This is a genomic window from Pseudoalteromonas luteoviolacea CPMOR-1 (assembly GCF_001625685.1).
In the GTDB taxonomy this organism is placed as follows: Bacteria; Pseudomonadota; Gammaproteobacteria; order Enterobacterales; family Alteromonadaceae; genus Pseudoalteromonas; species Pseudoalteromonas luteoviolacea_K.
On sequence record NZ_AUYC01000035.1, the window covers coordinates 115,344 to 173,014 of the forward strand.

A 57,671-nucleotide genomic window follows, 5' to 3' on the forward strand; every position below is an offset into this window, starting at 1 on the left:
TCAAGAGCATTTTTTAGAATTTGTCCTCTTTGTTTTATAAAATTCTCATATTGATTTTTAAGTGTTTGGTTTGAACTGTGTTTATTCAGAAATAATGCAATTGTCCCAACTCTGCCTATAAAGTGAGTTACTCTCAGGTTATTGAATTGGTTTGATTTAGCGTACCATTTTTCCCATATATGTTGTTCCGCAAAAGATTGAAGATTGGTAGCCCTGTCATGCAAGTTGGCAAGGTTCGGGTCATCTAAAATGATAGCGGCTGTGCGAGCCACTCCAGAGCCTGCTCGCCACTCGTAGTGGTCATGATCATACATCTTGCCGTCGTATTCATACAGAGGAGTACTAAACCAATCGAGATAGCCATCGCCATTATGGTCTTGACCAGTACTTTTGTATTTTTCACTTAATTGCAAAGCCAATTCGACTAGTGTTTTATCGCCAGAAGCGAGGTAAAGGTCTAGTAAACCGTCAATACCTAGCCAAGCGTTATACATAAGTTTGACGTCACATACTTTTTGCTTTCTACCATCAATAATGACTTCAGTATCACAATGTATATTATCGAGCCAACGTGTCGGCTTCCTGGCCATAAAGGCCTCTTTTAAGTTGGACACTGTTGGATGTTCTTTGACTCTATAGTGAGTTAACTCTTGTGTTACACCGCCTCTGCCTTGGCAAAAAACTTCTAGCTCACCATTATTTATCAAACTAGAGCGAGGAGGCGATGTCCATTGGTAGGACCCGTTTCTTTGTTCACCTTGGTAATAAATAACTTCATTACCAGCGTGGTTGTAGGCATAGCATTTACTGGCATTGTTATAATTAAAGCTCAATGTTTGTCGCTGGCCGATATAAGCTGTTTGTGGTGAATAGTGTAGATTGGTGATAGTGGGCTTTGCTGCGGGTGTTAAAGTGTATGATGCGGATGTTGTTGTGCTGCCACCTTGCCCAGAACATTTAAAGTTATAACTAACAGTACCTGATTTATTACTGGTAAATGTGTAGCTTCCTGATGTGCCAATTTCTGTCCCCCAAGGGTTTTTGCATGATGTTGCATGCTGTGTTGTCCACCTTAAAGTGATCGGCGTTCCAACTTCTGCTGAGCGAGGGCTGTATGCAAAGTATGCTGTTGGTAGTGGGTGAGGTTTAACAGTACGAACTGCCTTAAATATTGTGCTTCCGCCGGAGCCTGAGCAGGTAAATTTATACTCAGTTACCCCAACTGGTGGGGTGGTTGTATATGAACCATTGGTACCTATCTCAGTTCCCCATTGATTTTTACAGCTTGTTGCATTGCGTATATACCACCTTAAGGTACTGTTTTGTCCTACTGTGATAGTACTTGGTTGAAAATAGAATGACCCCGTTGGTTTTGGCAATGCGTATGCATTATGCATAGCTATCAGTGCCAACGCAGAGATACCATATAAATATTTCATGCTCAATTTTCCTTAATTGTGTATGTATTGAAGACGAAATTATACACAAAATTGAGGTCGTTAACTTTTACTGTTCAAGGTGCAGAAACAGTCCCTCAATATCAGTCATTTACATACAGTGTTAAAAATCATATTAACTACTCTGGTTATTGCCCCGCTAAAAGAATAGACATTTCGATGTCATGTAAGGGTTTGTAATACTTAAAAATCGCATTCTAATTTAGAGTAAAAAACTAAAAAAGGAGTGCTTAATGAATACAAACACATCATATGACCTTATTGTTATAGGTGGCGGCCCCATCGGCCTATCTGCTGCTTATCATGGTGCTAAACAAGGTCTGAAGACACTAGTCATTGAAAAGTTCAGCTATTTTAATAATCTGGGAAGTTCAGCTGGATATTCAAGACAATTCCGTTTGCAATATGAGCAAGAGTATATGTCTGAACTCTGCTTGTCATCGCAGCCGTTTTGGCGTGATTTGCAACGATTCTCCAGTTTACCTTTGGTGGGAGATCAAGGAAGCTTGTGGTTTGGTCAGAATATCTCAGGCACGCAAGAGGGGGGAATTGATCAAGCCAAAGACACTATGAATACGCTGGGTATTCCATATGAACCTTTGGTAGATGCGAAAGCTATTGAGCAAAAGGCCAGTTTTGCCAATTTACCTTCCAAATATTATGGCTTTTTTCAAAAAGATGGCGGAACCATTAATGTTAAAGAAACTGAGCAGGTGCTATACAACGCGGCACTCGCAACAGGACATGTCACATTTAAGGAGTGGGAGAGTGTTGTTAACATCGATAGTAGTGAAGAAAATTGCTTAAAAGTCATCACTCAACGCAGTGGCCAAGGCCCTGAAACTTCAAGTTACTATCAATGTGCAAAGCTTGCTATTACCACTGGGGCGTATGTAAATGATACGGTCAGGTCTTTAGGGTTATCAGTTCCGATTTTAATTTGGCAAATGGCCTCTGCTTATTATAAAAAAATAGATGAGCATGCTCATTTTCCTTCTTGGTTTGCGTTTCAATCAAAACCAAAAGATGATCCAGAGCAAGAAGAGAGCGCAACCAATTCTCTCCTTTATGGTTTCCCTGAGCTAGATTGGGCAAATCCAGGATATGTGAGAGTCGCAACTGATTTTCCTGACTACAAAATCATTTACGATCCGAGTGAACGCCAACTGGCTCCTTCAGAAAAGTCACTGGATATCGCATCATCTTGGGTAAAGCAGTTTATGCCAGGTCTTGATCCAACACCTATGCACACTTCGACATGTTTAATTGCGCTTTGTAATTCCCCTAATCTTGAAGCGCAACCGGAGTTTTTCTTAGATTACTTACCCAAAGAGCTGCCAAACTCAAAGAATATTGTGACATATACAGCGGGTTGGGCAGGTAAGTTCATTCCGATCATGGGAGACATGATCATTAAAATGCTGCAAGACCCTGCGCTTGAACAGTTTACCTATGTTGAGGACGAGCGCATTTACACTATACCCCGTAGTCATTTTGCAATTGACTGGCAACCAGTTGGCGATTTAACCCCAGTAAAAAAGGAATCAAAATAATGAAAAAATACACAATTTTTGGTGGTGGACCATCAGGCTTATATACAGCTTGGCGTTTATTAGACAGCGGCAAGGTAGTAAAAGGTGATCAGCTAGAAATAATTGAATGGGGCGATTACGATTATGGACAAAATGGAGAAGGTACCCGTTTGCCAGCCGGTCGTATTTGTACATATCACTATCAAAATGACAGCAGGCAGTCTTATATAGAAGTAGGCGGGATGCGTTTTATAGAGTGGGATGATGAAAATAAACAAGGGCATCAGCTTGTTACTACAACGATTCATAAATTGGGTTTAGACTGTCATAAAGCGCCTTTCAACACGACAGAAGATCCGTTGTTATTTGTGCGTGGGCAACACCTGTATCAAAGTGAAATAAGTGTTTCAAAAAGGGCTCCCTACGATACCAACACATACGTTGACATATCAAAAACTGAGAGTGTACCTGCAAATGCAGCACCTGCAGATGATTTAATTGGCAATATATCAAATTCGATTGTAACTAAAAAAGCCAGAAACAGAGTACAGCAGTGTGAGTTTTACGCATCGGGAAAGTTACCTGATGGGTTTGAATCATACGTGTATAAGCCGGGTGATTTGGCAAGTAATATTGGTTACTGGAATATTTTGTACGACCAGGCGTATAACGAAGGGTATCAATATGCGGCCGATGCCAATGGCTACAGCTCAAATGTGATTAATTGGAATGCAGCAGATGCGGCTGTTTATAATGGGGAGTTTGCACCAGGTGGTAAATTTCAAACCTTGAAAACAGGGATGTCCTCGCTGTTTGTAAGTCTATACAAAACGTGCAGCTCACTTGCTAAAAACAGTGATGTTGATTTCAAAATCACTAAATCAACTCGATTACATTCGATTTGGAACAAGTCTGGTAAAACACAGTTTTATATTGCTACAGGATGCAAACCAGATGTGCCTGCCGGTGATGTAAAAGAAACTGATTATGCCTTTTTGGCAATGCCGCCTCATGCAATTAAAGCGGTTGCTGCTGCTACTCGGTATTTACCAGATGAAGATGATCGAGTGAACTTTTTAAACCAAGCCAAGGTTGCGAATTACTTAGAGTCTGTCATTGAGCAACCTTCCTTTAAGGCTGCGATGTTTTTTGATACGCCGTGGTGGGAAAACAGTGCATTGCCATTTAAGCCTAAAATTGACACGCAAACTCAAACATATGGGCCGACAATCACGGATTTGCCGATAAGACAGGTGTATTATTTTGGCAATAACGCGGTTGATGAGAATGCGAAGCCTGTATATGGTATTTTGGCATCCTATGACGACATGCGGTTCACTAATTTCTGGCGGGAGTTAGAATGGTCAATTGATGAACTGCATACAGTCGCCCCAAGCACCGATACTCAGCCACTCATCGGCGCTAAAACAGCGACGAATGTCATGCAAAAAATGCTTAGGCTACAATTGGCTAGATTGCACTATGGAAACCAACATATTGATCCAGAAGTGATCCCTAAACCATTAGAAACTACTTTTATGGACTGGGGACATAATCCATTTGGCGCTGGTTACCACGCGTGGGCATCTCATTACAATATTTGCAATGTCATGCAAGATATACGTACACCGGAAGTGCTGGCAGGTATGGATAAATCGCCCAATGTGTTTATCATAGGTTCTGCGTTTTCAAATGACCAAGCATGGATTGAAGGTGCTTTTTGTACCGCGGAGTCAGTGCTGGTGGACTACTTACAGATTAAAACAATAGCAACAGACTCACAGGATTACCCATTAATTTGTGGTACTTGCGATATAAGGAGATAGTTGGAAGCGCATAAAGATAACATTTGCTAAAGGATAAAATATGCGGGAAGTTAGATTGTGGTTAGTGGCCCTTATCTGTTTTACGTTGTCTGCGTGCCAGTGGGCCAAAATTGCCCACCATGATCCACAAGTCGAATTACTCTTGGTTCAGGCTAAAGTAAAAATTGAAATGCATTGGCAGAGGATGTTATTAGCAGAGAAGCAATCGCGCGACTTTATTAACTATAAACAAAATTACCATGACATTGAGATTGATATTCAAGTTTTAAAAGCACTTAACGAACATAGGGTTTATAATTCTGAGTCTGTTATTCAAAGCGAACATTTACTTGAATTGTGGCGACAAGATATATCAGTCCATCAGCAACAAAACACAATGAGTGACTTTGTAATAAAACGCCGAGTTAAACAATATAATCGAGTATTAACAGCAATGCTGGTTGCTGAAAATGTGAAACCAGAATAAAAGGGGGGTAAATATGAATGTAGATCAACTTTTAAAGGACACCGGCGATTTTCTGTGTAGTGAATTTTCAACTCATGCCATAGGTGTTGCCGAAGGTATTCATGAAGCACTAACTGCGAGTAAAGAGTCCATTTCTGAGTTAGTTATTGCGAGAACTAATGGAGTGATATCGGAGGATGACTTTGCCTATGAGCTTCAAAGAGAAGCAAAGGTGTTTGAGGCGGAGCTATTGACTTTACAAGTGATAGCAAAGGCAACGGTTGTTAAGATGTGTGACGCAGCAATTCGCTTTATTTTGAAATCCGTGAATCCAATCTCTTAATTTAAGAATCTCACAAACTATCCTGGTGTTATTCAACTGTGATTACACCAGGTTTTATATTTTTCAATGCACACTTGTTCAAACAATTCGTACCAAATTCGCCATTATCGCATTTTTTAATTTCATCACTTTGAGAGCCAAAATTTTTTAATCTGTGATTGGCTTTTAATTACAGCTTTAGAAGTGAAATTCGATTTTCATTATATTACACCTAATTACACTTATTTGATATTAATGGATATTTCAATTAATTTGAAATATTGCTGAGGTTAAGTGTGTGGCGCTAAGAGTTCATGATATTTCGTAATTTTATGGCCTCATTTAGATCAAGCTGTTTTATCAATATTCCTAAAAAAGTGGTTAGTTAGAAGATGAATTTAAAAAGAATCTTTGTTTATTGGTCCGAGCCATATGCAATTAAATACTGTTTAAAAGAAAACGTTTATAATTTATGTAAAGACACACCGAAAGAAATATCTGAATCTTTTGGTGTGTATCAGATATATGGGGATCATCCAATTTATGGTCTCAATGTATTACTATATATTGGCATGACACAGTTATCTAGTAAGCGTAACTTTGAGAAAAGAATTCAGGAACACCTAGATGGTAGATTTTGGCAGCATCATGGATTGTCTGTGCGTTTTGGTGAGATTTATCATAAACAAGACCTTTTGTTAAAGACATACAACAAATTAAAGATGTTGAGTCACTCTTAATTGCCTCAAATATGCCTGCATTGAATCGACACAATATAGACAAAGCATCAGACAGTTGTGCAAACTTGCTCGTCAGGAACGATGGGTTTAGAGGCTCTATTGTGCCTGAATGTTCAGGTGAGTTTTGGTGTTGAATCTGAACAATGAATTAGTTGAACGCCTGACTAATCGATATTCAAATGAGGGTTAAGGATATGTGCTTGCTTAAGGCTGAGAAGGTGTAATGAATAGCGCATTCAGATAAACAAGTCTCTTGCGTGTAATCAAAGAGTAAAAACTAGTTTTTTGGTATGGATTAATGTTGCTTAAAGGTAATTGTCGTGGTTTATTTGTTTAACGCTTTTGCGTTTTTAAGCTATCTTTAAATCGAAGCTGACGACAATCTCCGTTTTGTTGTGTGATGACTATTTAGAGAGTCAAAAAGCAATCAGTCAGTTACCGTTAGCAAATCAATGTAGTCCATACCGCTAGTTTGGTGCTAGCACGTTTTTTAGCATAACAAGTAGAGAGTGAATATGAGCACAAATAATGTCAGTATCGTCAACTTAATTTTTGCAATTTTTCTTCCTCCTATTGGTGCGTTTTTACAGGTGGGCTTTAGTCTGCACTTTTTTATCAATATTGTGTTGACTCTACTGGGCGGATTACCGGGTATGATCCATGCAATTTGGTTAGTGGTGACCAATAAAACAGGCGACTAACTTATAGCGTGCACAAGAGCTAATCTATAACTTGGTTAGCTCTGTGGCTGAGCCTTTGTGCAAGCTTTGGTTTGTTGATGGTCATGCGTAACTATGTAACAGGTGTACTCCAAACATTGACTGATACGAGCTCACCTTGGCGGTAAGTCTGATTAATGAGCCTGCCAGCAAAATGGAACCCAGCTTGGTGTAGTATTTTGTTTTTATCATAATTGTCAGATGAACACTGCGTCTGTATTAGTGAGACCCCCAATGCTGTCAAATGTGATTTGGTGTGTGTTATCAGATCACGTTTTACATCCAGAGTGTCGAGATGATCGGCGATGACTATGTTCGAAATAGTTGCCACCGCCGACTGAGATGAATAAGTGACTCTAACGTAGGCGACAATATTATTTAGAAATTCAAATACGAGATAATCATTACCTTGTTGCATATCATCGATGATAGCACGTTCGCTTTGGTTAAATGTTGTGTAATGACAAGCCTTGCTAAATTGTAGTTTGGCGATATCTATTGCATCGCTTTGTTGTGCTTGACGGACCATAGATAAGCCAGAAGGTATGATATCGTTTTCATTTGATGCAGAAGTAATGACGTCTAGTACAGAGTCATGCTCAGTTTTACCAATTTCCTTTGCTCTCGTATTGTCAAAATATTTTGCAATGTATAAAGCGCTGCGAGAATTACAGTAATAAGGGATAGAAGCTTCTACCTGATAATCTTTTTTTATAAACAGATCGAGTTGAGACTCGTGGATCATATAACTAATTTTAGTATTACATACTTTATGCGTTTCTTGTTCAATTGACTCGATCGTGTTCTCTTTTAACCTGGAGTGGGTCAAATTTGCAGACGTTAATCTGTTTGCAGTACTAAATTCCAGGGTGTTATCTACACTCATTTGATTTTTCTCACTTGCTTTAAATTTTTGCTTTAAGCTTTATTGTTAGAGTTCTAATCTTTTTGAGGGTTTCATCATGGCATGTTTGAGAGTTAATTTCAATTTTAACCAAAATTTAGGCGTGATTTCATAGGGTTTTATCTAAAACCTAAAGATTATTAATTTGAGTTCTAATAAAATTAATAGGTAAGTAAACAAAAATGTGCATCATTAAATAAATATAATTTTTTTAAAGTATGCTGTTTGATAAGTAAAATCTATCAAAATGATAACCATTAGTTTCGCAAATAAGGGAAAAGCATCAACGAGTCTTTGATAAGATCTGCCTTACTACTTTTTGCCAAATACATAGCAAAAATCTCTCTGGTATAAATTGGAGCTTTTTCGACTAAAAACAGTTTTTTCTTGCGGATCAAGTCAAAGCACATTTGCCTCGGAAGATACGCTGTGCCGCCAGCTTCTGTAATAAAGTTTAAAGCAATTCTAGGTTGACTCATGGTATGTTTAATCGTTGTAGAGTCAAAAAAGTCACGAATGAATTGGCTGTTCACCGCTTCACCATAATCAACCTGTATTATGCTTTCAATTTGGTCTAACTCTAAATCTTGATAGGTTGATACTAATTGCAACGGCACTGTACTTACTTTTTCGGTGACGATCTCTTCGATATAAGGTGGCTCGAATATGAAAGCAATATCTATTAACCTTGCAAGCAGCTGCTTTCTTAATTCTAAAGGCGAATAGTTTTGAATATGAAGCTGGACATCATCTAAGTTTCTATCAATTTTTTGCAGCCAATCTTGTAAAACAATGTCCCAAATGGACATCATTGATCCGACAAACAACTGGCTTACATTGCCTTCACTGACGCCAACGTCTTGCTTTAGCTTTTGCCACATAATCATCATTTCATTGGCGTGTTTCACAAGTCTATGTCCTTCAGGTGTAAGTTTAAGGCGTTTTTGACTTCTATCGAACAGTAATACCCCCAGCTCTTGTTCGAGTAATTTTATTCGGCTGCTAATGGCTGCTTGCGTTATGTAAAGGTTTTCAGCTGAAGCCCTAAAATGCAGAGTTTGGCTGACTTCTAAAAAAGTGGTAAGGAGCTCAATTTTCATTCATAAGTCTCGAAAAGAGTCAAAACGCTAGCTTAGTTTAATAAAAATAATTTATCAAACTGTGAATTTTATTTCGTTTTTCTTTTCAGTAAAGCTGGCTTACATTTGCGTCATCAAACACACAGACACAGTGAAATTATAAAAAATGAAAATCGCAATTTTATCTCGAAGTGAAAACCTATATTCAACTCGCCGTTTAAAAGAGGCGTGTATAGAAAGGGGCCATGAAGTAGATGTAATAGACACCCTGCATTGCTATATGGATATCACAAGCAGTAGGCCTGCGGTGCGTTACCATGGTGAGGAGTTGCCTAAGTACGATGCAATTGTGCCACGCATTGGTGCATCGATTACTTACTACGGGACGGCCGTTGCAAGACAGTTTGAAATGATGGGGACATTTAATGTCAACGAGTCTGTCGCAATTAGTCGTTCTAGAGATAAATTACGTTCTTTGCAGCTTTTATCTCGTAAAGGCATTGGGCTACCTAGGACGGGTTTTGCTAGCAAGCCCGATAACATCAAAGACTTGATTAAGAATGTTGGTGGCGCACCGCTTGTTATTAAGCTACTTGAGGGAACTCAGGGAATAGGGGTTGTGTTGGCTGATACGGCAAAAGCGGCTGAAAGTATTATTGAGGCTTTCATGGGACTTAAAGCAAACATACTTGTTCAAGAGTTTGTCAAAGAAGCTGGTGGAGCAGATATCAGGTGCTTAGTGATCGGCGGCCGTGTTGTAGCTGCAATGAAGCGCCAAGGTGCAGAAGGGGAGTTTCGTTCAAATTTGCATCGGGGCGGTACAGCTGAAATTGTTAAGCTTACTAAAGAAGAGCGAGAAACTGCTGTGAATGCAGCAAAAGTGATGGGGCTAAATTTTTGCGGTGTAGATTTATTACGTTCTAACAATGGGCCTATGGTCATGGAAGTGAATTCATCTCCTGGCTTAGAAGGTATTGAAAGCGCAACGGGGCTAGATGTTGCTGGTAAGTTGGTTGAGTTCATCGAGAAAAATGCAAAGCCAAATTCAACGCGCACCCGTGGTAAAGGTTAATCAAACAGGACTGTAAGCGTATGTCAGTAATAACCATTGGTGGTAAAGACATCTTGTTGGGTCAAACGTGTCAGGTTGATATACCCGTTGCGAAACTCTACACAGATGCTGATGTTCATTTACCTGTGCACATTGTTAGAGCCAAAAAAACGGGACCGACAGTGTTTGTCAGTGCAGCAGTACATGGTGATGAGTTGAATGGCGTTGAGATCATCCGACGATTACTTACTCTAAAAAACTTCAAAATAACAAAAGGGACGTTAATAGCGGTACCAATTGTGAATGTATATGGGGTGGTAAATCAGTCAAGATATATGCCTGACAGGAGAGATCTCAATCGTAGCTTTCCTGGTTCCGATAAAGGTTCATTGGCGGCAAGGCTCGCTAATACGCTATTAAAAGAAGTCGTGGCGCATTGTGACTACGGGATTGATTTGCATACAGGGGCGATCCATAGATCAAACCTGCCGCAAATACGGGCCAATTTAGCGGATGAGGTCACGCTTGAGTTGGCAAAGTCGTTTGGTGCTCCAGTGGTGCTAAATTCGGAAATTTTGGAAGGGTCGCTTCGTGAAGCTGCCGCAATATGTGATACCAGAGTGCTCGTTTATGAAGCTGGTGAAGCGTTGCGGTTTGATGAGCTCTCTATACGCATGGGTATAAAGGGTATTGTGAATATGTTGCGCTACTTGAAAATGATGCCTTCGAGGGGAGCAAGAGCCAAGAAAACGACGAGCTTTATTGCTGATAACAGTAGTTGGATTAGAGCCAGTGCCAGTGGGATTGTGGCCAATTATTTCAACCTTGGCGATCAGGTAAAAATGGGCGATGTCCTAGCCGATATTGGCAATCATTATGGTAAGACTTTAGGGCAAGTCATCGCATTGAAAGATGGCGTGATCATTGGAAAACAAAATATTCCATTAGTACAAGAAGGTGAAGCGATGTTTCATATTGCGTTTTTTTCAGGGCCTAGTCAGCAGGTATCGAAAAAGATTGAACATGTTGAGCAAGAGTTAGTTGTCAATACAGAATCAAGTGAGCAGTTATTATGAAAGATAAAATGATTATTGGGCATATTGAGGCGATTAACTTACCAGAATTTGGTATTTCATCTTTGCCCGTAAGAGTAGATACTGGCGCGCAAACCTCATCACTGCATGTTGATAATATCAAGCAAGTGTCAGTAAAAGGCAAGCCAGGGGTTGAGTTTGATATTCATCCAGAGATTCACAATGTAGATAAAGTGATCCGATGCAGTGCGCCGCTTCATGATGTTAGAAAGGTAAAGTCATCGAATGGCATGAGTGAGCAGCGCTATGTGATCAAGACACGTGCCCAGCTGGGGGATTTTGAATGGGATGTAGAAGTAACGTTGACCAATAGGGCCGATATGACATATCTGATGTTGTTAGGTCGCCAAGCGTTAAGCGGTTTATTTTTTGTTGATGTCTCACAAACATTTGTTATGTCTAGCGAGGTGTAATTATGAAAAGTGACAAAATTGAAACATTTGCAAAAGCGTCTCTAGGCACTGAGGGTGATGAACTAGGCCCTGTTGAAAAAAGTGTTGTCGACAGTATTTCTTCACAAGAAGTGATTGTCGCGAATATCAATGAGAGCTTTCATGATGAACTGACATTTGGTCAACGCATGGCTGATAAAGTGGCTGAATTTGGCGGTTCTTGGCGTTTTATCATTATATTTGTGTCGATTATGGTATTTTGGGTGGTGCTAAATACGGTGTGGTTGGCACAGGAAGACGCATTTGACCCATATCCTTTTATTTTGCTGAATCTCGTGTTATCGACACTTGCAGCCATTCAGGCACCGATCATTATGATGTCGCAAAATAGGCAAACATCAAAAGATAGACTGGCGTTTAGCAAAAGTTATGAAGTTAACTTAAAGTCAGAGCTTGAGATCATGCGGCTTAACCAAAAAGTAGATGAAATACATAAATTACTGATAAAAGAGAGTAAAAAATGACAGACATCGCTATCCTTGATACAGCAATACTTTGGGGGCAACAACAAAGTGTCCCCATATTTTGGTCAGCCATTGTCGTATTGTGCTATATAGTTCTGACGAGACAGTTGTTTCCAAAAATTGATAAAAGCGTTGATGAAGGTGGATTCAAAAACGACGCTCTGAAAAAAGCCTATTTAACCGTTCGATTTTTAAGTGGCATTGTGGTCGCTGCGGTGTTGCTGGTGGTTTGGGGGGTAGACATCAGCGGTATGATGTTGGTTTCTACCTCAATTTTAACTGTGACAGGTGTCGCGTTATTCGCTAATTGGTCTGTACTTAGCAATATCACGGCATATTTTGTATTGTTATTTCACAGTGCATATAGACGTGGCAACTTTATACGAGTGATTGACGGTGATAATTACATCGAGGGCTATATTGCAGACATTGGCGTTTTTAATACTCAGTTTATCACTGAAGATAGAGAAGTTGTGATTTACCCTAATAACTTATTGTTGGGGCGGCCAACGCAAATAAATCCAAGAACGCGTGTTGCTGGTATGGGCAAGATAGCTCAGGTTTATGAAAAAAAGAGTAGTGACAGCAAAGAAAAGGAAAGCACTTAAAATAAAAATGCTGCCCCGAAGGACAGCATTTTGGGTCTCTATAAAAGAAAGGAACTGGTTAGAAGTAAGCTCTGATACCAAGCTTAACATTGCGCCCAGGCAGAGGCGCTTGATCCTTGATGAATGAGCTATGCACGAAGCCTAGCTCGTCTGTCAAGTTTTCTAGGTTAAGGTAACCAACCATGTCGATACCTTTAACAGCAAAGTCGTAGCTCATGCTAGCATCTACAAGTGTGTAACCTTTCGTTTCAGTCTCGTATGATGTGATTTTGTCTTGTTCTAGATAACGAGTAATTGTCATATCCGCTGAGAATGGACCTTTCTCATAGCCGTAGCTTACACCTAGTTTATTGCTAGGAATGCGTGGAAGGTTTTGACCATTATCTAGCTTAGCACGTAAGTGATCACCGAATACTTTCACACGATTAAAATCATTGATCTGATAGTGAACATCAAACTCTAAACCGTATAGCTTAGCGTCTTGGCTAACAAACTGGTATACATCGCGTGCACCTTCATGCTCGTGATCAGCAACTTCTAAACCATGCTCAGAGGTAAAGAAGTAATTTGTTTTTTCCTGATAGTAGAAATCAGCAATGTCATTGTAGAAGAAGTTCACTGTATAGCCGAAGTCACCGATAAAGCGACGGAAGCTAACATCTAAATTCGTTGCAGTTTCTTTCTCAATATCGGTTGGCTCAAAATGAATTTCAGTGCCTTCGATATGGTAACCAAGACCTAACTCATAAGTGCTTGTTGCGATATGCAAGCCGTTAGATAACAGCTCTGCAGTTAGCGGTGCACGTTCCGAACGCGATAGGCTAACAGCGACGTTATGGCCTGGTGCATAAGTATAAACTCCACCAACCGATGCACTCACATTGGTCATATCAAGCGTGTAGTCAGTAATTTGAGTGGTTTTTACTAAAGCTTCTTCGTGGTCATGATCATGATCGTGTTCTTCGTGATCATGCTCATCGTGGTCTTCTTCATGCCCAATATGAGTTCCAGTGATGCGGCTAGATAGCTCGTAATTTTCAACTCGTGCGCCTAACTCTAACGTAAAGTCGCCAAACTCACGCTCTTCTAATACATAGAAAGCATGTGTGGTGGTGTTAGTTGCTGGGGTAAATGCTTCTGCGCCTTGTGCTTCATAATCGCTGTCAGAGTAGTGGTAGCCAAAAATACCGTGCCATTCACCGATACGGTGTTCAAAGTTTGTTCTTAGCTCAGTAGTTTCGTTTTTGAATACTGTGCCAACCATACCAGCTTCGATTTCTGCGTGCTCATAGTCTGTGTAACCAGCACGAACCTGGATAGACTCTAACCAGTTGTTGTGCAACGAGTAGTTAAACAATGCCTGCCAGCGGTCTTGCTTTACGCGTGCAAATACGTTGTGGTTTTCTTCTTCATGATCGTGTGCATCTTCGTCACCATGATCGTCGTGATCATGCTCATCATGGTCGTGCTCGTCGTGACCGTGTTCATCATGTTCATCGTGGTCGTGCCCGTGATCATGGTCATGTCCGTGGTCATGGCTGTGTGCAGGGATACCATAATCAGTCTCGATGCTACCGTACGAGAAGCCTACTGTCATATGGTCTGTGACATAGCTTGTGCCAATGTTAAATACTTCAGAGTCGATGAACGTATTATCTACTTTTTCTGCGTACTCAGCTGCGTGCTCCTCACCTTCGTGCTCGTCATGGCCATGTTCTTCATGGTCATGATCATGCTCGTCTTCGTGGTGTTCATCATGATCACCAGGTAACTTAAAGCTAGGAGTTTCATAGTCACCGCCTTTGCGCTTAACGCCATCAAAGTGGAAGTTGAAACCGTTATGGCCGGCTTCAAATAGTGCAGCAACTGTATTGGTATTTGAATTTGTATCATGGCTGTAATCAACAGCACCTTGAGGCGCTTCCACAATATCTGTTGGAATACGATTATCAACAACGTTTACAACACCGCCAATTGCACCAGAACCGTAAAGTAGAGTAGCTGGACCACGAAGTACTTCAATTTGTTCAGCGCTTAATGCGTCGTTGGTGTTTGCATGGTCAGGGCCGATGCGAGATGCGTCACTGCTGTCCAAGCCATTTTGTGTGATTTTAACACGAGGACCATCTAGGCCACGGATGATTGGGCTTGAAGACACAGGGCCAAAGTAGCTCGCATTGATACCAGGTAGGTCTTTTAATGTCTCGCCAAGAGTTGGCTTTGCTGAATTCTTTAATTTATCACCACTGACAACTGTGACAGGTGATGCCATTTCCATGTTACTTTTGTGAAGCGCTGAAGCATATACAACGATGCTTTCAATAGAGCTTGGCGTCAGTGTAACAGTTACAAAAGGAGAATCAGGGTTTACGTCTAAACGTTGATCGATAAAGTTGTTTTTGGAAACGTGAAGCTCAGACGCTGCATCTACCGCAATAGTAAAGTTACCATTGTCATCTGTTTTGATGGTTTGAGACTTACCGTGTAGGTGTACATTCGCGTTGCTAATAGGGAGGTTGTTGTTATCAACTACTTTACCGCTTAACTCACCAGCATAAGCTGACGTTGACAGCATTACTGCGCTGACACTCAGAGAAATCAAAGATTGTTTAAACATTATACTTCTTTTCTGTATGTGATTGTGAACGTGTAATAATATAACACTGCAAAAGCGATAAAACAATGATGTTATACTATCACTTTATATTTGAATTATATTTGTTTGTTCCTATATTTAAAATAATGAAACATTCACAGGATGCAACGATGACAGGGCCATTTGTCTTCAAAGTAAGGTTGAAAATTGCTGATTTGTTTCATCAAGCGAATCACTTAGAGACGTTCACAGCTGCACTTCAAAAGGCGGAGACACTTCAGCATTTTGTACTTAAATTGATAGCTTATTGTGCTTTGTCATACAAAGATGAGGTACGTTGGCTTAACAGCAGAGAAAAGCACCATCCAGATGTTTGGCATGAACTCGAAAATGGTGAAATAGAAAATGCGCTTTTTGTTGAATTACCAGATTTAAGTGAACTACAGCGATACACGCGCCTTTACAGTAAAATCATCATTTTTAACATCAATAATGAACAATGGTTTGATGAGTTAAAGCCCCATCTTATTGCTTTTAACAACTTAAAGATTTTTGTGATTGAATCACGTTTTGTTGATGAGTTAGTGGAAGCATTAACCCGAAGCTTGCATTGGGATGTGATTATTGAAGATGGCGCCATCAGTATCAGTAATGGCGACGATTATTTCCAAAGTGATGTTGTTCGTTTAAGTTAACTTAATCACAACATCCGTAATTGGTTTAGAGCAGCACAGCAAAACTTCTCCATCTCTTACAAATGCCAAAGGTTCCTGATTGTAAGCAACTTGCCCATCAATAAGTTTAGCTCTGCACGCACCGCAGTAGCCTTCACGGCATTGATAGGGAATTTCGATATTGTTTTGTTCTAAAGTGCATAGTAGAGAAGGTGACTGAGCCGCAAATTTAAGCGGCTCATCATGGTCTTCAATTGAAATCTTCAGTTCTGGCTTTTCTTCCATTACAGGTCGAAATCACCAAAGTCTGAAGCGCTTACTTCAGCATCAATTTGACCTACTAAGTATGAACTGATCTCAGCCTCTTGCGGCGCTACCTGAACGTTATCAGATACTAACCAAGCGTTGATCCAAGGGATTGGGTTGCTCTTGCTCTCAAACTGAGCTGGTAGACCGACAGCAGTCATACGCACATTTGTGATGTATTCGACGTATTGACATAAAATATCTTTGTTCAAGCCGATCATTGAACCGTCTTTAAATAAATACTCTGCCCATTCTTTTTCTTGCTCAGCGGCTTCAACAAACATCTTGATTGCTTCTTGCTCACATTGTGCAGCAACGATTGACATTTCTGGGTCATCTTTACCTTCTTGCATGATATTAAGAATGTGCTGAGTACCAGATAAATGAAGTGCTTCGTCACGAGCAATTAGCTTGATGATTTTAGCATTACCTTCCATTAGTTCGCGCTCAGCAAATGCAAATGAGCAAGCGAAGCTGACATAAAATCGGATTGCTTCAAGAATGTTGACAGACATGATGCAAAGGTAAAGCAGCTTTTTAAGCTCAAACAAGTTAATGTGAACTGTTTCACCGTTTATTTGGTGCTTACCTTCGCCATACATATTGTAAATTGATACTTTCTCGATCAACTCATCATAGTATTTGGTAACCGAATCCGCACGTTCACTGATCTTTTCGTTTTCTACGATGTCATCAAAGATCACTTCAGGCTGCTTAGTCACATTTCTAATAATATGCGTGTATGAACGACTGTGAATCGTTTCACTAAAGGCCCATGTTTCAATCCAGGTTTCAAGCTCGGGAATTGACACTATTGGTAATAACGCAACATTAGGTGAGCGACCTTGAACACTATCAAGTAACGTTTGATATTTTAAGTTACTTAAGAAGATGTGCTTTTCGTGCTCAGGTAAGGCTTGAAAGTCTAATCTATCTTTACTTACATCGACTTCTTCTGGACGCCAAAAGAAAGAAAGTTGTTTTTCAATTAGCTTCTCAAATATTGGATATTTCTGCTGATCATAGCGAGATACATTAACAGATTGGCCAAAGAACATTGGCTCTTTTAGTTGGTCATTATGTTTTCTGTTAAACGTAGAATACGACATAAATAATACTCGACACCAAAATATTTAGCGGCTATTGCCATAGCTCTAACCGCGGAAAAGTTTACAATTTATCATAACTTGAAGTGGTTAAAACCACACAAAAAGTGTGTTTAGGTTCTGCACCCAAACTGGAACCTACTCACTTCATGTCATCAAACCCAGAGTGTGTTTTTCAATATACGAATGTATCACAGAAATAGATTTTTCACCGCAAATATATTTCAGACAATTGACACTTTCGCGTCTTGACAAAAGTGTACGGATAAGTGTAACAATATATCGAAAAAAGACGGTTGGGATGATTTTTATACATAATAACAATAGCTTGCGATTTAATAAAAATGATTACTCAACAAGCGTAGTTGAAAATTGAAATAAACGAAAATGAGAAATTACGTTTTTGTTGTCTCCACTCATACCTGTATTTTTGGTTAAGTAATCACATCGGTGGTTGATTAAGTATCAATATTTAAACCACTCTGAACAATATGGAAATTTTACAAGCAACGAGCGAGTGGAGCGGACTTCACATGATACGCAGAGAAATAACACGGTTGCTTAATTCTAGTTGCACTCTGTATTAGTTCAGATGGTGAACGCAAAAAGGCCATAAGGCCTTTTTGCAAGCAAAGATAGTTTAACCGCCACTTCCTCCAGTGACAGAGACAACGGTCGTCGTGACGTCAATATTTTCAGTTCTATATCGATACTGTATCATCTTAATAGACTGTAAATCTGTGTTGAGGAACAGCTGAATAACTTGACCATCATCATCAGCACCATAGCTAATTTGAATTCTTGGCTCATTTTCTATGTTTCTTCTATCAGCAATACTCATAATCATAGAAGCATCAAAGCTCACGCCGGTATCAAAGTCAACTGTGCCGTTTGATTCAATAATCACAGTGCCTCGGCTATGTCCATCGCCAGTGACTGTATAGGTGTTCGCGAACGCGGTTACCAACTCAAGGTTTTCGACTGCGCCATCGGTAGACTTTTCTGTAAACTGTCCTAAGAAAGTATTTTCTGATGTACTCAAATTTACTTCATGGAATTTATCGTTAAGAACAGAAACTGCATACTTAAAGCCATTAGCTTCATCGTTATATATATACTCAGATCCGACCATTTCAAATTCATTAATTTGAATCTCAGAGCCGTCATTGGCCTCAGGGTTAGGATCAATAAATAGGGCACCTGAACTTGAGAATGTAAATTGTACAACTTGGCCGTCGCTATATGATGAACCACTGGCACTCATGGCAAAGGTCAGTGTAAAAGACTTGCCTTTCAGCGCATCTGGCAGCATGTCACTGCTATCATCAGAATCATCATCGCTGCCACCTGAATAACCAGGTGTCCAAGTATAGGTAAGGTCTGAAGTAGAAGTGACGCCTTGCGTAGAAATGGTGTACTTGACACTGACCACCAGCTTACTTTCATCTGCACTGACTAGCTGAAATGAAAAGTCAGACACCGTAATACCTTGAGACTCGATTTGGGTTTTGATTTGTTTTTCAATCTCACCCAGGTCTTCAGGGTTTGGTGCTGGAATATTTTCGAGTTTAATCTCAGGCAAATTAACTGAAATACCTGCGGTAGTCGATGTGCCGGTGATGGTTAAAGTTGGTACGGTGTCATCGCTGCCTTGGTCATCATCATCATCGTCATCACCGCCTGGTATAAGGCCCCCAGGGATGAAGTCGAAAGAAATATCATCTAAGTTTAGATCTTTTAATATTTCTTCGAGGCCTTCTAATGTTTTTTTAATGTCATCAAGAGAGAATATGCCATTTATATCTGCTGACAAGGCTTCCACACCAAAGCTATTGGCATAGGCGCTAATTTGGCTTGATAAATCAGATACAAAAGTTTCTGCATTATACACCGGGTTTTCGAAGACTTGATCGCCTACCTTTCCATCGAGCACATTATCTAAAAAATCAGCCTTTAAACTGTTTAAAATTGCAATTGCGGGATTGTCTTGACTGGATCCTAGTTTGGCAAGGCCAGCAAGTGTTGTTGCGTATATGCCAGCTTGGTCATTATTAATTGAGCCTGCAACGTTTTCTGACACAAGTTGTGGTGCTTGTAAAATAGAATCAAGCGCGGGAGCAAGGGCGTTTTTTATTTGCTCGTTTACCGCATTCACTGACGCAGCATCGACCACATTTGCTGAGATTATCGAATTAGCGGCGATTTCAGTTAAGGTGGTGACACCTACTTGGTTTTGCAGTGATGCCATGACCGCACGTAATGTCGTTGTAGATGGTAACGGCAAAAATTGGCCTTTTGATTCGTCGAAATACTCAGACTCGCTGGTTGGTTTTACTTCAACAATGAAAGGGCCCGTTGTGCCACTGGGTACGGTAATGGTGGCCGTACCATCATCTCCGGTTGAGCCTGTTGCACCTTCAACCACTTGCTTATTTGCCAGTGTGAGTAGTTGGACGTCAGCATTTTTTATCAAACCTAGTGATGGGGTAACAGTGACAGTTGTGCTTTGTTCGACAGGATTAGTGACAGGATCGTCATCATCGTTATCTAAACAGCCAGACAACGATAATAAGGCCAAACCCAAGCATAATCCTTGGAATGGTTTATACATGTTCATAGCAATGCCTACAAGGTTATTAAAACGGTTTTGCTATTGCATCAATCAACCAACCTGCCAATCCCTTGTAATTACTGTTTAATACCCATGTTCGGTTCCAGCTAATGTTGAATGTGCGATCCAATAGCTTAATAGAATGTAGCCCAAAATTGCTATTTTAGAAGTAATGTGAAAAAAACAGGTCGTTAAAGTGTGTCAACTCTATCAACGACGACTTCACGGTGGCTGAATTTACACGTGTTATCCGTCACTGTTAAGTTATCAAGATAGCGACCAGCTATCACGGTTGTTACACCTTCATTATTTTTGTTTTTTTGGTACAAGATAAAATTGGAATTAGCCCTAATACGCGCATTTTCATCTAAAAAAATTCGACTACTGGTCATAAGGTGAATTGATTTCTTTTGCTTTCTTGCTGATTCAAATCTTGCTGCAAGTGCTTGATGACCAACTAAGGATATATTTAACTTTTCTACATTAAACGTGGCGTTTTCGGTAAATAAACTGACGTACTGCTCAGTTGTGCCTTTGTCCCTTATCTCTGGATATTGGTATATCGTTTGCTCGCATTGTTGATGCGCAGATGGATCTATTGTTTTAGTGAGCGTACATGCGGTAAGAAAAACGAAGGGGATGACGCAGAGTTGTTTCATATATTTCCTTGTTATTTTTGTAGGCTTCCTTGTCGGCGTTATTTTGAAGAGTGCTTGCTTTTTTTCTTAGCAGCAACAAATCTAGAAGCCAGTGCATATACAACATACACCAATACCAAAGAATTGCCGAGTACTAATACATCCTTGTCTTCCGTCATTAACCATAAAAACGCAAGTGCAACAGCAGCAATGGTGAAGTGTGTCACTAAGGGATTAGTTTTACTCTTTTTACCCATTAAAAAACCCTAAACTAAAAATAAGACGTCATTATAAAGTGAAATAAGTACACAAACCATGCTTTTGGAACGTTTTATTTAGCCAAAATTGCTAAGTAACTGTAATCAACAGGAATTGATTTTCACCGCCTTTATTGTGTCATTAACTCACTCGAACTAAAGGATTAATCTTAAAGTCGTACTAATATGATGGTTCTTGACCTAGGTTAATTTTTTACCTGTATTAGGGTTTTAAAATATAGGTAGAGCAGGGAAAACATATGACTTTATATGGCTAAAAAAAATTTACTTGATGTGTTAAAGCACATTTTTAGAATTGATTTAAAAAAACTCATATTGGCTTTGGCAACGTGTGGTGTCGTATTGTCTCTATTAAATACACTTTTTGCGAGTTACCAAGTACATAGACAAGCGTTTATCCAAGATACTTTGCATGCTAATCAGACTTATGCGACAAAACTTGCAGAGGTTACACAACTCTTCTTACAGTCAGTGAACAGTCAATTGAATGTCAGTGCATTCCATATTGCCGAGCATATTGATGACACCGTATTGATTAACGCTGAATTAGAGCGCTTGTTGTCACAAACAAATAGCTTTGACTCTCTCGTTGTGGTGAACCGAACAGGAAAAATCATCGCAGTGATGCCTGAATTACCGGTGTTAGGTGAATCAATCTCTTCACAGCAACTAGATAAAGTGATGTTACAAGAACCTATTGTCCTTGATCCGTTTGTCTCTCCTGCTGGCAATTTGATGATTAGCCCAACTTACCCGCTTTTCAACAGCCATGGTCAATATTTGGGGTTCGTTGCCGGGGGCATTTATCTTCATGGGGATACAATCCTTAATCGTTTACTTGGAAGGCATCATTACGAAGGTGGCTCATATTCTTATGTTGTAGACAAAAAGCAACGTATTTTGTATCACCCCGATCCAAAAAGAATTGGAGAACAAGTATCAAACAACATTGTAATAGAACGTGTTTTAAATGGACAAACAGGCGCAATGGAGTTGACAAATAGTGGTGGCAATCAGATGCTTGCTGGCTTCGCGTCTATCCCCATGACAGGGTGGGGCGTCGTGAGTCAAAGGCCACTTATTTCAATTTTAAATCAGCTTGCAGTAACACATAAATCCGTTGTTTATTCCAGTGCCCCTTTTACGATTGTGATTTTAGGGTGGGTGTTTGTAGCTGGCGGGTTAATCGCAAAGCCTTTAGCTTTACTGGCAAAGCAACTAGCTACTGTAGAAAAGCATAGTATAGCTAGTTCTGGGGTAAGTGCTTGGTATTATGAAGTGGCTAACCTTAAATATGCTTTAATCCAGAGTCATCGTGCGGTTCGTCAGGTGATAAAGTCTCTGGATGTAGATCGTAAAACAGACAAGCTTACTTCTTTACATAATAGATTGTCACTGGAGCTGTGGCTTGAGAATACACTCAATTCTCAAGTTGGGTTTTCAGTGTTGGCGATTGATATTGACCACTTCAAGTCTATAAATGATAGTCATGGTCACTGTACCGGTGATAAAGTGCTCAAAGAACTTGCAAATCTCATGATTCAAAACGCAAGGGGAGATGATTTCTGCTGTAGGATAGGCGGGGAAGAGTTTTTAATTTTCATGCCAAATCAGTCTATTTCACAAGCAATGTCTACAGCTGAAAGGTTAAGAAAATTAGTTTCAAATCACATTATGCCCGACGGAATCACTATTACAGTGTCAATCGGCGTCTCTACATGGCCAAATAACTCAATGAGAATAGACAAAACGATTGAAATGGCAGATAAAGCTTTGTACCAAGCTAAAAGGGCAGGAAGAAATAGAAGTTGTTGTCTTGAAGCTGCTTAATATCATTTTTTGTTCATAAAACAGCTAATCGTTTACAAACTTTTAGCTTAGACAATGATCTTTGTCTTAAATGTGGGTAAGATGCGCGCCAAATTATAATATTATTGATTTGGAGTAGTAAATGGGACAAACTTTGAAAGTGCCACATACACTCGTGCTATTGCTCGGCATGATGGTGGTTGCCCTGTTAGCCACATGGGTGGTACCTCAGGGCTTTTTTGAAACAAGCGTAACCGAAAGCGGCAGGCAGATGGTTGTCGCTGGTACTTATCAGCTCGTAGAGCAAAAACAATATCTTACTCCATGGGATCTGCTCACTGCAATTCCTAAAGCATTTGCGCAAGCACAAGATGTCATTTTCTTCGTATTAATCGTAGGTGGTGTACTGAGCATTGCTCGTGCAACAGGCACAGTTGATGCGTTGATTGGTCGTTTATTGGAAAAGCATGGTACAAAGCCACAACGCCTTATATTTATGGTTGTGTTTTGTTTTGCTTTGGCGTCGAGCACAATTGGTACTGCTGGTGAATATATTCCATTTGTACTGATCTTGGTTGCACTCTGTAAGGCCATGAGATTAGACGCAATGACGGCTGTAGGTATGATTGTCGCAGGTTATGGTATTGGTTATGGTGTTTCAGCGTTTAACCCATTTACTGTTCTCATTGCTCAACAAATCGCAGATATTCCGGTTTATTCTGGTATTGAGCTAAGACTCGCGATTTTTATTCCTTTTGTTTTAATCGGCTTTCACCATGTGTGGAGTTATGCAAAAAAAGTCTCAAATGATCCAAGCAAATCTATGATGATTGGTGTGCCTTGTCCACTAGAAGGACAAGCAAAACCAAATTATCCTAAACTTAATAGTCGTCACCAGGCGGTGTTATTTAGCTTTATCATAACGTTATGTATTGCAGTATGGGGTATTGCAACCAAAGGTTGGTATTTATATGAGCTAGGTGGTTTATTTGTTGCTTGGGGCATTGTGATTGCTGTAATTGGTAAATTATCTGCTGATGAGACTGCTGAGCGCTTTATTGATGGTGTATCAGATCTTGTTACGACTGCTGTTTTAATCGGTGTAGCACGTGGTATTGCACTTATATTAGAAGATGGTCAAATTCTACACACATTGGTATACAGCCTTTCGTCGCCATTGTCTCACGTTGCTGCAGAAATATCGGCTGTTGGCATGTTGATTATTCAAACTTTCCTGAATACGTTTATTCCTTCAGGTTCCGGACAAGCATATGTGACCATGCCGCTAATGGTGCCAGTGGGTGATTTGGTCGGTGTACCACGTCAGGTTGCCGTGCTTGCTTACCAATTTGGTGACGGGTTCTCGAATATGATTATACCAACTAACGCAGTATTGATGGGTATTCTAGGTATGGCTGGTGTGCCTTATACACACTGGTTCAGGTTCTGCCTACCTTTGATTGGTAAGTTATTATTGGCAGCTTCAGTGGTTCTTGTCCTTGCTGTCAGCTTTGGCTATGGCTTAGATGTCCAGCCTATTATTGAATAAAGTTAATTTTTCTCACAAAAAGCCGTCTTTATAAGACGGCTTTTTTTTGCTTTTTAAATAGCATTTCTTAGATAAAAATAATATGTTTGTGTCTATAAGTGGTAAAACTGGTGTTTAAAGGTTGAAATATTGTTAGATATATATTTCAAATCCTTGTTATTGATATTTTATTGATCTATCTTCATATTTCTAAATATTGATTATTTATCATTGTTAGATGTATTAATTCCGGTTCATATTAATAACTATAATTATTAAAAGATTGTTAAACGATGACGCTATCATTCAGTACTTTCTATAATTTGCCAAGTAGCGAGGCTCGCTATGAATTGGCACTCAACCTGATTTACGAGAAGTTTCAACCAGCTCATTGTTTAATTGGTAAATTCATTGATTCAGATACTCGGGTCAAAACCGTTGCTTACTCGGTCAATGGAGAAAAGTCCAACTACATTATCTATGATCTTGAAGGGACGCCTTGCAAAGACGCTAAAGACAGTCAAAGTGTTTGCTCTATCAGCTGTAATTTACAGCAAATGTATGCTGAAGACGAAATCTTAAAGATATTTGATATCGATGGTTATCTTGGAGTTACGCTTAGGGCGTTAGACCACAAGCCGATAGGTATCATGGTCTGTCTATTCGACGAAAAAATTGAAATTTCAAGTGACGACAAGCATTGGTTTAGAGAGTTAAGCTTACTTGTTGGTGCGGAACTAAATCACAATTTGGAGTTGGCTGCTCAAGAGATTCTTGTCAAGCAGTTGGCCAAAGGCGAGCGTATTGCCAGATTGAGTTCCTGGTCTTGGAACATAAGTAGGAACATCCACAGTTTTAGTCAAGAAATGCAAACCTTAGTGAATTTGCCAGATCAAATTGTTGATTTTGAGATGTTTTGTGACAGCCTCAAAGACAAAGATCAAAAATCTCTAAGAATCTTGATGCAGAAATTGCGTCATGGGCAAATAAACCATATAGACATACATGTGTCTCACCGAGATAGAAGTCAATTCAAAGGATTATTTCGAGTTATAGGGCATGTAGAGCGCTCAGACGAGCAAGAAGATGAGCGGATTTTTTGTGCGTCGGTTCAGGATATTTCATATATTTACGCCCTCAACAAACAGCTTGAGTTAACCAATGTTGTATTTGAGCATGCTACAGAAGCTATCATGATCACTGATCATAAAAACCGTATTGTGATGGTTAACAGGGCTTTTGAACGTTTAACGGGTTACTCAGATACTGAGCTTCTGGGCAGAAACCCGTCGGTATTATCTTCAGGCAAGCACAGCCCTGAATTTTATCAAAAGATGTGGGATATTCTTAGTAAAGAGGGCACATGGAAAGGTGAAATCTACAATCGACGAAAGAATGGGCAAATTTTCCCCGAGGAGTTAACGCTCAATATCGTTCGGGATGAAGACGATGAAATTGTCAATTATGTAGCTATTTTTAGGGATATTACCGTTTGGAAACGCAATGAAGCTCAACTGACCTTTTATGCTAACCATGAGCCCTTAACGGCACTCATTAACCGACGTTGTTTTATGGATATTCTTGAGTCCAAGATATCTCAAAATCGCAGTACTTTGCAGCCGTGTTCGTTGCTCTTTATCGGGTTAGACCACTTCAAAGAGGTCAACGATATATACGGGCCTGAAATAGGCGATAAAGTACTTATTTCTGTCGCACGAAGATTAAAAAATGGCTTAAGAAGAGCGGATACGATTTCTCGATATGGTGGAGATGAGTTTGCGATTTTGCTCGATGCAATGGATGAGCAAAGTGCCTATGATATTGCCTCTAAGTTAAATGAAAAGCTGAAGCAGCCTTATGTATTTAATGAGTTAACCATTGAACTGACTGCCAGTACAGGTGTTGCTCAGCTAGATTGCCGAAAACGGATCACCGCAGCCAAATTTATTCGAAATGCTGCACATGCATTAGAAAGTGCAAAGAAAACCAACAGAGGCAGTGTGGCGCTGCACAACCAAGAAATACAAACTGCGTACCTCAATAAAATTGCGTTGAGAGATAAGCTAAGGCACGCAATAAAGCATGATTTATTGAATGTCTATTATCAGCCAATTGTAGATCAATCAACAGGGTGTATTGTTAAGTTTGAAGCTTTGGTCCGTTGGTTTGATGATGAGCAAGGGATGATATCCCCTGGGGCATTTATCCCGATTGCAGAAGAGTTTGGCTTGATTCAACAAATTGGACACTTTGTTTTAAAAAGGGCGTGTAGAGACTTAAGTAAGATACACTCTCTTGGGTATGCTGATGTCAGTATATCTGTTAACCGTTCGGTCAATGAATTCAAAGTCAGTAACAATCAATTTGACTTGGTGACTGAAGCGATTGAAAGTGCAAATATACCTTTTGGTAGTCTAACGGTTGAAGTAACTGAGTCGATGGCGACTAATCATTACACTTGGCAACTACTGAGAGACTTAAGAGAAAAGGGGGTGAAAATTGCACTCGATGATTTTTGCACTGGTTATTCGTCCTTAAGCCATCTAATTGAAAATCAAGTTGATTATTTGAAAATAGATAAGTCTTTTGTAGATAGCCTCTTACAGGATAAAAGTAAGCAAATTATGATCTCATGCCTCATTGATATGGCAAAACAACTTGGCATAAAGGTCATCGCGGAAGGGGTCGAGTCAGAGAATCAACTGAGTGTACTAAAAGAACTTGGGTGCGATCATATACAAGGTTATTACTACAGCCCGGCAAGACCGATAGGCGCTTGTATACATTTGCTAGAGGAGTTTAATGGTGAAAAGCCGATTGAGCTTAACATGTTAGGCATCACATCAAGCAGGGTCTAGTTGAGGGCCTGATCTGTCAGGCCCATCTTACATTTATATCGACAGTTAAATATGCGGCTTTAAAATGTCATAAAATGCTTCAATATGATCATCTCTATCGTTGAGAGCGGGAATATAATCGTAACGTTGACCACCTGCTTCGATAAAGTACTCTCTGTTTTCTTCTTCTAATTCCTCAAGTGTCTCTAAACAGTCTGCACTAAATGCAGGACTTAATATCGCTATATGTTTGGTCCCTGATTGAGCCAACTCTTTCAGTGTAAAGTCGGTGTATGGTTTGAGCCATTCTTCTCGGCCAAATCTGCTTTGAAAGGTTGTCATGACCTTTTCTTTATCTAGGCCGAGTTTGGCGACCACTGCATTGGTCGTCAGGTGACAGAAACAATGGTATGGGTCACCATTGGTTAGAAATTTTTTCGGCGTACCGTGATAAGAAAAGAGGATCTTATCTGGTGTTGGGTTGTTGTCTAAGTATTCTTGTACTGAGTTACTTAATGACTCGATGTACTTTTCATTGCCATGATAACCGTTGATGAAATGTAATTGGGGTACCCAGCGCCATTTCGTTAATACTCGAGAGACTGCATCAAAGGTTGAGCCAGTAGTTGCACTTGAGTATTGCGGATAGAGTGGTAGTACAACAATTTTTGTGATGCCTTTCTCTCGCAGCTCTTCCAACCCAGCTTCTATTGATGGGTTGCCGTATCGCATGGCCATCACAATTTCGACGTCGTTATGATTATGTTCGACTAAATATTCTTTTAATTTTTGACACTGCTTTTTAGTGATGTCAATAAGTGGGGAGCCTTGTGCCGTCCAAATACTCTGATAAGCCTTAGCTGACCTGCTTGGGCGAATTCTTAATATAATGCCATGCAATATCATCATCCAAATAATACGAGGGATTTCTACAATGCGCGGATCTGATAAAAACTCTCTGAGATACACTCTAAGTGCTTGTGTGGTTGCTGCATCTGGGCTGCCTAAGTTGGTTACAAGTACGCCAACTTTATTGTTGAAACGATTTTCATGTGGATTGTCTGTAATTGCCGAAAATCTGGACACTTAGCACTCCTTGGTGGCATTTTAAAACGGATGATATTTTACAATAAAGCGTATACGTAAAACACGCATATTTGGATCTAACACACATGTTTTTAATTTAAATCATGTCAATACGTCTTAAAATTGTAGTATTAGAGTGAAAATAGGTTGCTTATGTATAGTATAAGTCGTATGTTCCTCTATCCGGCGTCGAGTTTTAACGTAATTTGCAGAGAGTTCTAAGTTAAATGCGAGTTAATCAACCAGTTACAAATCGTGAACAGCGATTTGCACCAGCAGATAAACTCATTTCAGTTACTGATTTAAAAGGCACAATCATTGACTGTAATGAACACTTCATAAATATAAGTGGCTACTCAAAAGAAGAATTAATAGGCCAACCTCATAACATAGTCAGACACCCAGATATGCCTGAATTGGCGTTCAAAACCATGTGGACTCAGTTAAAAGCGGGTAAGCCTTGGATGGGGATGGTAAAAAACCGGTGTAAAAATGGCGATTTTTATTGGGTTGATGCATATGTGACCCCAATGACTGAAAATGGTCGAGTTATTGGTTATGAATCTGTCAGAACGTGCCCTAGTCGCGAAAACATCGAAAGAGCGGACATGCTCTATCGCTCGATTCAAAATGGCCGCAAAGCAAGCTTTAAACTACCTAGGTTAAGAACAATCTGGCCAGTTGCTGCATTTGCAAGTTCTCTTGCTATATATGCATTAGGTTCTGAGTCTGGTGCATTTGCATGGCTTATGCTCAATAGTGTCGCTATCTTTGGTTACAATCGATATCGCGATAATGAGCAACTTGAAAGAATTAACCAAGTTTTGAAACATAGTTTTTGCGATGACGTGTCAAAACAAGTGTATTCTCCTTGGCAAGGGAAAATGGCCGAGTTACATGTAAAATTGCTTAGTGAACATGCGCATTTAGACACTGTGATCACTCGAATTGAACACGCATCAAAACAAGTGACCACTGGTGCTGAGCAAACGACAGACAAAAGCCGTTCAACGACTGAGCGGCTTACCCAACAGCAGCAAGAAACTGAGCTTGTTGCAACGGCAATGAATGAGATGGCCACGACCATTCATGAAGTATCACAAAATGTTCAATCTACATCGGCGGATGCCACGGATGCACTCGAGCTTGCCAAAGAAGGGGCTAAGAGTTCAGAAGAGACTAAGTCTTCTATTGAAAGCTTGGGGGCGACAGTTATTGATATTAAAGACTCAGTCCTTGGTGTTGCGCGTCAAACAACCAAAATTGCTGATGCCGCACAAATAATTGAACAAATCGCTGAACAAACAAATTTATTGGCACTGAATGCAGCCATCGAAGCGGCACGGGCAGGTGAACAAGGCAGAGGCTTTGCGGTTGTTGCTGATGAAGTGAGACACCTTGCGCAGCGAACTCAAGAGTCTACTAAAGAAATTCATGCGATAATTGATGAACTCACGCAGAGCACACAAGAGTCTGAAGTGATCGCGCAGCGAGGCGAAACAGAGTCACAGTTAGGAATCGAAAAACTGAATGCATCTACACAAAAAATTGAGCATATTTATTCTTTAATTGAAACAATGAGCGTTAATAGCATGCAGATTGCAGCAGCTGTAGAAGAGCAGGCCACTGTTTCTGAAGATATTAATAAGCAAGTCGTGAATATTGCTTCGTTGGCTAACTCAAGTGTTATCAGTTCGCTAGAGAGCCAAGAGATAAGTGAAGACCTAACACGTGTTGCTAAAGATATGCATGAACTGGTAGTTAGGTTTAAAAGATAAAATTTTATTGATGAGGGCCATATATAGGCCCTTAATGACGACCCTAAAAGAACACATCATACCTTAATGTGCTTTAATCAAATATTAACAATATACTTGGAAATAAAAATTATAACTCACAAGCAAGAGCGCATTCATTAACAGACAAGGGTTTGTGTTTAATTACCGATAAGCTTCACAATAATGATATATAACTTGCCTAAATATGTGTGTGGGAAAGGGGGTTATAGCTTTCTTTTAACCCCAGATTTAGCTCGTTCTTTTATATTTGTTTGAATATAAATCTGGTCAGTTGTCGCAATTTTCGAGTGACCGAGATCTTCAGATAAGTGCTTCAAAGGTCGGGTTTGTGCATCATGAGTTGCACCTGTGTGCCTTAACCAATGACTAGTTGCGGCTTCTAGGTTTTCAGATTCTTCACTAAAGCCATCTTGCTTTAACTTATCAATGGCTAAGTCAAAGCTTTCTTGAACAATTCGCCTAAGTTGACGCACATTCATGCCACCTTGACCGCGCAATTTATGAATTATAGGATGTGGTTCATCGACACGAGGTAGGGACGTCAAGCCACGTGACTGCCTATACCGCTTTAAATACATCACAAAATCATCGCTTAAAGTGACATCTCGCAGTTTATTTCCTTTGCCCATAATCCTTAAAAACCAAAAACCATCCTGATCTTGCCAGAAGTGGCTCATAACGGGAGACCACTGTGGGCGCTCAGAAAGCTCTGATATGCGAAGGTAAAGACCTTTGAGACAAGCTAACGTAAATAGATTCCTTTCAAATTTAGGGTTTTGCTCACATAAGTCTTTGGTGACACCAAAAACATATTCCCATTGCAAGTCACTTAGCGTGTCTGGTAGTTTAATTTGTGATTGAACGACTAAGTAAGGACAGTTCTTTTTTACAACTGGTACAAAATTGGCGAATGCCTTTTCCTCCAATATTGCAAACTTATAAAACACATTTAGTGCGGTGAACATTGAAGCAAGAGTCTGTTGACTAACGCCATTCTCTTTATAAACAAATGGGCGCCAGTTAGGATTAACTTGCCGTGTCCCTTGGTAGTTTTTAAATCGCCACTGAACAGAATCAGCAAGCCATGCTTGATCTGGTTCTACAACAAAATCAACATATGCCTCTATGTCTTCGCGTTTCAACTCAAATATTGATTTTTCTTGTATCAGCCAGCTCCATAAATGGAAACGCTCAATTTCATTTCTAAAGCGATTAAATGTTGCTTCAGATTTTCGCCCATACACATACAAAAATTGGTAAAGGAATTTCAGTTCATCAAAGCACACATTCTCTGCGAGTCGATTATTGTTTAAAAACTCAGCCATTGCAGGGTATTCACTTGGCAAGGTATCGTCATCTAAATGAGCGATAAGATATCTGAGTTGTTTAAGTGTATCGACTAACGGCGTCATATATTGTTGATCCAAGCGGTATGTTTGTATCAAATTATATGTATATTTATTCAGTATTGTCTAGCACAGTTTGTACCTGCCTAATATGTTGATTTTTATGGCGTGTTGATTGCCAGCAGAGTAAAGAGCCAAGTGTCACTGAAACAACACCGAACCAAAAGCTCTGATGTAAGCTTACGCCCAAAATAAGGGCGGCAAACACACCTGAAAATACCGGGGTGAAATAAGAAATTACGGCAAGTAAAATCATATTACCGCCGATGATTGCCTTGTTCCATAACCCATAGCCAAGCGCCATACCCGCACCTGCAAGTGCGAGTAAAAATACGCTTGAAAATGAAAAGCCTGATTCAAAACCAACATCAAGAAGATACCATTTAAGCCATAATGTACACGCAGTAAAAACAAAAAATAATGAAATGGCATTATGTCCACCGGACATAGATTTGGTTAAGTTGCAGTATATGGCCCAAATTATTGCGCCACTAAATGCAAGAAAAAATGCCAGGGGATTGCTAATGACGTTGCTTAATATACCCTCCAAAAGGTTTGAGCTTCCAGAAACAACTAAGCACACGCCAACAAATGCTAAAATACAGCCAGGTAACAACAACAGAGATTTAGCGTGTGTGCTTTTGCTGATAAGTGCACCCAAGATAGTAAATAGAGGCCAAAGATAGTTGACTATTAATACTTGTGCAGATTGTTCACGAGAGTTTGCAAATCCTAAAGATAAAGACAAGCAAAGCTCATATGCAACGAAGAGAGTTCCGCCAAAAACGACATAACGTTTGGGGTACTTTTTAAAATTGGGTATGCCTGAGAAGGCGACTAAAAACAACGCCGAATAGGTGTAAACAAGCGCTGCACCGCCAATTGCACCGAAGTCCTCACTCACGATACGTACGATATGTAAAACACCGCTCCACAATAGCACGGCCATAACGCCAAATAGTGTAAACTTGTATCGAGATTGCAAACTTCAGAACTCCATTAAAAACGCTTGATTATATAGGTTTTGAATTATCCTGCACCTGTTTTAGTTATATTTTCAAGATGTGTATGAATAAATTATCTTACGCACTGATATACTAGGTATAAGGCTGTTGTCGTGTGTTAAGCGGAATCAAAAAATGATGTTTAAAGCTTTTTCAGAGAGTGACTTATGAGCAATAAACTTGGTTTAGGCGGAAGTTGTTATTGGTGTACCGAGGCAATATTTCGTTCTATCATTGGCGTTAAAACGGTAGAGCAAGGTTGGTTAAACAGTTTTGAGGACCATATCTCATTCTCTGAAGGTATTTTGATAGAATTTGCGCCAGACATGATTACGTTAAATGATCTTGTTGAAATCCACTTATTGACACATAGCTCAACGTCAAATCATTCACGTCGCGATAAATATCGCAGTGCTGTGTATTGTCAGAATATAGAACAACAAAAGGAAGTTGAGGGTATCATTGCAACGCTGCAAGGGGAGTTCGAGCAACCCATAATCACTCGGTCACTGTTAATCAACGAATTTAAATTGTCTTCTGAGTATTATCAAGATTACTTTTATACAGCACCTAAAAGACCATTTTGTCAGAACATCATCGCTCCTAAATTGGTAAAACTAATGGAAAAATTTAAGTATAAAGTGAACTCTGAGCAAGTGAATAAAGCGATAAATTGACTTTTCATTCTTTTAAATAGAATTTATTTTTGTATTAAACCGTATTTTTTTATACATCCATTCTTTTTAAAGGAACAATCTCGTCATTTTGTGACTATTCTCTGACAATCACCGCTATGAATTCGTATATTTGTCATTTACAGCTTTTACGCCAGCTTCTGGTGTTGGGGTTATTCATTGATATAGGTGATAACGATACAATTTATTATTGAAATTTAATTATGTTAAATTGAGTGGGGTGTAAATACTTTTGATATTAGGGCAGTTATAATTTAAAGAAAGCTCAGCTTAAAACTGAGCTTTCTATAGTGTATGAATTAACCATGGTTTTCATGGAAGTGTTCACCATGTTGATGATGCCAGTGCCCATCATGGTTATATTCAACTCGTCCTTGCTCAACTCGTCTTTTATGACCACAATCTAACCCATGACCATGTTTGTGCTTTTCATGAACTTTTACCTTGGCTTCATGAACTTCTCCGGCATGGTTATGGTGATCATGTCCACTGTGATTATAATCAAAGTGGTCTACATGCCATTCAGCAGCATGACCACAGTTGTAAGCATGTTTATGTTCGTGTTTATCGTGCGATACATGCTCAGCAGCGACGGCAACGCCTGTTACGCCAATAGACAATGCTAAAATAATTTCCTTCATAGAGTTGCTCCGATTGTGAGTATCAGTTCTAAAATAGGGTAGTTATAACATTTTTGCAACCTATACTGGTTGGCTTGATTTCAGCGGTGTATCACCAATTTTATATAATACGGGCGTATTCAGATTTCTTAATTTACCCGTTTCAGGTTCGTAGACTTCAAGTGCAAAGTAAATACTGTTGACTATTACTACAACTATTCTTCTACACCAGCTGAAATGGTCGCTTATCTGTGTTGGAATGGCATTAATAAGTGTGTAAAAATTAGTAACAACAAATCTGGACTATTGACTCTGTTTGCTAACAAAGCAGCGAAAAAAATTCCTTCTTTGCATTCGGTGTCATTTATGGCGTAAAAAGCCAGGTTATCGTGAATTACGGGTATTAAAAGCAATTTAGGCCTTACTTTAAGGCCTTTTTATTACGCATACGTATCTACCGCCAACATACCTGCCTTGACTTGATAATCCATTGGCAGAGAGCGATTAAAGTCGAGAATTTTATTAAAAATTTCGGCATCTGAGGCGCCTTCGTGTTTCATATTGTTATATATCTGAATTCGTTGTTCTGTGACCACCGCGGCTTCTTTATCAAAATCATCTGACTTACTAGCCCACTTTTTGAAAGCAACAGGATCAGTAAGAGGAGGCGCTTCGTTAAGATTTACCAGCATTTTATCAGGGATAAAGGAGACGGCTTCTGCCATATCGGCTGCAAATGAAGGGTCCGACTCGACTTGCTCTTTGAAAACATCCCAATTGAGCTTTCGATCCGATGTGGTAGGTGATTGCTCCGATTTGTCAGTTTGTTTTGCAGATGACGTTGCAGCGGTTTTATTGGCTGCTTGCATAGCTTGATACTGCGATACAGCACCCGTTCCTTGGTATGGATTTGAGTTTAAAATCATGGCTTATCTCCTTATTTTCAGTAACGTCTAATGTGCAAACAACAAGCCAATTTAAGTAATTAAAAATTTCCATTAAATACATGTAGTAACGAATAAATCTGTTTGAAACGGACAAATTTTGCCGTTATAAACTAGGAATAGAGTGCTCGAGAGGCAAGAGTTTACTTGCACTGTGTCTAGTTGAATCTGTACAGGATTGTAATTTGCGTAGGAATAAACTTATGTCTTGTTCAGAATTTCAAAAGCACATAAATCAAAAATAATTGGTAATGCAGAGCATTGCGGCAATCATGGCCACTCGAGTTGGTCTAATCGTCCTCTTAATACTTTAAAAGGTTAATCGCATATCTGTAAGAGCAGTGTAATGGGAAAAATGCTGTCTATTCACTAAGCTAAAATCTTCATCATTTTATTTCATGCATATTCGAGGAAGAGTTCATGAAACATAACGTACGGATCTACCCAAGCAATACCGCTAACCCCACACTGAACAACTCAGACACAAAAAAAGCGAATCTCGCATTTTGCTTTTCTGGCGGGGGGTCTCGAGCATTAACATGCGCATGGGGCCAGATGTTAGGGTTAAATACGCATAACTTACTTGAAAAAGCCCGGTATATCTCATCTGTGTCGGGTGGTACTTGGGCATCGTCTATTTATTCATTTTTACCATCACAATACACTGATGAGCAACTACTTGGTAAATATATCCAACCCCAAAACTTAGCGGTTACTGCAAAACCAGGTAAGTTTGATATAAATAAACTCGGTGAGCATAGCTTTGGTAATGTTCCAGCGGCTACTGGTATTGATAATTTATTGGTTACAGCTGCTGCATTTATAGCTAAAAATGAAAGTAAAGATCATCAGTGGCTTTGGACAGATATTGTTGCCACACACATACTGTCTCATTTCAATTTGAGAGCTAAAGGGGAATATTCGTGGACATCAACTAAGTCCTTCTCTTTATCTCAAAGCTACGCACAAAACACCTTTCCGTCTATGCAGCCTTCATCGGACAATTTTTTTTACTTACGTGAGGGTCGACCATTTCTCATTATGAACAACAATATCATGCAGCCAGTTAAGTCGATCGATAATGCTAAAATAAATATTGTTCAACTACCGAATCAAGCAACAGCGGTTTCTGCCGGCGCAAGAGGGAAGGTACCTAACTTTACGATTTTGGGTGGTGGCCAGGTTGAGTCCTTTGCTTATGCTTCTACTTTAGAGCAGACAGGTGCAAATACTTCGCCGGTTGAAGTCAATATCACCCAACCCTATGCACTAGTAGACATTGTAAGTACATCTAGCTCATTTTTTGCAAACGCGCTTGCTACCATGTTTACAGCAAAAATTAATGACCCTATGAGCCTTTCGCAAATATTAGATGGAGTAATGCCCTTATTAACTGATTCGGACAAGAAAAGCTTGTTAGGTGAATTAAAAAATGGTGTTGAAAAAGATGCAGTATCTAATCTATCAGCCGCTTTAGTGAATAGATTTAAAAGCTTTATAGATAAAAATAAGCTCAATGAGATTGCAGATTTTATACCGAGGCATAATTACTGGCCGATTAACGAGACGAGTCAAAACTACCCAGAGACTTTATACACCGATGGCGGAACATTAGACAATACGGGAGTGATAGGAATTTTATCTCAAACAGACAATGGACAGGAGCAACAAGAGGCGATTAAATTAGTTGTATTTGACAACACAAGTACTCCTTTGGTTAAAAAGTCAAAGATAGTCGCAGCGGGGCAAGCAGCGCCTTTATTCGGCATTGACTACGATAATACGACCGGAAATTATCAGTTATTTAATGACAGCCAAAAAGATCCCACACACCCTGCATTTTGTGCAACCAGTTTGATACACGTATTCGACAATACTGAGAACAATTCATCGACGCCTTTTGAGCAACTAGTTAAAGGTCTATTTGAGAGTAATGCGAATAATACTCAACCAGCATTTTACCGAATTGAATTAACAACTGTAGAAAACCCATTAGCAAATATTAGTGCAGGTCGTACTGTTGAGGTTTTATATATTCAGAATGCAAAAATGCTTGATTGGCAGAATAGCCTCTCTGACGAAAGTCTTCAATCGCAAATTTTAGCGGGGCAGCAAGTCCAAAGCACGATTGGCTCTGAGATGGAAGATGCTGCCTTATTTGTTGATGCTCGATACAGTTTATCGTGGGATAGTGATAAGGTACTTGAGGATAAGACTTTATCTTTACTGAAAAATCCAGCAAAACCGTTTGCTAACTTTCCTTATTACAGTACATTTTTCAAAATCGGTTTAGAACCTAAAGAGTCTAACGCTCTGTCACAAATGTGGGCTTGGGCAATTGCGGATGATGCAAGCTCACTACATGAGCAAATTAAGACATTTATTGAAGGCTGATTGAATTGTTCTTGGATAAATAAGCGTACCTTCAACAGTCAACTTTATCACTTGCAAGCTGGCTGTTGACGTGCTTTCTACTTGTGAGTTAAGCGTATTTCACTGTCATGTTGGCTTTGACGATTTTACTGGTGGCGTTTGTTGATGTTTATTAGATGAGTCGCTAAACATATTTTTAAATTAGCAAATTAACTCGTTGAGTAATACACTGGCTTTAACTTAATTTAAGTAAGTAAACCAGTATGAAACACATTGAGCATTTTAAATTATTGGCATTGTATAACCAGCGTATGAATTGCCAGTTGATCAACGCTGCAAAAACGCTCAAGCACAATCAACTTATAGATGATAAAGGCGCTTTTTTTGGTTCAATACTGGGCACCCTGAATCACTTAATCATAGGTGATATGATCTGGTTACTTAGGTTTTCAAAGCACTCTAATCGCTATCAAACGCTTATACAGCTGAGCGAACTGCCTTATCCAACCAGCTTAAACGACATATTATATGACCAATTAGAACCTTTGATTAAAGTCAGAGAGCAAGTGGACCAGGCAATTTTGGAATGGTTAAATAATGAAGTACAAGAAGCTGATTTTCATACTACTTTGACTTATGGCAACACAAAAGGTGAAGTCAGCGAAAGGGAGTTTAGTGAGCTGGTATCTCACCTTTTTAACCACCAGACACATCATAGAGGCCAAATATCGACGTTATTTAGTCAGTTAGGGGTTGATATTGGTACTACAGACTACTTGATAGATATACCCGATAAAAAAAGTGCTGGCTAAGTTTTTAAAAGTCCGATCAATAAATATTTGTAGATAAAGTAAGTTATTGAGCCTGAGCAAATAATTGCTACACTTTTTTATATCAATCACAATTTGAAAGGAAATTTGCTAAGTGGAAAAGAAATCAAGCAAAGCGTTAAACACATTACGTTTGAACTTTTCCCTTGTGATTTTGATTGGTTTAGGGCTTACGCTCGTTTCTTTATTTTTTTACCACAAGGTAGAAACGCAATGGCGATACTACTCAACCAATATTTACGAAGTTTATTATTTACATGATGATTTAGTGCAGCACCTCGGCTATGGAGGTTTCATCCATAATTTTAAAAACTTAGTACTCAGAAAAGATAGAGCCCGATATGAGCCTGAGTTGAGAAAATCAATTGTTGAAATAAAGGAAATCATTTCAACACTAGAACGTTTTGAACAATACGATAACCAGTCTTTAAAAATCATCAAAAGTGTTGTAAGTGAGTACGAAGATAATTTGTCGCTCGCTTTACAGCTAATTGATAAAGGTGCCTCAAGTGAAGAGATCGACAAAGCTGTCCAAGTGGATGATACGGATGCACTGGCTGCTTTAGCGAAGTTTCATTTAGATAGCCGAGCACGGATCAATCAAGAAGAAAATCAATTAAGCAATAACTTTGTCATAGCGCATACCGTGAATGTAATTAGCGTTATGATTTTTATCGGTGTACTGGTGCTTTATTTTTTCAGGTTGAAAAATGCATTTGAAAAAGAGCATATTCTCAAATTGGAAGCGCAGAAAGCATCACAAGCAAAGTCAGATTTCTTGGCTAATATGAGCCATGAAGTCAGGACACCACTGAATGGAGTAATGGGCTCTTTACAACAACTGCACTCAGACCTTACGAGAGAAAAAGACATCGAAACGGCATCTATTGCTCTCCAATCTTGCAAGAACCTCCTTAAGATTATTAACGATATACTCGACTTTTCAAAAGTAGAGGCCAATGAGTTGTCGCTGGATAATATTGAGTTTTCATTGGGTAAATTGATAGATAATCTCAACTCTGACTTTTCTTTATCCGCAAAAAATAAATCTATTTCGTTCACAATCAGCATAGATAGTGAATTGAAAAGCAGCACCTGGAAAGGTGATCCAATTAGAGTTCAACAAGTTTTGAATAACCTAGTATCAAATGCAATTAAATTCACTGATAACGGAGGAGTCACCGTTGAAATTTACGCAGATGATACAAAGCCGTCGTCTATGCTTGTATTCAAAATTTGTGATACCGGAATAGGCATGTCAAAAGAAGGTCTAGGTAATCTATTTAAACGCTTCCAGCAAGCCGATAACTCCATAACTCGGCGGTTTGGTGGCACTGGGCTGGGTATGTCCATTACTGATAATCTCATTGAGCTAATGAACGGCGAAATTGTCGTTAATAGTCAAGAGGGTAAAGGAACGAATGTCGTCGTTAGCCTGCCATTAATAAAGCTACAAGCGAGTAAAGTTGGACATATTAAGAATGTTGAAAACAAAGTAGTGGTGCCCGTTTTAGCTGAAAAGCATATCCTAGTCGCCGAAGATGATCCGATTAATATCCGAGTGATAACTGCGATGTTGGAAAAAACAAAAGCCCATGTATCGATTGCAAAAAATGGTATTGAAGCAGTCGAAGCTTTTAGAAAAAATGTACCTGACTTAGTTCTTATGGATATTCAAATGCCTAAAATGAGTGGTATCCAAGCGTGTGAACTTATACGGCAAGAGAATAAGAGCTTGCCCGTTATTGCCCTTACTGCAAATGTAATGAAAAGCGACATAGAGTTATATTCGCAAAGTGGTTTCACTACTCATGTCGCAAAGCCAATAGATCAAACACTGCTATATAAATCATTGAGTGAACATATAAAAGAAGAAATTTGATAGAAATAGTGTGGCACACAGTGGTGCCAAAACCATAAATAGCGATCGGTTAGTCTCCTAGTAAGCTCTTATACACAGAGGCAACCACAGGGTTTGACTCCCCCACTTTTTTCGTTAAATAAATTGTGATTTGTGTAACGACCACGGCGAAACACAACGAAGTGACTTCCAAAATTGGTAACGGTGAAAACAGCATCAACAGTGCGAGATTACCCCAACATAAAACACAAAATAGCCATGCAGCAATTAGCTTTTTCTCATTAGTATTTATCGAATTCATGATCATTGCCTCGTATTGATTAATCTTTAAGGTCTTGTTGACCCGTTAGTTTATTTTTAATTGCACGAACAATTGCTTTCCTGCCATCTACAACAGCAACACCTAGTACTGCTGCAGTGCACCAAACTGCTACTTCAGTGGTAATGGCAGCAATTGTTACCGCGGTAATGTGCATGCTTTTAGTCTCGGTAGTGAAAAGTACGACAAGCATGACGACCCAGCTAATTGCCACGACAAACCAAATCGTACTTAGGACACGCTTTTTATTCCATTGTTGTAACTTTTTCAAAGCTTGCATTTTTGCTCCTTTGATAATTGTGAAAATGTATTGTTTGATCTGATTAGTCGTGGAGGAAAGAAATCCATTACAAACTTTTTAAACTTTTTTATTCGATATACAATCGGCAATAATAGACACCTTAAAAATATTTAAGTTTTTTTGTAATGATTGTGTTTCTGTAACGACTAATAATAAAAACAACTTGGAGGCATAGATCGTTGGTAAGTATCACCAAGGACATAGATAAAGAAAAAGTCATCGCGCAATTTTGGCCACAAATAAGTCGTGCAGCATCAGGATACGAAAGTCGACCTGCTTTGTCAGATGAATTAGCACAAGAGATGGCCTTATCTGTTTGGCGGTCGTTAGAAGGGTTTAACGATCAATGTTCACTCAATACATATATTTACCGTGTGATTCATAATACGGCCATTGATCACATAAGACGACATAGTAGAATTTCAGAAGATGAACTTGATGAAACAACACTCTGCGAGTCTCCAACACCAGAAAAAAGCGCTTTACAAGCGCAACGGCAGCATCAATTGATCATTGCGGTCAACAAGCTGCCACTCAGTTTGAGACAAGTAATGCTACTGAAATTAGAAGACTTAAATAACATAGAAATGAGTGAAGTGTTAGGGATAAGCGAAGCAAATGTCGGTGTGAGGCTACACCGAGCAAAAGAGCAATTATCAACATTACTAGCAGGTATGAATTGATGGATAATAATGAATTTGAACAATTGTCATCTCTTTGGCAATCAACGGAAAAAAAGCCTCAACCACATATGGATAAGTTGCTTAAACGACATAAAAGACAAAGTGCAATTTTAAAGTTTAATGTGTGCTTTGAAGCATTAGCAATTCTAAGTGTCTGTTACGTGTTAGTGTGGGCATATATTGATGGTAAGGGGTTACCCGAACTTGTCTGGATTGGATTTGTCACTTTTTGGGCGATTGTGATTTTTGTTTTGACTGTAAAAAGTCGTTTAGATAGCTTGAACCAACTGAAAAGTGAAAACATAAGCACGTCTCTTGAAGTTCACAAAAAGCTATTGAGAAACGAGATCTATAGATGGACCTTATATGCCAAAGGTACTTGGATATTTATTTTAGGTTTTGGCCTTTTCAACTTGAGTATATGTTATTCCGATGTATGTGAAATAAAAAACTTCGCCCTTGAAGGGGGCTTATTACTGGGATTACTAGCATCTATCGCGTTCTATACCTTCAGGAATCGAAAAGCCAAAGAAGTCTTAAAAACTTTAGAGCAGTAGAGCGCTCTGATTTGAACTGGTGAAAGCACAAATGCGAAGTGTGCTTTTGCTACTTGCCAAATCTTGTCTCCCATATACATCAGTCTAGAAAGCAATTACGACAATAAACCTCAGCTATTTACTAATCGCATCTTGAAGATCGAACCCAGTTACCAATCGCATTGTAATAAACTGTAATGGCACTAGGGCCTGACATTTCTGTATTCATATATGCCAAGCAACCTCAAGCTTGGTTAATGAATGAAGTCAACCAGGCAAAGAAAATAATATGAAATACTTATCACTTATAGGGCTTTTTCTTATATCAAAGATTGTATATCCAGATGAGTTGAACATCATTATTGAGCCTGACTCGACGGTTATTGACGAGAATTTTTTAGATATTGAGAGTGAATCCGAGGTGTTTTCAAATAAAATGGTAATAGCTGGTGTTAGTGCCGGATCATTGGGCTCAACAATTTTATCAATTGGTTGTAACTTAGTTACACCTAGCTGGGCTGAGACAATTCATACGATTAAAGTTACAAAACAAGTGCGAGTGTTAGCTGATTACAAGTATCTTCAAGTGTGATTTTTGGGTGGGTAAAGTCAATCAAAGTAGAGATAAACGGAGATGATGCGTTTTACAAAGATTTTGTTACTTTTTCATACAGGGATCACAGCAATATGTATGATTAAACTAAATATGACTGGAGTACAACGGAAAGAAGTGGTTGAACATTATCAAAGGAACCATCTGAAGGAGTCAGCTGCAAAAAATTTACGTTGGACAGTATCAAGTCGCCAACTATTAAACGGGCTTTAAACTTAACTATATAGCATTATGGCTAACTGAATCGCTACCCCGATTCAGTTAGCGTAGATACACACCGCATTTTAAAAGCGCAATTTTTATTATACAGCTAGCCCTTTATAAAAAAGAGACTAGCTTAACAACTTGAATCAACGCAACAAATGCACCACACATGATTAAAAGGTTTGCACGATTTTTTAGCCTATGTGCTTCTTCTTTCTCTTTATCAGCAAGGTTAGATTTGAGCACTTTGCCTTGGAAAGCCATGCCTACGGATACTAAAAGAATGATAAGTGTGATCGTTAAATCTGTCATGGGCTCAGGTGACACAGAAAGACCTCTAATAAAATTGATGAATTTTGAGAGTTTGGCTAAAAATTGGAGGCAATTTTAAAAGATCTCCCTCAATAATTAAAGGATTATGCAACACATTCACCAGAGCAAGGCATCTTAGTAAAGACCAAACAGCCTTTATTGTTTGAAATACAAAATTTATCTCTTGAATAATTTGTAACCATATGGTTATTATTAAGTTTCAATTGTAAAAGGAGGTTGTTGATGAAAAGGCTGCTTTCTAAAGCCACTGATAAAATCAAGGACAGGGTACGGACAGGCACACTTTACCGAAAGCGGCTGCGCACAATTTGGAACATATCCATGCCAATTACTTTTTTATCTCAGGTTTTGGTGTTTTTTATTATATGTATTTCCTTATACTACTTATTGCCTATTACATCAGAAATTATTACATCAATTACAAATCACGCATTTAAATTTATGAATATGAAAAGCCGTGATTTTTTAGATTATGTTATTGGTGTACCTGCTTTGATATTTTTAATATTGGATTTTCTTTTTGGAATATCCCTTATCCTATATGCTCTGTGTTGCTATGTTTGTATAAAAATTGGAAGGTTTGTTTTTCATGTTTATTATGATTGGGTTTGTCACAAAATAACTCAGAACTCTTATCCAGTATGGCCAGGTATTGTAACAACTATAATTTTGATGTTCTTATACTACATATATTTCGGTGCTTACGGGAGTGATTTCTCACTCATTTCTTTATTATATATTACCACAACTGTAGTTTTAATAACTTTATTTGGCTTTATAACGAATTTTAAAAGTAAGGTAAATTAAATGTCTTATAAACTAGAAGATCCAATTGCTGAGCAAGCTAAGAAAAAAGTTGAAAATATCAAAAAAAATAAAAATTCAGATAAAAATGAAGTTAGTATCGATGGTCAGGTAAAAATTGAGGACATAATTAAAGATGCCCAAGCTGTTTGTGATCAAATTTATTCAGAGGGGAATAACAGCTCTAAAGAAAGTCTTGTTAAAGCAGTGACACAATGCGAGCAAAAATACATCATAAAAGAGTCTAAAAGTTATGAAGTTCAAGTTGAAAAAATAAATAATAACATCCCAGAAAAAGAAAGCGTTGTAGAAAAGCTATCAACTATAAAAGATGAGTTTGAATTAGCGACGCAAGACTTTAAAAATGAGTTATCAAACCTTGGACAACGCTTTAAAAATGACATAAATGAAAAGAATGAAAATGCAAAAGAAAAAAAATCGGATTTTGATTATTTTGCATCACAGCAACCAAGAAAAAAGCCATTTACGCATAAAGGTTTAACAAACCCTATTAACGTATTATATTTCCTTATTGCTCTAATTACTGAACTGTCTATGCTTGGATGGATTATAGCTGACTATCATCCAGAAAGCACATATGGTGCAATCAAATTATCGGCTACTAACGCAGCTGGTATAGTTGTTCTTGGATTTTTCTGTGGCTTTTTTTATAGGTTAACTAAAGGGAATTGGAATCCTGTAGATAGGAATAATGAAATTCCAGCTAATAATTTATATTTAAAATTAAAGCTAATGGCTCCATGGGTTCCTTTTTTTATTTTTTTCTATTTAATGTTGTGTACGATAATTAATTATATACATAGCTTGCACTATAAATACATTGAAATGGAAGCCTTAATGACGAATACAATCGTCAATAACACTTATTTACCACATGAATTTCTTATTCCATTTGGAGACGGGTTTATGGCTCCTTTTGAAAACAATAGTTATATGCAGGGTTTATTTGCAATAAGTTTTATTATGTTTTTATCTTCCGCACGTATTATTTATCAATGGAAGCCTGATCCCATACTTAATTTTAATAAGCTTTATGATGACTTATTAAAAGCCAAAAATGATAAGGTGGAAGTGCAGTCACAATTTAAAAGTGAAGTAAACAACTTCTTGAAGGAATCGAAAAAATTCTCATCGAGTCTTCTAAAAAGCTTGGAGTCACTGAAACTAAAATTAGAAAGCAACTTATATTTTTATGAGCAGTATATACCTTTGTTATCATCGACTAAGTCTCGTACTCAAGAAAGATTGAGTATGCATAGTAAAACTTTCAGAAAAGAGCTTTTCAAACAGTTTGAGAGTGATAACTATAGGTATATTGACTCAATAGATGAAATTGAAATGCCTACGATTGATTTCATTGATGATAATATTTTTAATTTAAACGACCGAATAAAATCCGTTAAAACCTCAATCGAACAAATAAATGAAATTATTAACTATATAGAAAAAGGAAAATTGGCTAATAGTAAATTCGCGGATGATGAAAAAAAACGTTATCTAGGGCCTTTGAGCAGTTAATTTGACTAAGCTTTAGTAAATTGGAGAATGCGATGGAAAAAACAAAAGAACATGTTCATTTAATCGGTGCTGTAATTGCTTTTTTATTATTAGCTTTTTATTTTGTCATTTATCTTTATGATGAGGCAACTAAGCCCAAGCTGAACTATAGAAACTGTTTTTCTAAAGAGCACATGCCCAAAAGTCATGCTTTCATTTTTGATATTACCGACCCGATAGATAATCAATATATTGATTCTGTCGTCGAAACTGCACTTAAACATCTTGAGAAGGTAGGAAAGGGGGAGCAAGTCAGTATTTTTGCGTTCACAGATAGCACCGAACACAGTTCAGCACCTGTCAAAGTGATGTGTTCACTTGGAACTATGGGTAGTTTGTCAGAACATAGAGTTGTCGCAATTAATAATTATAAAAACAAAATTGAACCGCAATTTAGGCAGGCAATTACAGATATTTTAAAAAAAATAAAAGAGCGACCACATTCACCAATTTTAGAGTCACTGGCTGAAATAGCTGCAAGTGCAGATTTTCAAGTTGGGCAGAGCACTGTTGTACATATCTTTTCAGATATGCGACAAAATAGTGATAAAGGCCTTTATCAACAGAGGGCTGTTAAGCTAGTAAAACGATCAGAGTTACAGTTAAAACAATTTGAAGAGCAAGCCAAGCATTACTTAGCTGATTTTGATCGAGGAATAAATTTGGATGTACATCTTCATTTTGTGGCTATTAAAAAGCCTGGGGGTGCAAATCCAGACCAACTACGTGTTGCTTGGCGTGCTGCATTCGAACACATAGGGGCAACAACATATTGGTCAACCGTTGCACCAAACTCGACGAAACTATAGAAGTACCAAAATGATACTTAATAAAAATCATCGTTTATATATATTAATTATTCTTTGCATTTTTATTGGCGGTTGCGGGCGGTTTGGGCTTCATGCTGTTAATCACAAAAACATGCTACAGCATAAAGTAAAAAAGTTTGATAATCGTCTGAATAGAAATATAAAAATCGCTGGCTTTATTCGTTTTAATAAAAAAGTTCTTGAGAGTATCAGATTATCAAAACGAAAAAGTAATAATCAAGCTTCAGTTGGTACTGAAAGTATAAGGGGAAAGAAACTAGCAAATTCACATTTACAAAATAAAAGGCATCCAGTTACCAATGTACGCTTTGATAAACATGGAATGCCTGACTTTACTCCCTATACTATTCATTCTTACAAGCCCAAAAGTGCGAGCGAGTTAACTTATGACGTAAAAAAAGATACAAAATATTTTTTTAAAAAAACAGGGTTAAATCAAGCTGAATACTCTAAGCACTTTGCAGTTCACCATAACGCACACGAAAACCGTTTAGATCTGGTGTACAGAAAGGCGCACGATAAAACAAACCATTATGGAGCGGTAGAGTTAAATCGATGGATTAAAAAATCGAATACAAAAGATATCTCTCCAGCAGATCTAGTAAAATAGGTAATTTCACCAATAAAATACATTATGTTAAATTACAAGTTTTTATTACTTTCTGCAGTAAAGTATAGGGGATTTTAGCCTAATCGACCTTGAGAAATGAAGTATCTTGAACTAGATTATGTTCAAGATACGTCAGTTCAGGGAGCGACGACTATGGTTAGAGATCGTTATGAAAAATGGATTGAAAAGAAGGTTACTTTAACCGTATCTGAAAACCTAAAAATTTATAAAGTTGCATTCTGGTCGTTTCTTGCTGGGTTTATGTTATTTCTCACATTGGGTTTAGTCAATGAAGGGGCAATTTTTAGAACCATAATTAAATCTTTGTATCCACCTGAAGAAATTTATAAAGATGTAGTCAATGAGTTTTTAAAAGATGAGGAGTTTAAAAATTCATTGGTCCATAAGACAGATTATTCAAAGTTAGAAATTAAAGGTGCAAGCTTTGAAACATTTCCGCAGTTAAATGAAAAACTTCCTGAAAAAGTATGGAACACAATGGCCAAAGGCAGCTCAGAAGATTACTCTGAATTTGTATCAAGAGATGAGTTTTTTGAGGCCCTTAAAAGTTATCATGCCGAGCTAACAGAATCTTTTTTGGCGCCAAGCAATAGTAAGGTCGAGATTTTATCTAAGCTTGAGAAAGTAATGGATATTGAAATTGATGTTTTAGTTTTAATGGCTGGGGAAAATGCGCATACAGCACAGACAGCCAATTGTTATAATTGGTTCGAAAATGATAGTTATCATGTAGAGCTAGTCATTCCAAAAACATATTCTGCACAAGAGCTTTCTTGGTTCAGGTGCGATTTTGCTTGGCCAGAAATGTACTTAACCTTGACAGTAGATGGTACTGAATTACCAATGCCGGTAAAACTTGTCGGGGCTAGACGAAATGGCAACTCAAATAAACCTGTACTTTTGATCTCACAAAAAATAGCGCAAGATTTAAAGCTGCATAGCTGGGAGCGTTTTCTAAGTAAGGCGTATGGATCTATATCAATCAGCGAAGTTAAATAACAACAAGACAATCAAAAGTCGCGTGCATAAATCACTTAATGTCCGATACCGTCTAGTATTGGACATATTTTAAATATTACGTGTCTATCTAAAAGTAGAGCGTATCTTGATTGCTAACTTAATCAATAGATTGTAATTTAACATAACGTAAATTATCGGCTGTTATTGAAAAGTAATATCTAAACAGGTTATTAGTTGTTTGCTCGACGAATAAGCCTGCTATAAACAAATTGCTTTTTGATGAATACCCTAATAAATACGCCTTTTATCTTTATCGTATTTATTATTCTCATATCTAGATTTTTGCAAGCTCTTGAACTGATTCAAGCCTTCACAACAGGCCTCAAAGATGTGACGAAGTTTTGTTTAGCGAATACACTAATGTAATTACCTTAATTAATTATGGTTAAAACCTCATCGACTATTCTTGCAAGCGAATATCCCTTTTTTGATACGTCATGTGGAGGTTTTTACAAGCTTTCGATATTGATGACATATAACCGTAGGTAGACTTTATAGCCGTCATGCGACATAAGCATTTCTTTTTATGATCTAACCAAAAGTTTTACTACATTTTATCAATGTCAGGATATCGCTTAAGTTGTTCGCTATTTGCGCAAAGCATGAGATATTTGCGCGTTTATACGCTTTGTAGTTCATTGTAGGTTGGTTTTTTGCTGATTTAAGCACCTAGCATATAGCTTTTATCTTAAATTAACTTAGCACAGTACCTTCACTTTTTAGTTCTCATGCTTATTTAACATAAAAAGCACTCTATCTCAGAGTGCTTTTTTAAGGTTAATGTAATGCAGCTGTGAATGGTATGCTTGCGCATATTTCCGCTTCAGCAATTAATATTTCTTCAAGCCTAGTATCTATCACTGATTTATCGAAATATTCATAGCCCAGCTCGACAAACAAATTTTTGTGTTTTTCTTCAGATTTTGCAATTGCTACATAAAAGTCTTTGTCTTTTCCTTCTGGCAAAGCTTCTGCTACCAAAGAGAAACGTTCATGACCCCTAGCCTCAATCACTGCTGCTACGAGTAAACGGTCAATCAAAAACTCATCGCTGCCTTGCCTAAATAAAGCACGCATTTTTTTTATATATGGATCTTGTTTATCATTACCAAGTACTAAGCCTCGTTCATTAATCAGTTTGAGTACTTGTTTAAAATGGATCATTTCTTCTATCGCAAGGTCTGCCATAGCTTTCACTAATTTAGTTCTATCCGGGTAGTGCCCTAACATTGACATTGCCATACCCGATGCTTTTTTTTCTGCAGCAGCATGGTCTTGTAAAAATGTAACGAAATCATCCATTACTTTGTGTGTCCATTCAAAAGGCGTGTGATATTTTAATTCAAACATTTGGTAATTATCTCGCTTGCTACTTACGATTTTGTTAGTGATTTTAATTGTACGCGTACAATTTAGTATCGGACATTAATATTAAAACTGATATAAAGCAGAATCTTTATCAACCTTTCCACTTCTAGTCGACTCGACCTTTAAAGGGTGCTTGATATCATTCCAAGCAGTTACCTTACCCCGTTTATTAACATGTGGAATCTCAACACTTGGTACTGACATAAATTTTGCGAAGCGTGTATTACAGTTAGCATCAGATAAGTTAACTTTTAAATACTCTACGCTGTTCATCTCAATAAAAGATTCAACCCGTTTCTGATGTGCATTATAACACTGTATTAAATAAGCATCATCGTTGATAAGGTGTTCATTTAAACCGGGAAAAGTTTCAAAATAACAACGCTTTAAAGTGTCGTTAAAACCACCACCCTGTTTTTGTAACTTTGGCAGCATTCTTTGTAATAAGCGTCTAACTGACGGGACCCATTGTGCCAATTCGCGCTCAAGGTAGACAAACTTTGCACTAGGAAATGCTTGGTAAAGTTGAATATAATCATTGAAAACGGGGGTATCAGCAATGAATTCAGCAGTATTTAATGCACTTTGTGTGTAGGCGGTATGAGCAGTTTTAAGTCCAATATCAAGACTTGCTATACATAAGCTTGTCGTTCCAGTCCTCGGAAGTCCTAGGACGAAAAATTTTTTGTTCATATGAAATATAAATAGATATTAATCAATGCCATTGCGATTAATGATAAAAATGTACACCCCATGCCGGCTACTCTTAATTTTAAGTTAGCTGTGTATAAGGCGTTGGCATGTAAAAGCCTTCCAACTAAAAACAACACCGCAAGCGGTATTAAAAGTAGTTCTCCAATTAGCTGATATTCAAGAGTAAAAACGAGAATCACAGCAAGTGGGGTATACTCAATGAAGTTTGCATGGGCACGAATACTTGACTGCAAATCTTTATGTCCAGCATCACCAATACCAACCTGGTGAGACTTACGTAATTTTATTACATTAAAACTGAGTTTGATATATAAAAGCGTGCATATTGCCGCAAATAGACCGCTAAACATTGTTAAGTCCCCTATTCCTTGTTTAATTTAAAGTATACGTTGTTTTTAGGGGACTTTAAAAGAGGTTATTATTTGATATAGTACACGGCATAAACCTCAGCAGTCAGCTTGGTATCTCCAGTACTGTATGAGTCCTGTAGGCTCATCGATTCCGCAGCCATAACCTTTCCTCTTGCGTAAGGCTGTACAGGTACATTCATTGGTGAAAAAGACACTGAGTACAAATCGCCTACCTCGACACCAAATCCATCGGCTAATTCTTCAGCACCTAACTTGGCTTGTTTAATCGCATTCTGTTTCAGCTCGTTCATAATTTCAGCTTTATCTTCGACTATGAACTGCGTATTGTTAAATTGGTTGATACCACTATCAACAAAAGCCTGAAGTAATTCTGGATATCGATCTACATTTTTAAGTTTTAAAGTAATGTTCCTCGACACTTTGAACCCTGTAAACTCTTCTTCGTTTGTCGCGCGGTTATAGCGAGTTTGTTTATATACGTTTAATTGTTGCGCATGAATATGATTGCCTTTCACACCAAAGCTTTTTGCAATATCGAGTGCTCGCGCAACAACTAGGTCAACATTAGATTTAGCGTCTTGAAGATTTTTATTCTTCTCATTAATTGCAACATTGATAATAGCAGTATCAGGTTGTACCGAAACTTCGGAGTACCCTTTTACGTATAAATGCGGTGAAGTTGGAATACTTCCAGCAAAGGTAGAAGTACTCAATAAAATGGACAAAGCAGCTGTGAATAAACGCATAAAGTCTCCAAAACAAAAATTTCATCTCATATTAATAAACATCTTTATTGAATCACACACAAATTAATCAATACTGAATAAATAATGTAGGCAGATAAAATGGTGGCTCTGAGCACATCAATTAGAACGTCTGAAATTTGAATACACATATGTAAGTTAACTGATTTTTCAATAAAAAAGTCCATGACGGTTAGTAATTGTGCATAATTTCAACTAGCCTATTAAGATAACTAATAATTATTCCTACGATACGGTTTTTAGACTAGCTTATGGGATCACGGCTTTCAATCAACTTGGTCTTTTTGGTATTAGTAACCGCATTACCAAGTGTATGCTTTGCAGACATACCGCTCTTAACTAATCAATATTCAGTCAAAAAGCTAACTGCTGAAGACGGCTTTGTCTCATCTGAGATCTATTCAATTATTCAAGATGACCAAGGCATGCTCTGGTTTGGCACTGCTGAAAATGGCGTGATGCGCTATGATGGCCGAAAAGTTACCCTATTTGAATTTGACAGTGAATCGGATAATGGGTTGTCGCACAACGATGCCGGAAACTTAATGCTAGACCAAGATGGTATTATTTGGATAGGTACATGGGGAGGTGGTGCTAGCCGATATAACCCGAAGACAGGACAATTTGAAAATTTCTTTCATGATGTCAACAAGCCTGATTCCATTTCCGCAAATAGAATTCAATCACTGTTTCATGATCTAAACGGTACAATTTGGCTAGGCTCTTATGATGGCGGTTTAAACAAATACTTAACTACTGATAAGTTTGAGCATATCAAAAAAGCGACCCAGACTACTGCTGGCTTATCACATAATAGAATTTGGGGTATTGAAAACCAGGGGACAGACAGCCTCTGGGTTGCAACGAGTTACGGGTTGAATCTATATAATAAAAAAAACAACACGTTTGAGTATTTTTTCCCTGACCCGCAAAATAAAACCCCCACTGGTGCTAATGAAATTAGACATGTATTAAAGTCATCTCAAGGCGTCATATACGTTGGTACTCAAAAAGGCCCTTTTATTCTTGATCCCATAACTAAAACTTTTAGAAAGATTGGTTTGGTCAAAGGAGAGCATTTAGGTCAAGTAAACTCCATGATCGAAGATCATGAAGGGTATATTTGGTTTGTAACTAGCCGAGGTGTTTTCAGAAGGGATGAACGCACAGATGGCATCATGAAGCTAGATTTGGAGTATAGCAGTGGTGCGAGGATTATTTTCGAAGACAGCGCCAATATAATTTGGATAACAAATGAATTACATGGGATTTTCAAACTAGTCCCCCACCGTAAATTCAAATCCATTGATAGTGCTGAACTAACTGCACCAAACGAAATTGTAGCAGACCATCAAGGTGACATTCTAATTGCTAATTCCAACTCTAAGCTGTTCAAGTGGGATACGTCTGAGCGTAAATTAGAGGCTTTAACAAATGAGGTATTTAGTCAAGAGTATGGGTTTGACCCGAATAGACTCTTGGAACAACCCGTATTGTATTTAGACGACAGTAATATCGTTTGGATTGCCCAAGATGATGGGTTAGCAAAATTTGATCTTAATACTAATCAACTTGAACTTATAACCTACCCTAGAGATCAAGAAAACTATGAACAATTTAGAGAAATTAGAGCCCTCTCTATTGATAAACAAGGAAACCTCTGGATTGGTACCTATAAAAATGGCATTTATATCTACAATGTAAGCTCGCAAAAATTTAGACACTTGGGTGAGGAATATGGCTTGTCTCACCCTGAAGTGCTAACAATCTACAAAGATAAATCTCAAAATATGTGGGTCGGTACTGGAGATGGTATCAACCTTTGGCTAGATGAACGGCAGCTTTTCCAACCATTTGTGAATAATAAACAATCCCCAAATAGCCTCCTTGGTAGTATTGTTCAAGATATCTATGAAACACACGATGGTGAAATTTGGATTGCAACTCAACAGGGCCTAAATTTATATAAATTGTCTGAGAACCAGTTTGTGCACTTTAGTACTAAGAATGGACTCCCTAGCAATTTGATCCGCTCTATTTCGGATGATGAACAAGGTAACTTGTGGTTAACCACTAATAAAGGAATTACGAAATTCTCTCCTAGCTCAGGAAAAATCGTTAACTTTGACAGCCAAAATGGCTTACTAGGACTTAATTATTACCCAAATAGCTTGATCAAAGGTGAACAAAATTTGTTGTTCACCAACAGCCAAAGAGGTATTGAGTATTTTAGCACTCGGGCACAACAATCTACTTTTAAGGAACCATCTTTAGTATTAACAGGCTTTAATAAGATGGGGTTGCCAATACAGTTGGATAAGCCCTACTCTTATGTCACAGATATTTATGTTTCTTACTTAGACTATATCTTCTCATTTGAGTTTTCAGTGTTAGATTTTCATTCACCAAACAAGAACCTTTATGCCTATAAATTAGAGGGGTATGATGATAATTGGATAGAAATTGGCAATAGGAATACCGCTTCGTTTACTAATTTAGACGGTGGTACTTATCAGTTTCAAGTAAAAGCGACCAACAGCAGTGGTGAATGGGGAAACAACATATTGTCCGTGAATGTACATGTTTCACCTCCACCATGGAAAACTTGGTGGGCATATTCCACATATACTTTCATCGTTTTATCTAGCATTTTTTTAGTCGTGTACTTGCGTACTAAATTGCAAAAAATGGAAATTCGAAGACAAAAGCAGTTTGTTGTTCAACTTGAAAAGCAAGTATCGGAAAAAACGGCGTCTTTAGAGACCCAGGCAAGAAAGCTCGAAGGTGCCTTAAAAAAAGCAGAAGAAGCGACGCGTTTAAAGTCTGAATTTCTTGCAAATATGAGCCATGAAATTCGCACGCCAATGAATGGCGTTATCGGTATGCTTGAACTGCTAAAAAATAGCGGCTTATCGTCCGAGCAATCTCATTCTGTCAATATTGCCAGTACCAGTGCGCACTCTTTACTCACTCTTATAAATGATATTCTCGACTTTTCTAAAATAGAAGCTGACAAGCTAGAGTTGGAATTTGTTGATTTCGACATCAGATTATTACTGGAGCACTTATCAGAGTCTATGGCTTTAGCAGCACAAGAAAAAGGCGTCAGTATCATTCTTGACTTTGCCGATATCAAAACGCCCATGGTCAAATCAGACCCAGGTCGAATAAGGCAAATCGTTACCAATATCGTCAGCAATGCAATTAAATTCACAGAGCGTGGCGAAATTCTTATTACCGCGTCAGTTCACCAGAGCAGTACGCCTTATCATTATGACTTTATTTGTGCTGTTAGCGATACGGGGATTGGCATACCAAAAGAAAAGCTCCCTACATTATTTGATTCCTTCATACAGGTAGATGCATCCACAACACGAAAGTACGGCGGTACAGGGTTAGGGTTGAGTATTACTAAAAAGCTCTGTCAGTTACTTGGCGGAGACGTCACGGTCACTAGCACTGTTGGTGTCGGCAGTTGCTTTAAAGTAAATTGTTTACTCAAGCAAAGCTATGAGGACAATCCAAAAGTGTTCTCTTTGGCTAGCATGGACATTACAGCCTTATTAGTAGATGCTATTTCTTCTAGCAACCACGCAATTAGAAAACAGTTAGAATCTTGGGGAGTCACAGTTTATGAAGCGTCTAATGCAGATCAGGCGCTGAGACTTATTGCGAAGACGTCTATCGATATTGTGTTGTTCAATAAAAGACTGCCTGGCTTAAGTGGCGAGTTAATGGCCAAAGAGATCAAAAAGAAAAATCAATCAATCAAATTAGTTATGATGACTCGACTAAATGAACAGTACGAAACAATAGCAAACTCCTCTATTGAATTAGATGGCTATTATACGAAACCGACCACAAAAAAAGACCTAATTAAAGCGCTCGCTACCGTAAATAATGATATTCAGTCATTCATTCAAATCTCAGCGAAAGAAGAACAAAAACCGCCTACTCAAGATAAACGTAAATTTGATACTCAAACGCGTGTCCTTTTGGTCGAAGATAATAAAGTTAATCAAATGGTTGCAATGCGTATACTAGATAGCCTAGGTTTGACAACAGAAATCGCTGAAAACGGCGTGGAAGCACTTAAAATGCTAAAAGCTGAAGATAACAAACAAAATTTATATTCCATAGTATTGATGGACTGTCAGATGCCATTAATGGACGGATATGAGACGACGAGAAATATTAGGTCATCAAAAGAAGATGAACAAGTAGCCAGTATTCCAATCATTGCGATGACTGCGAATGCAATGCAAGGAGATAGACAGAAGTGTCTTGATGCAGGCATGGATGACTACATAACTAAACCAATTGAAACGGACAAAATATATAAAAAAATCAAATATTGGTTAGAGAAAAAAAGCGGAACCCCCACTGATTGATCACTCTAGTCATTTAAGATCAAATGGGCCAAAAAGGCCCATTTGTTATTTATAAAGATTACTTGTAAATTACTTGGTCGACAACAAGGTTGATATCATTTTCACCCGTTACTTCCCATACGGTTTGATGCTCTGTCGTTCCTGCTGGATTATGACAAGAAACAGTTTGTCTAAATGCACGACCATTGAAGTTATATACTTCTTCGTTCAATGCGAAGTGGTTTGTATGGAATAGTGGCGTCATGTCATTGCCACTGAATACTTTAGAGACCAAGCCATCATTGATTTGAGAAGTACAATACCCGTCTTCCGTACCATTGTTTACAAGCACTGAAGATGTATAGCTTACTTGGTCATACCAGCCTGCGCCACCACAGTGTTGCGCTTGACCACTACAGTCAGGAGTTTGCCAAGGGCCGACACCCGTTAAACTTGCATCCCAAGTGATTTTTGGTACTGCTGGGATTTTGTGTTTTACAACATAACTTTCACCCAACTCTGATTCACAGCTCAAAGATAAAACGCGAGTACGCTGAAGTTGCGCTTCAGAGAAGTAGCCTTGCAACACAACTCTGTCAATATGAGAAGTATTATGTCCAGCTGGGCCAATACCTACATTAGCGATAAACTCACCAGAAACTTCATCATACACTGCACCCGTTGAACATGAGCCATACTTATCTGCGCGGAAAACCCAAGCTCCAAAAGTACGCGAATGCTCTGAGTCTGTTACAATTCGTTCCATCAAATTACCAGTATAGTGAGACTCACGGTCGTAACCATCTAGGTCATTTAGTGTCACACTTGCAACAGCACTGTTCATTGCAAATAAAGATATAGCAGTAGTGAGAAGTTTAATTTTCATTTGTAATCCCTTTTATTAGATTAATTAATTTGAAGCCTTATACATAAAGGCAAATCGTCGAATTTTTACGGCGCTGACACATCATCAATAAATATATTTTTGTAAGTGCCGACGTTTGTCTCGCTATCTAAGTTAGGTGTTTGAAATGAGCTTGTAAACGCTATAAATCTCTGGAAACCAGTCACTTTAAAAAGTGTGTATGCAAATTGAAATTACTAGAAATTCAGTCATGTTACAGTGAGAAAAAACTAGAGGTGAGAAGGGTTATAATGTTTTATATTCAATAAATACAATTGGTTATAAAAATAAAGCGCATTTCAAATAAGATTAAGAAAAAACAATGTGATGCTTATTGAAAAATAAAAAGTAAAATCAAAAGGTGATCTAACCTAATCAAAATACTAAATCATATTAAATTCTACTCTACCAAAAAAATTTAATTTGATAACTAAGCATAGTGATTCAATAATTTGACAACAATGAAAAAAACATTAATTAAAAAAAGTAATCCTTTAGGCAATTAATCCGTGATACTAAATGCCTTTTTTAAAGAGTTAGTAATAAACACTTCTTCCTGTGGAAGGAATAGGTTTGCATGTGCTTGAATGATTAAATTTTGAATTTTTCTTTTTTGTAAAGTGCGTTCAAAAAGATCTACTGCCGCCCTTCCAATTCTCGAGTCGGAACATGCGATATAACCAAAAATGGTTGCTTGGGTATCACCTATTGCATGGAATGAGATATCTTGTAAAACCTCTTCTGATGGAAAATCGGTCACAAATACGGAGCTATATTCGATGATCCCATCAAGCCGCCCCTGAACAAGCATTTGCCTTAACCTAAACGCACTATTATTGCCTTCACCTATGAACATTCTGTCTGCGTTTGCTTTGATAAAATCGTCTATCTCTAGGCCATATGAGCGGCCTTTCGTAACGCCAATACGAAGACCCATAGCGAGTGCCTTTTTAAGAGAAATTTCAATAGACACGAACTTTTTATTTCTTAAGATAAGGCGGTTAGAAGGAAATGCCATCAGAGGGAATGATACAAACACAGCCATCGCTTCACGCTCTGGGGTTTTTACTTTATTATAAAGGCAAATATTTTGATGGTGCTTTAATTCTCGCCACTCTCTCTCCCTGCTTGCTGGAACAAACTTAATTGATATTTCTTTGTCTAGGTTACGTGTAATAATGAGTAAAAGTTGGGTAGCTAAATCGCCTGGAGATTCTCCAAATGAAGGGTTGTAATCAGAGACAATTTCGATTTTTAATGGTTTGGCAAAGCCGCAAAAAGACATAAACAACAAAAAAATAAACACAAATCTGGACAGCATAGTTACTCCGGCAGCATGCAGTCCGTGCGATTATTTATCTTTTGAGTATAGCCTTAAAACGTTAGTTTGCTATTTCAAAGGGCACTTCTTAATAAAAAGCCCTCAATAAGAGGGCTTCTAAAAACAACTTTTACTGTTAGAGACTACAACGTTTGTAGTTTCTGTATTCAGGCATCCAGTAGTTTTTATCGATCGTAGCCCAGATACGCTCGTCAGGCATATCCAAGCATACCCCTTCTTCCATCGCTTTTTTGGCAACTGCAAACGCAATGCGCTTACTAAGTTGTTCGATTTCAACGAGCGAAGGTAATAA

General features: G+C 38.4%; 51 protein-coding genes (2 of these 51 cut by a window edge). 27 read left to right on the forward strand and 24 right to left on the reverse strand.

What is annotated here, in order from left to right; genetic code table 11:
- Positions 1 to 1,439, reverse strand: partial view of a hypothetical protein gene (locus N473_RS15140; protein ID WP_063368640.1) — the 5' portion only. It extends 532 nt beyond the left edge of the window; the window shows 1,439 of its 1,971 coding nt (coding positions 1-1,439); the start codon lies at positions 1,437 to 1,439; the stop codon falls past the left edge of the window.
- A gap of 251 nt (positions 1,440 to 1,690) precedes the next feature.
- Between N473_RS15140 and N473_RS15145 the strand changes: the two genes are divergently transcribed.
- The 5 genes from N473_RS15145 (at position 1,691) to N473_RS15170 (ending at position 7,023) form a co-directional block, all read left to right on the forward strand.
- Positions 1,691 to 3,010 carry an FAD-dependent oxidoreductase gene (locus N473_RS15145; protein ID WP_063368641.1) on the forward strand — a complete coding sequence of 440 codons (1,320 nt, stop codon included), beginning with the start codon at positions 1,691 to 1,693 and terminating at the stop codon, positions 3,008 to 3,010.
- Positions 3,010 to 4,815: a flavin monoamine oxidase family protein gene (locus N473_RS15150; RefSeq protein ID WP_063368642.1), complete on the forward strand. Its 1,806-nt coding sequence runs from the start codon at positions 3,010 to 3,012 to the stop codon at positions 4,813 to 4,815. The genes N473_RS15145 and N473_RS15150 overlap by 1 nt, the downstream gene beginning before the upstream one ends.
- A 40-nt stretch (positions 4,816 to 4,855) precedes the next feature.
- A complete protein-coding gene (locus tag N473_RS15155; protein WP_063368643.1) occupies positions 4,856 to 5,281 on the forward strand; it encodes a hypothetical protein in 426 nt (141 codons plus the stop codon).
- Positions 5,282 to 5,294: 13 nt separating this feature from the next.
- Positions 5,295 to 5,603: a hypothetical protein gene (locus N473_RS15160; RefSeq protein WP_063368644.1), complete on the forward strand. Its 309-nt coding sequence runs from the start codon at positions 5,295 to 5,297 to the stop codon at positions 5,601 to 5,603.
- A 1,234-nt stretch (positions 5,604 to 6,837) separates the two neighbouring features.
- A complete protein-coding gene (locus N473_RS15170) occupies positions 6,838 to 7,023 on the forward strand; it encodes a YqaE/Pmp3 family membrane protein (protein ID WP_039610047.1) in 186 nt (61 codons plus the stop codon).
- A gap of 91 nt (positions 7,024 to 7,114) precedes the next feature.
- Here the strand turns inward: N473_RS15170 and N473_RS15175 are convergent, their stop codons facing one another.
- Both N473_RS15175 and N473_RS15180 read right to left on the reverse strand, forming a co-directional pair.
- Positions 7,115 to 7,927: a hypothetical protein gene (locus N473_RS15175; RefSeq protein ID WP_063368646.1), complete on the reverse strand. Its 813-nt coding sequence runs from the start codon at positions 7,925 to 7,927 to the stop codon at positions 7,115 to 7,117.
- 275 nt (positions 7,928 to 8,202) lie between these two features.
- Positions 8,203 to 9,045, reverse strand: coding sequence for a LysR family transcriptional regulator (locus tag N473_RS15180; protein WP_063368647.1), 843 nt, complete (start codon positions 9,043 to 9,045; stop codon positions 8,203 to 8,205).
- Positions 9,046 to 9,190: 145 nt separating this feature from the next.
- On the opposite strand from N473_RS15180, the gene rimK reads away from it, so the two are divergent.
- From rimK to N473_RS15205, 5 genes are read left to right on the forward strand one after another with little or no spacing between them, the layout of a single operon-like run.
- Positions 9,191 to 10,096 (forward strand): 30S ribosomal protein S6--L-glutamate ligase, encoded by a 906-nt coding sequence (gene rimK / locus N473_RS15185; protein ID WP_039610050.1) that lies wholly within the window; start codon positions 9,191 to 9,193, stop codon positions 10,094 to 10,096.
- A 20-nt stretch (positions 10,097 to 10,116) separates the two neighbouring features.
- Positions 10,117 to 11,151: a succinylglutamate desuccinylase/aspartoacylase family protein gene (locus N473_RS15190; protein ID WP_063368648.1), complete on the forward strand. Its 1,035-nt coding sequence runs from the start codon at positions 10,117 to 10,119 to the stop codon at positions 11,149 to 11,151.
- Positions 11,148 to 11,582, forward strand: a complete 435-nt coding sequence (locus tag N473_RS15195; RefSeq protein ID WP_063368649.1) for an ATP-dependent zinc protease — start codon at positions 11,148 to 11,150, stop codon at positions 11,580 to 11,582. The genes N473_RS15190 and N473_RS15195 overlap by 4 nt, the downstream gene beginning before the upstream one ends.
- Before the next feature lie 2 nt (positions 11,583 to 11,584).
- On the forward strand, positions 11,585 to 12,085 hold the full coding sequence (locus N473_RS15200) for a DUF1003 domain-containing protein (RefSeq protein ID WP_063368650.1): 501 nt from the start codon (positions 11,585 to 11,587) through the stop codon (positions 12,083 to 12,085).
- Complete coding sequence (locus N473_RS15205) at positions 12,082 to 12,693, forward strand: mechanosensitive ion channel domain-containing protein (RefSeq protein WP_063368651.1); 612 nt, start codon at positions 12,082 to 12,084, stop codon at positions 12,691 to 12,693. The genes N473_RS15200 and N473_RS15205 overlap by 4 nt, the downstream gene beginning before the upstream one ends.
- 58 nt (positions 12,694 to 12,751) lie before the next feature.
- Here the strand turns inward: N473_RS15205 and N473_RS15210 are convergent, their stop codons facing one another.
- Positions 12,752 to 15,310, reverse strand: a complete 2,559-nt coding sequence (locus N473_RS15210; RefSeq protein ID WP_063368652.1) for a TonB-dependent receptor — start codon at positions 15,308 to 15,310, stop codon at positions 12,752 to 12,754.
- 149 nt (positions 15,311 to 15,459) lie between these two features.
- Between N473_RS15210 and N473_RS15215 the strand changes: the two genes are divergently transcribed.
- Positions 15,460 to 15,984, forward strand: a complete 525-nt coding sequence (locus N473_RS15215; protein WP_063368809.1) for a YaeQ family protein — start codon at positions 15,460 to 15,462, stop codon at positions 15,982 to 15,984.
- Here N473_RS15215 and yfaE read toward each other — a convergent pair.
- The 5 genes from yfaE to N473_RS15240 form a co-directional block, all read right to left on the reverse strand.
- On the reverse strand, positions 15,976 to 16,248 hold the full coding sequence (gene yfaE / locus N473_RS15220; RefSeq protein WP_063368653.1) for a class I ribonucleotide reductase maintenance protein YfaE: 273 nt from the start codon (positions 16,246 to 16,248) through the stop codon (positions 15,976 to 15,978). The genes N473_RS15215 and yfaE overlap by 9 nt on opposite strands.
- Complete coding sequence (gene nrdB, locus N473_RS15225) at positions 16,248 to 17,378, reverse strand: class Ia ribonucleoside-diphosphate reductase subunit beta (protein ID WP_039610058.1); 1,131 nt, start codon at positions 17,376 to 17,378, stop codon at positions 16,248 to 16,250. The genes yfaE and nrdB overlap by 1 nt, the downstream gene beginning before the upstream one ends.
- Before the next feature lie 637 nt (positions 17,379 to 18,015).
- A complete protein-coding gene (locus N473_RS15230) occupies positions 18,016 to 19,992 on the reverse strand; it encodes a hypothetical protein (protein ID WP_063368654.1) in 1,977 nt (658 codons plus the stop codon).
- A gap of 185 nt (positions 19,993 to 20,177) precedes the next feature.
- Positions 20,178 to 20,645 (reverse strand): nuclear transport factor 2 family protein, encoded by a 468-nt coding sequence (locus N473_RS15235; protein WP_063368655.1) that lies wholly within the window; start codon positions 20,643 to 20,645, stop codon positions 20,178 to 20,180.
- A gap of 38 nt (positions 20,646 to 20,683) precedes the next feature.
- Complete coding sequence (locus N473_RS15240; protein WP_039610062.1) at positions 20,684 to 20,881, reverse strand: hypothetical protein; 198 nt, start codon at positions 20,879 to 20,881, stop codon at positions 20,684 to 20,686.
- Positions 20,882 to 21,151: 270 nt separating this feature from the next.
- Between N473_RS15240 and N473_RS15245 the strand changes: the two genes are divergently transcribed.
- From N473_RS15245 to N473_RS15255, 3 genes are all read left to right on the forward strand, one after another.
- Positions 21,152 to 22,732 carry a diguanylate cyclase gene (locus N473_RS15245; protein ID WP_063368656.1) on the forward strand — a complete coding sequence of 527 codons (1,581 nt, stop codon included), beginning with the start codon at positions 21,152 to 21,154 and terminating at the stop codon, positions 22,730 to 22,732.
- A 121-nt stretch (positions 22,733 to 22,853) separates the two neighbouring features.
- A complete protein-coding gene (locus N473_RS15250; protein WP_063368657.1) occupies positions 22,854 to 24,260 on the forward strand; it encodes a YfcC family protein in 1,407 nt (468 codons plus the stop codon).
- Positions 24,261 to 24,532: 272 nt separating this feature from the next.
- On the forward strand, positions 24,533 to 27,097 hold the full coding sequence (locus N473_RS15255) for a putative bifunctional diguanylate cyclase/phosphodiesterase (protein WP_063368658.1): 2,565 nt from the start codon (positions 24,533 to 24,535) through the stop codon (positions 27,095 to 27,097).
- A gap of 45 nt (positions 27,098 to 27,142) precedes the next feature.
- Here N473_RS15255 and hemH read toward each other — a convergent pair whose 3' ends face one another.
- The gene (gene hemH / locus N473_RS15260) at positions 27,143 to 28,162 is read right to left on the reverse strand and encodes a ferrochelatase (protein WP_063368659.1); all 1,020 of its coding nucleotides are present in this window, start codon (positions 28,160 to 28,162) and stop codon (positions 27,143 to 27,145) included.
- A 227-nt stretch (positions 28,163 to 28,389) separates the two neighbouring features.
- Here hemH and N473_RS15265 point away from each other — a divergent pair, with 227 nt between their 5' ends.
- Complete coding sequence (locus N473_RS15265) at positions 28,390 to 29,940, forward strand: methyl-accepting chemotaxis protein (RefSeq protein WP_063368660.1); 1,551 nt, start codon at positions 28,390 to 28,392, stop codon at positions 29,938 to 29,940.
- Between the two features lie 224 nt (positions 29,941 to 30,164).
- Here N473_RS15265 and N473_RS15270 read toward each other — a convergent pair whose 3' ends face one another.
- Complete coding sequence (locus N473_RS15270; protein ID WP_063368661.1) at positions 30,165 to 31,373, reverse strand: tyrosine-type recombinase/integrase; 1,209 nt, start codon at positions 31,371 to 31,373, stop codon at positions 30,165 to 30,167.
- 46 nt (positions 31,374 to 31,419) lie between these two features.
- A complete protein-coding gene (gene yddG / locus N473_RS15275) occupies positions 31,420 to 32,352 on the reverse strand; it encodes an aromatic amino acid DMT transporter YddG (protein ID WP_063368662.1) in 933 nt (310 codons plus the stop codon).
- Between the two features lie 186 nt (positions 32,353 to 32,538).
- On the opposite strand from yddG, the gene N473_RS15280 reads away from it, so the two are divergent.
- Complete coding sequence (locus tag N473_RS15280; RefSeq protein WP_063368663.1) at positions 32,539 to 33,048, forward strand: peptide-methionine (S)-S-oxide reductase; 510 nt, start codon at positions 32,539 to 32,541, stop codon at positions 33,046 to 33,048.
- A gap of 317 nt (positions 33,049 to 33,365) precedes the next feature.
- Here N473_RS15280 and N473_RS15285 read toward each other — a convergent pair whose 3' ends face one another.
- Together N473_RS15285 and N473_RS15290 are read right to left on the reverse strand one after the other, a co-directional pair.
- Positions 33,366 to 33,707 carry a hypothetical protein gene (locus tag N473_RS15285; protein WP_081221205.1) on the reverse strand — a complete coding sequence of 114 codons (342 nt, stop codon included), beginning with the start codon at positions 33,705 to 33,707 and terminating at the stop codon, positions 33,366 to 33,368.
- A gap of 419 nt (positions 33,708 to 34,126) precedes the next feature.
- Positions 34,127 to 34,612: a hypothetical protein gene (locus N473_RS15290; protein WP_063368664.1), complete on the reverse strand. Its 486-nt coding sequence runs from the start codon at positions 34,610 to 34,612 to the stop codon at positions 34,127 to 34,129.
- A 438-nt stretch (positions 34,613 to 35,050) separates the two neighbouring features.
- Between N473_RS15290 and N473_RS15295 the strand changes: the two genes are divergently transcribed.
- From N473_RS15295 to N473_RS15305, 3 genes are all read left to right on the forward strand, one after another.
- On the forward strand, positions 35,051 to 37,024 hold the full coding sequence (locus N473_RS15295; RefSeq protein ID WP_063368665.1) for a hypothetical protein: 1,974 nt from the start codon (positions 35,051 to 35,053) through the stop codon (positions 37,022 to 37,024).
- Between the two features lie 242 nt (positions 37,025 to 37,266).
- Positions 37,267 to 37,815 (forward strand): DinB family protein, encoded by a 549-nt coding sequence (locus N473_RS15300; RefSeq protein WP_063368666.1) that lies wholly within the window; start codon positions 37,267 to 37,269, stop codon positions 37,813 to 37,815.
- 112 nt (positions 37,816 to 37,927) lie between these two features.
- Positions 37,928 to 39,715 carry an ATP-binding protein gene (locus N473_RS15305; RefSeq protein ID WP_063368667.1) on the forward strand — a complete coding sequence of 596 codons (1,788 nt, stop codon included), beginning with the start codon at positions 37,928 to 37,930 and terminating at the stop codon, positions 39,713 to 39,715.
- 49 nt (positions 39,716 to 39,764) lie between these two features.
- On the opposite strand, the gene N473_RS15310 is transcribed toward N473_RS15305, so the two are convergent.
- Positions 39,765 to 39,995 (reverse strand): hypothetical protein, encoded by a 231-nt coding sequence (locus N473_RS15310; RefSeq protein WP_039610073.1) that lies wholly within the window; start codon positions 39,993 to 39,995, stop codon positions 39,765 to 39,767.
- A gap of 19 nt (positions 39,996 to 40,014) precedes the next feature.
- The gene (locus N473_RS15315; protein ID WP_063368668.1) at positions 40,015 to 40,293 is read right to left on the reverse strand and encodes a hypothetical protein; all 279 of its coding nucleotides are present in this window, start codon (positions 40,291 to 40,293) and stop codon (positions 40,015 to 40,017) included.
- A 200-nt stretch (positions 40,294 to 40,493) separates the two neighbouring features.
- Between N473_RS15315 and N473_RS15320 the strand changes: the two genes are divergently transcribed.
- The 3 genes from N473_RS15320 (at position 40,494) to N473_RS15330 (ending at position 42,125) form a co-directional block, all read left to right on the forward strand.
- The gene (locus N473_RS15320; RefSeq protein ID WP_063368669.1) at positions 40,494 to 40,997 is read left to right on the forward strand and encodes an RNA polymerase sigma factor; all 504 of its coding nucleotides are present in this window, start codon (positions 40,494 to 40,496) and stop codon (positions 40,995 to 40,997) included.
- Positions 40,997 to 41,554 carry a hypothetical protein gene (locus N473_RS15325; RefSeq protein ID WP_063368670.1) on the forward strand — a complete coding sequence of 186 codons (558 nt, stop codon included), beginning with the start codon at positions 40,997 to 40,999 and terminating at the stop codon, positions 41,552 to 41,554. Before N473_RS15320 ends, N473_RS15325 begins: the two co-directional genes overlap by 1 nt.
- 268 nt (positions 41,555 to 41,822) lie before the next feature.
- On the forward strand, positions 41,823 to 42,125 hold the full coding sequence (locus tag N473_RS15330) for a hypothetical protein (RefSeq protein WP_063368671.1): 303 nt from the start codon (positions 41,823 to 41,825) through the stop codon (positions 42,123 to 42,125).
- A gap of 339 nt (positions 42,126 to 42,464) precedes the next feature.
- Here N473_RS15330 and N473_RS15335 read toward each other — a convergent pair whose 3' ends face one another.
- Positions 42,465 to 42,677 carry a hypothetical protein gene (locus tag N473_RS15335; RefSeq protein ID WP_063368672.1) on the reverse strand — a complete coding sequence of 71 codons (213 nt, stop codon included), beginning with the start codon at positions 42,675 to 42,677 and terminating at the stop codon, positions 42,465 to 42,467.
- A gap of 813 nt (positions 42,678 to 43,490) precedes the next feature.
- Between N473_RS15335 and N473_RS15345 the strand changes: the two genes are divergently transcribed.
- The 4 genes from N473_RS15345 (at position 43,491) to N473_RS15360 (ending at position 47,525) form a co-directional block, all read left to right on the forward strand.
- On the forward strand, positions 43,491 to 45,026 hold the full coding sequence (locus N473_RS15345) for a hypothetical protein (protein ID WP_063368674.1): 1,536 nt from the start codon (positions 43,491 to 43,493) through the stop codon (positions 45,024 to 45,026).
- A 32-nt stretch (positions 45,027 to 45,058) separates the two neighbouring features.
- The gene (locus N473_RS15350; protein ID WP_063368675.1) at positions 45,059 to 45,874 is read left to right on the forward strand and encodes a hypothetical protein; all 816 of its coding nucleotides are present in this window, start codon (positions 45,059 to 45,061) and stop codon (positions 45,872 to 45,874) included.
- Positions 45,875 to 45,884: 10 nt separating this feature from the next.
- A complete protein-coding gene (locus N473_RS15355; protein ID WP_063368676.1) occupies positions 45,885 to 46,505 on the forward strand; it encodes an HNH endonuclease in 621 nt (206 codons plus the stop codon).
- A 153-nt stretch (positions 46,506 to 46,658) separates the two neighbouring features.
- On the forward strand, positions 46,659 to 47,525 hold the full coding sequence (locus N473_RS15360) for a hypothetical protein (RefSeq protein ID WP_155735625.1): 867 nt from the start codon (positions 46,659 to 46,661) through the stop codon (positions 47,523 to 47,525).
- Positions 47,526 to 48,323: 798 nt separating this feature from the next.
- Here the strand turns inward: N473_RS15360 and N473_RS15365 are convergent.
- The 4 genes from N473_RS15365 to N473_RS15380 all read right to left on the reverse strand — a co-directional run bounded on the left by N473_RS15365 (position 48,324) and on the right by N473_RS15380 (position 50,745).
- Complete coding sequence (locus tag N473_RS15365) at positions 48,324 to 48,896, reverse strand: tRNA-(ms[2]io[6]A)-hydroxylase (RefSeq protein ID WP_039610079.1); 573 nt, start codon at positions 48,894 to 48,896, stop codon at positions 48,324 to 48,326.
- Positions 48,897 to 48,977: 81 nt separating this feature from the next.
- Positions 48,978 to 49,607 carry a sulfotransferase gene (locus tag N473_RS15370; protein ID WP_063368678.1) on the reverse strand — a complete coding sequence of 210 codons (630 nt, stop codon included), beginning with the start codon at positions 49,605 to 49,607 and terminating at the stop codon, positions 48,978 to 48,980.
- Entirely contained in the window at positions 49,604 to 49,978 is a 375-nt protein-coding gene (locus N473_RS15375) for an MAPEG family protein (protein ID WP_063368679.1), read from the reverse strand. Before N473_RS15375 ends, N473_RS15370 begins: the two co-directional genes overlap by 4 nt.
- Before the next feature lie 68 nt (positions 49,979 to 50,046).
- A complete protein-coding gene (locus tag N473_RS15380) occupies positions 50,047 to 50,745 on the reverse strand; it encodes an SIMPL domain-containing protein (RefSeq protein ID WP_063368680.1) in 699 nt (232 codons plus the stop codon).
- 269 nt (positions 50,746 to 51,014) lie between these two features.
- Between N473_RS15380 and N473_RS15385 the strand changes: the two genes are divergently transcribed.
- Positions 51,015 to 55,154, forward strand: coding sequence for a hybrid sensor histidine kinase/response regulator (locus N473_RS15385; RefSeq protein ID WP_081221208.1), 4,140 nt, complete (start codon positions 51,015 to 51,017; stop codon positions 55,152 to 55,154).
- A gap of 58 nt (positions 55,155 to 55,212) precedes the next feature.
- On the opposite strand, the gene N473_RS15390 is transcribed toward N473_RS15385, so the two are convergent.
- The 3 genes from N473_RS15390 to N473_RS15400 all read right to left on the reverse strand — a co-directional run.
- Positions 55,213 to 56,019, reverse strand: a complete 807-nt coding sequence (locus N473_RS15390) for a hypothetical protein (protein WP_063368681.1) — start codon at positions 56,017 to 56,019, stop codon at positions 55,213 to 55,215.
- A 520-nt stretch (positions 56,020 to 56,539) separates the two neighbouring features.
- Complete coding sequence (locus N473_RS15395) at positions 56,540 to 57,358, reverse strand: hypothetical protein (RefSeq protein WP_063368682.1); 819 nt, start codon at positions 57,356 to 57,358, stop codon at positions 56,540 to 56,542.
- Positions 57,359 to 57,494: 136 nt separating this feature from the next.
- Positions 57,495 to 57,671, reverse strand: the final stretch of a protein-coding gene (locus N473_RS15400) for an NAD-dependent malic enzyme (protein WP_063368683.1). 1,518 nt of this gene lie beyond the right edge of the window; only the last 177 of its 1,695 coding nucleotides appear in the window; its start codon lies off the right edge, out of view — the gene reads right to left on this strand; the stop codon is at positions 57,495 to 57,497.

Coding starts and splice junctions, on each gene's coding strand:
- N473_RS15360 (WP_155735625.1), top strand. CDS start 46,659: ATGGTTAGAGATCGTTATGAAAAATGGATTGAAAAGAAGGTTACTTTA.
- N473_RS15150 (WP_063368642.1), top strand. CDS start 3,010: ATGAAAAAATACACAATTTTTGGTGGTGGACCATCAGGCTTATATACA.
- nrdB (WP_039610058.1), bottom strand. CDS start 17,378: ATGTCGTATTCTACGTTTAACAGAAAACATAATGACCAACTAAAAGAG.
- N473_RS15365 (WP_039610079.1), bottom strand. CDS start 48,896: ATGTTTGAATTAAAATATCACACGCCTTTTGAATGGACACACAAAGTA.
- N473_RS15395 (WP_063368682.1), bottom strand. CDS start 57,358: ATGCTGTCCAGATTTGTGTTTATTTTTTTGTTGTTTATGTCTTTTTGC.
- N473_RS15290 (WP_063368664.1), bottom strand. CDS start 34,612: ATGATTTTAAACTCAAATCCATACCAAGGAACGGGTGCTGTATCGCAG.
- N473_RS15215 (WP_063368809.1), top strand. CDS start 15,460: ATGACAGGGCCATTTGTCTTCAAAGTAAGGTTGAAAATTGCTGATTTG.
- N473_RS15330 (WP_063368671.1), top strand. CDS start 41,823: ATGAAATACTTATCACTTATAGGGCTTTTTCTTATATCAAAGATTGTA.
- N473_RS15370 (WP_063368678.1), bottom strand. CDS start 49,607: ATGAACAAAAAATTTTTCGTCCTAGGACTTCCGAGGACTGGAACGACA.
- N473_RS15175 (WP_063368646.1), bottom strand. CDS start 7,927: ATGAGTGTAGATAACACCCTGGAATTTAGTACTGCAAACAGATTAACG.
- N473_RS15200 (WP_063368650.1), top strand. CDS start 11,585: ATGAAAAGTGACAAAATTGAAACATTTGCAAAAGCGTCTCTAGGCACT.
- N473_RS15280 (WP_063368663.1), top strand. CDS start 32,539: ATGAGCAATAAACTTGGTTTAGGCGGAAGTTGTTATTGGTGTACCGAG.
- N473_RS15235 (WP_063368655.1), bottom strand. CDS start 20,645: ATGAAACAACTCTGCGTCATCCCCTTCGTTTTTCTTACCGCATGTACG.
- N473_RS15325 (WP_063368670.1), top strand. CDS start 40,997: ATGGATAATAATGAATTTGAACAATTGTCATCTCTTTGGCAATCAACG.
- N473_RS15270 (WP_063368661.1), bottom strand. CDS start 31,373: ATGACGCCGTTAGTCGATACACTTAAACAACTCAGATATCTTATCGCT.
- N473_RS15180 (WP_063368647.1), bottom strand. CDS start 9,045: ATGAAAATTGAGCTCCTTACCACTTTTTTAGAAGTCAGCCAAACTCTG.
- N473_RS15160 (WP_063368644.1), top strand. CDS start 5,295: ATGAATGTAGATCAACTTTTAAAGGACACCGGCGATTTTCTGTGTAGT.
- N473_RS15385 (WP_081221208.1), top strand. CDS start 51,015: ATGGGATCACGGCTTTCAATCAACTTGGTCTTTTTGGTATTAGTAACC.
- N473_RS15375 (WP_063368679.1), bottom strand. CDS start 49,978: ATGTTTAGCGGTCTATTTGCGGCAATATGCACGCTTTTATATATCAAA.
- N473_RS15240 (WP_039610062.1), bottom strand. CDS start 20,881: ATGGGTAAAAAGAGTAAAACTAATCCCTTAGTGACACACTTCACCATT.
- N473_RS15145 (WP_063368641.1), top strand. CDS start 1,691: ATGAATACAAACACATCATATGACCTTATTGTTATAGGTGGCGGCCCC.
- N473_RS15250 (WP_063368657.1), top strand. CDS start 22,854: ATGGGACAAACTTTGAAAGTGCCACATACACTCGTGCTATTGCTCGGC.
- N473_RS15195 (WP_063368649.1), top strand. CDS start 11,148: ATGAAAGATAAAATGATTATTGGGCATATTGAGGCGATTAACTTACCA.
- N473_RS15210 (WP_063368652.1), bottom strand. CDS start 15,310: ATGTTTAAACAATCTTTGATTTCTCTGAGTGTCAGCGCAGTAATGCTG.
- N473_RS15245 (WP_063368656.1), top strand. CDS start 21,152: ATGGCTAAAAAAAATTTACTTGATGTGTTAAAGCACATTTTTAGAATT.
- yfaE (WP_063368653.1), bottom strand. CDS start 16,248: ATGGAAGAAAAGCCAGAACTGAAGATTTCAATTGAAGACCATGATGAG.
- N473_RS15205 (WP_063368651.1), top strand. CDS start 12,082: ATGACAGACATCGCTATCCTTGATACAGCAATACTTTGGGGGCAACAA.
- N473_RS15315 (WP_063368668.1), bottom strand. CDS start 40,293: ATGCAAGCTTTGAAAAAGTTACAACAATGGAATAAAAAGCGTGTCCTA.
- N473_RS15190 (WP_063368648.1), top strand. CDS start 10,117: ATGTCAGTAATAACCATTGGTGGTAAAGACATCTTGTTGGGTCAAACG.
- N473_RS15155 (WP_063368643.1), top strand. CDS start 4,856: ATGCGGGAAGTTAGATTGTGGTTAGTGGCCCTTATCTGTTTTACGTTG.
- N473_RS15265 (WP_063368660.1), top strand. CDS start 28,390: ATGCGAGTTAATCAACCAGTTACAAATCGTGAACAGCGATTTGCACCA.
- N473_RS15170 (WP_039610047.1), top strand. CDS start 6,838: ATGAGCACAAATAATGTCAGTATCGTCAACTTAATTTTTGCAATTTTT.
- N473_RS15295 (WP_063368665.1), top strand. CDS start 35,051: ATGAAACATAACGTACGGATCTACCCAAGCAATACCGCTAACCCCACA.
- N473_RS15300 (WP_063368666.1), top strand. CDS start 37,267: ATGAAACACATTGAGCATTTTAAATTATTGGCATTGTATAACCAGCGT.
- N473_RS15390 (WP_063368681.1), bottom strand. CDS start 56,019: ATGAAAATTAAACTTCTCACTACTGCTATATCTTTATTTGCAATGAAC.
- N473_RS15285 (WP_081221205.1), bottom strand. CDS start 33,707: ATGAAGGAAATTATTTTAGCATTGTCTATTGGCGTAACAGGCGTTGCC.
- N473_RS15345 (WP_063368674.1), top strand. CDS start 43,491: ATGTCTTATAAACTAGAAGATCCAATTGCTGAGCAAGCTAAGAAAAAA.
- N473_RS15380 (WP_063368680.1), bottom strand. CDS start 50,745: ATGCGTTTATTCACAGCTGCTTTGTCCATTTTATTGAGTACTTCTACC.
- N473_RS15355 (WP_063368676.1), top strand. CDS start 45,885: ATGATACTTAATAAAAATCATCGTTTATATATATTAATTATTCTTTGC.
- N473_RS15255 (WP_063368658.1), top strand. CDS start 24,533: ATGACGCTATCATTCAGTACTTTCTATAATTTGCCAAGTAGCGAGGCT.
- N473_RS15310 (WP_039610073.1), bottom strand. CDS start 39,995: ATGAATTCGATAAATACTAATGAGAAAAAGCTAATTGCTGCATGGCTA.
- N473_RS15230 (WP_063368654.1), bottom strand. CDS start 19,992: ATGAACATGTATAAACCATTCCAAGGATTATGCTTGGGTTTGGCCTTA.
- N473_RS15350 (WP_063368675.1), top strand. CDS start 45,059: ATGGAAAAAACAAAAGAACATGTTCATTTAATCGGTGCTGTAATTGCT.
- rimK (WP_039610050.1), top strand. CDS start 9,191: ATGAAAATCGCAATTTTATCTCGAAGTGAAAACCTATATTCAACTCGC.